51 protein-coding genes (1 of these 51 cut by a window edge) are annotated in these 57,671 nt (G+C 71.3%); 15 read left to right on the forward strand and 36 right to left on the reverse strand.

What is annotated here, in order from left to right:
- The 10 genes from dnaE to lspA all read right to left on the reverse strand — a co-directional run.
- On the reverse strand, positions 1-2,778 hold the 5' portion of the coding sequence (gene dnaE, locus FK530_RS07595) for a DNA polymerase III subunit alpha (RefSeq protein ID WP_146486430.1). It extends 777 nt beyond the left edge of the window; only the first 2,778 of its 3,555 coding nucleotides appear in the window; the start codon lies at positions 2,776-2,778; its stop codon lies beyond the left edge, outside the window.
- Positions 2,779-2,858: 80 nt separating this feature from the next.
- Positions 2,859-4,130, reverse strand: coding sequence for a serine/threonine-protein kinase (locus FK530_RS07600; RefSeq protein WP_146486431.1), 1,272 nt, complete (start codon positions 4,128-4,130; stop codon positions 2,859-2,861).
- A 99-nt stretch (positions 4,131-4,229) separates the two neighbouring features.
- The gene (locus FK530_RS07605; RefSeq protein WP_146486432.1) at positions 4,230-6,059 is read right to left on the reverse strand and encodes an ABC transporter ATP-binding protein; all 1,830 of its coding nucleotides are present in this window, start codon (positions 6,057-6,059) and stop codon (positions 4,230-4,232) included.
- A complete protein-coding gene (locus FK530_RS07610; RefSeq protein WP_231706536.1) occupies positions 6,056-7,789 on the reverse strand; it encodes an ABC transporter ATP-binding protein in 1,734 nt (577 codons plus the stop codon). Before FK530_RS07610 ends, FK530_RS07605 begins: the two co-directional genes overlap by 4 nt.
- The gene (locus FK530_RS07615) at positions 7,786-8,451 is read right to left on the reverse strand and encodes a TetR/AcrR family transcriptional regulator (protein WP_158645047.1); all 666 of its coding nucleotides are present in this window, start codon (positions 8,449-8,451) and stop codon (positions 7,786-7,788) included. Before FK530_RS07615 ends, FK530_RS07610 begins: the two co-directional genes overlap by 4 nt.
- Positions 8,452-8,539: 88 nt before the next feature.
- Complete coding sequence (locus tag FK530_RS07620) at positions 8,540-9,907, reverse strand: DUF1731 domain-containing protein (RefSeq protein WP_146486434.1); 1,368 nt, start codon at positions 9,905-9,907, stop codon at positions 8,540-8,542.
- A gap of 81 nt (positions 9,908-9,988) precedes the next feature.
- Complete coding sequence (locus tag FK530_RS07625) at positions 9,989-10,585, reverse strand: hypothetical protein (RefSeq protein ID WP_146486435.1); 597 nt, start codon at positions 10,583-10,585, stop codon at positions 9,989-9,991.
- A gap of 30 nt (positions 10,586-10,615) precedes the next feature.
- Positions 10,616-11,284 (reverse strand): hypothetical protein, encoded by a 669-nt coding sequence (locus FK530_RS07630; protein WP_146486436.1) that lies wholly within the window; start codon positions 11,282-11,284, stop codon positions 10,616-10,618.
- Complete coding sequence (locus FK530_RS07635; RefSeq protein WP_146486437.1) at positions 11,281-12,207, reverse strand: RluA family pseudouridine synthase; 927 nt, start codon at positions 12,205-12,207, stop codon at positions 11,281-11,283. Before FK530_RS07635 ends, FK530_RS07630 begins: the two co-directional genes overlap by 4 nt.
- A complete protein-coding gene (lspA, locus tag FK530_RS07640) occupies positions 12,200-12,787 on the reverse strand; it encodes a signal peptidase II (protein WP_146486438.1) in 588 nt (195 codons plus the stop codon). Before lspA ends, FK530_RS07635 begins: the two co-directional genes overlap by 8 nt.
- 27 nt (positions 12,788-12,814) lie before the next feature.
- Here lspA and FK530_RS07645 point away from each other — a divergent pair, with 27 nt between their 5' ends.
- Positions 12,815-13,795, forward strand: coding sequence for a hypothetical protein (locus FK530_RS07645; RefSeq protein ID WP_146486439.1), 981 nt, complete (start codon positions 12,815-12,817; stop codon positions 13,793-13,795).
- Positions 13,796-13,814: 19 nt separating this feature from the next.
- Here the strand turns inward: FK530_RS07645 and FK530_RS07650 are convergent, their stop codons facing one another.
- Entirely contained in the window at positions 13,815-14,312 is a 498-nt protein-coding gene (locus tag FK530_RS07650; protein ID WP_146486440.1) for a WKL family lipoprotein, read from the reverse strand.
- 103 nt (positions 14,313-14,415) lie between these two features.
- Here FK530_RS07650 and FK530_RS07655 point away from each other — a divergent pair, with 103 nt between their 5' ends.
- Positions 14,416-15,360 carry an asparaginase gene (locus FK530_RS07655; RefSeq protein WP_146486441.1) on the forward strand — a complete coding sequence of 315 codons (945 nt, stop codon included), beginning with the start codon at positions 14,416-14,418 and terminating at the stop codon, positions 15,358-15,360.
- On the opposite strand, the gene FK530_RS07660 is transcribed toward FK530_RS07655, so the two are convergent.
- Positions 15,259-16,488: a CaiB/BaiF CoA transferase family protein gene (locus FK530_RS07660; RefSeq protein ID WP_146486442.1), complete on the reverse strand. Its 1,230-nt coding sequence runs from the start codon at positions 16,486-16,488 to the stop codon at positions 15,259-15,261. The two genes, FK530_RS07655 and FK530_RS07660, sit on opposite strands and share 102 nt — an antisense overlap.
- Positions 16,489-16,527: 39 nt before the next feature.
- Entirely contained in the window at positions 16,528-17,127 is a 600-nt protein-coding gene (locus tag FK530_RS07665; RefSeq protein WP_146486443.1) for a DUF6891 domain-containing protein, read from the reverse strand.
- 31 nt (positions 17,128-17,158) lie between these two features.
- On the opposite strand from FK530_RS07665, the gene FK530_RS07670 reads away from it, so the two are divergent.
- Entirely contained in the window at positions 17,159-17,560 is a 402-nt protein-coding gene (locus tag FK530_RS07670; RefSeq protein WP_146486444.1) for an SRPBCC family protein, read from the forward strand.
- A 139-nt stretch (positions 17,561-17,699) separates the two neighbouring features.
- Here FK530_RS07670 and FK530_RS07675 read toward each other — a convergent pair whose 3' ends face one another.
- From FK530_RS07675 to FK530_RS07780, 22 genes are all read right to left on the reverse strand, one after another.
- A complete protein-coding gene (locus FK530_RS07675) occupies positions 17,700-19,046 on the reverse strand; it encodes a DNA polymerase IV (RefSeq protein ID WP_223120743.1) in 1,347 nt (448 codons plus the stop codon).
- A 73-nt stretch (positions 19,047-19,119) separates the two neighbouring features.
- Complete coding sequence (gene ileS / locus FK530_RS07680; protein ID WP_223120744.1) at positions 19,120-22,251, reverse strand: isoleucine--tRNA ligase; 3,132 nt, start codon at positions 22,249-22,251, stop codon at positions 19,120-19,122.
- Positions 22,252-22,524: 273 nt separating this feature from the next.
- Positions 22,525-23,127, reverse strand: a complete 603-nt coding sequence (locus tag FK530_RS07685; protein ID WP_146486447.1) for a hypothetical protein — start codon at positions 23,125-23,127, stop codon at positions 22,525-22,527.
- A 35-nt stretch (positions 23,128-23,162) separates the two neighbouring features.
- Positions 23,163-23,984 (reverse strand): DivIVA-like cell division protein Wag31, encoded by an 822-nt coding sequence (gene wag31 / locus FK530_RS07690; protein WP_146486448.1) that lies wholly within the window; start codon positions 23,982-23,984, stop codon positions 23,163-23,165.
- A 163-nt stretch (positions 23,985-24,147) separates the two neighbouring features.
- Positions 24,148-24,438: a YggT family protein gene (locus tag FK530_RS07695; RefSeq protein WP_146486449.1), complete on the reverse strand. Its 291-nt coding sequence runs from the start codon at positions 24,436-24,438 to the stop codon at positions 24,148-24,150.
- Positions 24,439-24,460: 22 nt separating this feature from the next.
- Positions 24,461-25,135 carry a cell division protein SepF gene (locus FK530_RS07700; RefSeq protein WP_146486450.1) on the reverse strand — a complete coding sequence of 225 codons (675 nt, stop codon included), beginning with the start codon at positions 25,133-25,135 and terminating at the stop codon, positions 24,461-24,463.
- Between the two features lie 122 nt (positions 25,136-25,257).
- Positions 25,258-26,001 carry a peptidoglycan editing factor PgeF gene (gene pgeF, locus FK530_RS07705; RefSeq protein WP_146486451.1) on the reverse strand — a complete coding sequence of 248 codons (744 nt, stop codon included), beginning with the start codon at positions 25,999-26,001 and terminating at the stop codon, positions 25,258-25,260.
- A gap of 60 nt (positions 26,002-26,061) precedes the next feature.
- A complete protein-coding gene (gene ftsZ / locus FK530_RS07710; RefSeq protein WP_146486452.1) occupies positions 26,062-27,225 on the reverse strand; it encodes a cell division protein FtsZ in 1,164 nt (387 codons plus the stop codon).
- 180 nt (positions 27,226-27,405) lie between these two features.
- The gene (locus FK530_RS07715; RefSeq protein ID WP_146486453.1) at positions 27,406-28,110 is read right to left on the reverse strand and encodes a cell division protein FtsQ/DivIB; all 705 of its coding nucleotides are present in this window, start codon (positions 28,108-28,110) and stop codon (positions 27,406-27,408) included.
- Complete coding sequence (gene murC / locus FK530_RS07720) at positions 28,107-29,546, reverse strand: UDP-N-acetylmuramate--L-alanine ligase (RefSeq protein WP_223120746.1); 1,440 nt, start codon at positions 29,544-29,546, stop codon at positions 28,107-28,109. The genes FK530_RS07715 and murC overlap by 4 nt, the downstream gene beginning before the upstream one ends.
- A 44-nt stretch (positions 29,547-29,590) precedes the next feature.
- On the reverse strand, positions 29,591-30,688 hold the full coding sequence (gene murG, locus FK530_RS07725; protein ID WP_146486455.1) for an undecaprenyldiphospho-muramoylpentapeptide beta-N-acetylglucosaminyltransferase: 1,098 nt from the start codon (positions 30,686-30,688) through the stop codon (positions 29,591-29,593).
- Positions 30,682-32,421 carry a putative lipid II flippase FtsW gene (ftsW, locus tag FK530_RS07730; protein ID WP_146486456.1) on the reverse strand — a complete coding sequence of 580 codons (1,740 nt, stop codon included), beginning with the start codon at positions 32,419-32,421 and terminating at the stop codon, positions 30,682-30,684. Before ftsW ends, murG begins: the two co-directional genes overlap by 7 nt.
- Positions 32,418-33,896, reverse strand: coding sequence for a UDP-N-acetylmuramoyl-L-alanine--D-glutamate ligase (gene murD, locus FK530_RS07735; protein ID WP_146486457.1), 1,479 nt, complete (start codon positions 33,894-33,896; stop codon positions 32,418-32,420). The genes ftsW and murD overlap by 4 nt, the downstream gene beginning before the upstream one ends.
- A complete protein-coding gene (gene mraY, locus FK530_RS07740) occupies positions 33,897-34,976 on the reverse strand; it encodes a phospho-N-acetylmuramoyl-pentapeptide-transferase (protein ID WP_146486458.1) in 1,080 nt (359 codons plus the stop codon).
- Positions 34,973-36,520 (reverse strand): UDP-N-acetylmuramoyl-tripeptide--D-alanyl-D-alanine ligase, encoded by a 1,548-nt coding sequence (locus FK530_RS07745; protein WP_146486459.1) that lies wholly within the window; start codon positions 36,518-36,520, stop codon positions 34,973-34,975. Before FK530_RS07745 ends, mraY begins: the two co-directional genes overlap by 4 nt.
- Entirely contained in the window at positions 36,517-38,055 is a 1,539-nt protein-coding gene (locus FK530_RS07750) for a UDP-N-acetylmuramoyl-L-alanyl-D-glutamate--2,6-diaminopimelate ligase (RefSeq protein ID WP_146486460.1), read from the reverse strand. Before FK530_RS07750 ends, FK530_RS07745 begins: the two co-directional genes overlap by 4 nt.
- A gap of 24 nt (positions 38,056-38,079) precedes the next feature.
- Positions 38,080-40,047, reverse strand: coding sequence for a peptidoglycan D,D-transpeptidase FtsI family protein (locus FK530_RS07755; RefSeq protein WP_231706537.1), 1,968 nt, complete (start codon positions 40,045-40,047; stop codon positions 38,080-38,082).
- Positions 40,044-40,886: a cell division protein FtsL gene (gene ftsL, locus FK530_RS07760; RefSeq protein WP_146486461.1), complete on the reverse strand. Its 843-nt coding sequence runs from the start codon at positions 40,884-40,886 to the stop codon at positions 40,044-40,046. The genes FK530_RS07755 and ftsL overlap by 4 nt, the downstream gene beginning before the upstream one ends.
- Positions 40,883-41,890, reverse strand: coding sequence for a 16S rRNA (cytosine(1402)-N(4))-methyltransferase RsmH (rsmH, locus tag FK530_RS07765; RefSeq protein WP_146486462.1), 1,008 nt, complete (start codon positions 41,888-41,890; stop codon positions 40,883-40,885). The genes ftsL and rsmH overlap by 4 nt, the downstream gene beginning before the upstream one ends.
- Before the next feature lie 153 nt (positions 41,891-42,043).
- Positions 42,044-42,475: a division/cell wall cluster transcriptional repressor MraZ gene (gene mraZ / locus FK530_RS07770; protein WP_126197196.1), complete on the reverse strand. Its 432-nt coding sequence runs from the start codon at positions 42,473-42,475 to the stop codon at positions 42,044-42,046.
- 680 nt (positions 42,476-43,155) lie between these two features.
- Positions 43,156-43,575, reverse strand: a complete 420-nt coding sequence (locus FK530_RS07775) for an SCO2097 family morphological protein (RefSeq protein ID WP_146486463.1) — start codon at positions 43,573-43,575, stop codon at positions 43,156-43,158.
- Positions 43,576-43,681: 106 nt separating this feature from the next.
- A complete protein-coding gene (locus FK530_RS07780; protein WP_146486464.1) occupies positions 43,682-44,095 on the reverse strand; it encodes an SAV_6107 family HEPN domain-containing protein in 414 nt (137 codons plus the stop codon).
- Between the two features lie 230 nt (positions 44,096-44,325).
- On the opposite strand from FK530_RS07780, the gene FK530_RS07785 reads away from it, so the two are divergent.
- Genes FK530_RS07785 through FK530_RS07800 form a run of 4 tightly spaced genes read left to right on the forward strand, consistent with a single transcriptional unit; the run spans position 44,326 to position 48,209 of the window.
- Positions 44,326-44,940, forward strand: coding sequence for a GNAT family N-acetyltransferase (locus tag FK530_RS07785; RefSeq protein ID WP_146486465.1), 615 nt, complete (start codon positions 44,326-44,328; stop codon positions 44,938-44,940).
- Positions 44,941-44,968: 28 nt separating this feature from the next.
- Positions 44,969-46,546: a phytoene desaturase family protein gene (locus tag FK530_RS07790; RefSeq protein WP_146486466.1), complete on the forward strand. Its 1,578-nt coding sequence runs from the start codon at positions 44,969-44,971 to the stop codon at positions 46,544-46,546.
- On the forward strand, positions 46,543-47,253 hold the full coding sequence (locus FK530_RS07795) for an LppM family (lipo)protein (RefSeq protein WP_146486467.1): 711 nt from the start codon (positions 46,543-46,545) through the stop codon (positions 47,251-47,253). Before FK530_RS07790 ends, FK530_RS07795 begins: the two co-directional genes overlap by 4 nt.
- Before the next feature lie 11 nt (positions 47,254-47,264).
- Complete coding sequence (locus FK530_RS07800) at positions 47,265-48,209, forward strand: alpha/beta hydrolase (protein ID WP_146486468.1); 945 nt, start codon at positions 47,265-47,267, stop codon at positions 48,207-48,209.
- A gap of 14 nt (positions 48,210-48,223) precedes the next feature.
- Here the strand turns inward: FK530_RS07800 and metF are convergent, their stop codons facing one another.
- Positions 48,224-49,096 (reverse strand): methylenetetrahydrofolate reductase [NAD(P)H], encoded by an 873-nt coding sequence (gene metF / locus FK530_RS07805; protein ID WP_223120643.1) that lies wholly within the window; start codon positions 49,094-49,096, stop codon positions 48,224-48,226.
- Between the two features lie 83 nt (positions 49,097-49,179).
- Here metF and FK530_RS07810 point away from each other — a divergent pair, with 83 nt between their 5' ends.
- From FK530_RS07810 to FK530_RS07845, 8 genes are all read left to right on the forward strand, one after another.
- Positions 49,180-50,268, forward strand: coding sequence for a polyprenyl synthetase family protein (locus FK530_RS07810; protein WP_146486470.1), 1,089 nt, complete (start codon positions 49,180-49,182; stop codon positions 50,266-50,268).
- A 107-nt stretch (positions 50,269-50,375) separates the two neighbouring features.
- The gene (locus FK530_RS07815) at positions 50,376-51,386 is read left to right on the forward strand and encodes an ABC transporter substrate-binding protein (protein ID WP_231706538.1); all 1,011 of its coding nucleotides are present in this window, start codon (positions 50,376-50,378) and stop codon (positions 51,384-51,386) included.
- A 116-nt stretch (positions 51,387-51,502) separates the two neighbouring features.
- Positions 51,503-52,405, forward strand: a complete 903-nt coding sequence (locus tag FK530_RS07820; RefSeq protein WP_205124188.1) for an ABC transporter permease — start codon at positions 51,503-51,505, stop codon at positions 52,403-52,405.
- Complete coding sequence (locus FK530_RS07825; RefSeq protein ID WP_191834205.1) at positions 52,392-53,420, forward strand: iron chelate uptake ABC transporter family permease subunit; 1,029 nt, start codon at positions 52,392-52,394, stop codon at positions 53,418-53,420. Before FK530_RS07820 ends, FK530_RS07825 begins: the two co-directional genes overlap by 14 nt.
- The gene (locus FK530_RS07830) at positions 53,417-54,226 is read left to right on the forward strand and encodes an iron ABC transporter ATP-binding protein (protein ID WP_269434151.1); all 810 of its coding nucleotides are present in this window, start codon (positions 53,417-53,419) and stop codon (positions 54,224-54,226) included. The genes FK530_RS07825 and FK530_RS07830 overlap by 4 nt, the downstream gene beginning before the upstream one ends.
- A gap of 63 nt (positions 54,227-54,289) precedes the next feature.
- Complete coding sequence (locus FK530_RS07835; protein ID WP_146486471.1) at positions 54,290-55,255, forward strand: TIGR03564 family F420-dependent LLM class oxidoreductase; 966 nt, start codon at positions 54,290-54,292, stop codon at positions 55,253-55,255.
- A gap of 10 nt (positions 55,256-55,265) precedes the next feature.
- Positions 55,266-56,777, forward strand: coding sequence for an alpha-(1->6)-mannopyranosyltransferase A (locus tag FK530_RS07840; RefSeq protein WP_146486472.1), 1,512 nt, complete (start codon positions 55,266-55,268; stop codon positions 56,775-56,777).
- A 294-nt stretch (positions 56,778-57,071) separates the two neighbouring features.
- Positions 57,072-57,629 carry a LysR family transcriptional regulator gene (locus FK530_RS07845; RefSeq protein ID WP_158645048.1) on the forward strand — a complete coding sequence of 186 codons (558 nt, stop codon included), beginning with the start codon at positions 57,072-57,074 and terminating at the stop codon, positions 57,627-57,629.
- Positions 57,630-57,671 lie beyond the last annotated feature (42 nt).

The following is a 57,671-nucleotide window of genomic DNA, read 5'->3' on the forward strand; positions in this document are numbered from 1 at the left end:
GTGCACCAGCAGCAGGCCCTTGCGGGGATGGTCGAGCGAGTCGAAACCGCCCGCCTTGATGAGGGATTCGGTGACCTTCTTGGAACAGGCCGCGACCTCGATCTTGGCGAGGTAATCCGAGAAGGAGGTGAAGTTCCCCTTCTCCGTGCGGGTGTTCACGATGGACGCGACCACGCCCTCACCGACGTTGCGCACCGACCCCATGCCGAATCGGATGTCCTCGCCCACCGAGGTGAAGGCGTGGAAGGACTCGTTGACGTCCGGCGGGAGGACGGTGATGCCGAGGCGGCGGCAGTCACCGAGGTAGATGGCGGCCTTGTCCTTGTCGTCGCCGACGGAGGTGAGCAGCGCGGCCATGTACTCGGCCGGGTAGTTCGCCTTGAGGTAGGCGGTCCAGTAGGAGACCAGGCCGTAGGCGGCGGCGTGCGACTTGTTGAACGCGTAACCCGCGAAGGGCAGCACCGTCTCCCACAGTGCGGTGATCGCGGCCTGGGAGAAGCCGTTGTCGAGCATGCCCTGCTGGAAGCCGCCGTACGCTTCGTCGAGGACCTCCTTCTTCTTCTTGCCCATCGCGCGCCGCAGGATGTCGGCCTGTCCGAGGCTGTACCCGGCGACCTTCTGCGCGATCTGCATGATCTGCTCCTGGAACACGATCAGGCCGAACGTGTCCGCGAGGATCTCCTTGAGCGGCTCCTCGAGCTCCGGATGGATCGGCTTGACCTGTTGCCGGCCGTTCTTGCGATCCGCGTAGTCGTTGTGCGCGTTCATGCCCATCGGGCCGGGTCGGTACAGGGCGCCGACGGCCACGATGTCCTCGAACTTGGTCGGCTGCATGCGGCGCAGGAGGTCGCGCATCGGCCCGCCGTCGAGCTGGAAGACGCCGAGGGTGTTGCCCCGCTGCAGCAGCTCGTACGTGGTCTCGTCGTCGAGTGGGAGCTGGTCCATGTCCAGCTCGACACCGCGGTTGTGCTTGATGTTGTCCAGCGCGTCACCGATGACGGTGAGGTTGCGCAGGCCCAGGAAGTCCATCTTCAGCAGGCCGATGGCCTCGCACGACGGGTAGTCCCAACCGGTGATGATCGCGCCGTCCTGCGCACGCTTCCACACCGGGATCGCGTCGGTGAGCGGATCACAGGACATGATCACCGCGCAGGCGTGCACGCCGGCGTTGCGGATCAGGCCCTCGAGCCCGAGCGCCATGTCGTAGATCTTCTTGACATCCGGATCGGTCTCGATCAGCTGCCGGACCTCGACGGCCTCCTTGTACCGCTCGTGCTCCGGGTCGGTGATGCCCTTGACCGAGATGTCCTTGGCCATGATGGGCGGCGGGAGCGCCTTGGTGATGCGGTCGGCGATCGAGTAACCGGGCTGGCCGTAGATGACGCGGGCCGAGTCCTTGATGGCGGCCTTCGTCTTGATGGTGCCGAACGTGATGACCTGGGCCACCTTGTCGGAGCCCCACTTCTCCGAGGCGTAGGTGATCATCTCCCCGCGGCGGCGATCGTCGAAGTCGATGTCGATATCGGGCATCGAGACGCGCTCGGGGTTGAGGAACCGCTCGAACAGCAGGCCGTGCGGGATCGGGTCGATGTTGGTGATGCCCAGCGCCCACGCCACGAGCGAGCCTGCGGCGGAACCACGGCCCGGACCCACGCGGATGCCGACCTCGTGCGCGTGCGCGATCAGGTCGCCGACGACGAGGAAGTACGCCGGGAAACCCATCTCGTTGATGACCGAGAGCTCGTACTTCGCCCGCTCGACGTAGTCCTCCGGCGGACCGTCGGGGAAGCGGCGGTTCAGCCCGTCCATCACCTCGGACTCGAGGAAGGACTCCTGCGTGTGGTTCTCCGGTACGGGGAACCGGGGCATCCGGTCCTTGTGCTCCCACACCTCGGCGTAGGACTGGACGCGCTCGCCGATCTCCACCGTCGAATCGCACGCGCCCGGCACCTGCGAATCCCAGAGTTCCCGCATCTCCTGCGCGGACTTGAGGTAGTAGCCGTCACCGTCGAACTGGAAACGCGTGGGATCGGACAGCGTCTTGCCGGTCTGGATGCACAGCAGCGCGCCGTGCGACTCGGCCTTGTCCTTGGTGACGTAATGGCAGTCGTTCGTGGCCAGCGGCTTGATGCCCAGCTGGCGGCCGATGTTGAGCAGCCCCTCGCGGACGCGGCGCTCGATGTCGATGCCGTGGTCCATGAGCTCGAGGTAGAAGTTCTCCTTGCCGAAGATCTCCTGCCACTTCGCGGCGGCCTCCAGCGCCTCCCGCTCGTGCCCGAGCCGCAGCCGGGTCTGCACCTCCCCCGACGGGCAGCCCGTGGTGGCGATGATGCCCTCGGCGTGCTCGGCGATGATCTCCGCGTCCATGCGGGACCACTTGCCCAGCTGCCCCTCGATCGACGCCAGCGAGCTGAGCTTGAACAGGTTCCTCAGACCGGTCGCGTTCTCCGCCACCATGGTCATGTGGGTGTACGCACCCGAACCCGAGACGTCGTCGCTCTTCTGCGACGGATCGCCCCACTTGACGCGCTTGGTGTTGAACCGGGACTCGGGGGCGATGTACGCCTCGATCCCGATGATCGGGGTGATGTCGTACTTCTTCGCCGTGTTGTAGAAGTCCGATGCACCGAACATGTTGCCGTGGTCGGACATGCCCACCGCCGTCATGCCCAGACGCTTGGCCTCCGCGAACAGCGGATCGACCTTGGCCGCACCGTCGAGCATCGAGTACTCGGTGTGGTTGTGCAGATGCACGAAGGAGCCGGCGGCGGACGTCATGGGCTACTCACCTCCGGTGGAGAATCTCATCGCTGTCATTACGCAGTGTAGGCGCTGCCACCGACACGTCCGACCGATCGTCAGCCGAAGGCGATGACCAGGATCAACACCAGCAACGCGACCACCGCCACTCCCACCAGCACCAGCACGCCGGGCGACATTCCGCCCGATGCCGGAGCCTTCGCGGGCTGCGCACGCGGCGCCGGCGGTCGCTGCAGCGCCCCGGACCGGGCGCCGGGGCTCGCGCCGTACAGCGGCTGCGGCCCCGCGGACGGCGGACCGGGTTGCGGGGCGGCGGGCTGCGGCGGTCGCGCCGTCGGGTAGCTGGGGCGATTCGCCTGCCCGCGGATGCCCGGCGCGACGCTCCGCTGTGCGGGCAGCGACGGCCTGCCCGCCGTCGCGGGCGGCTGCGGGCCGGACGGGTGCCCGGGCCCGGGCACGTAGCCCGGCGGTGCGGGGCGCGGCACGGGGCGCGGCGCGGCGCGGCCGACGGGCGCCGTCAGCGCCGACTTCAGCGCGGTCGCGAACTCCTTGCACGTGGCGAACCGCTCCGCCGGAGTCTTGGCGAGCCCGCGCGCGACCACGGCGTCGACGGCCGGCGGGACGCCCTCCCGGATCTGCGAGATGCGCGGCGGCGGCGCGTTGAAGTGCGCGTCGATCACCGCGTCGGTGCTCGCACCGGTGTACGGGACCTTGCCCGTGACCAGGTGGAAGAAGGTCGCGGCCAGCGAGTACTGGTCCGAGCGCGGGTCCAGCTCCTCGCCGCACAGCTGCTCCGGCGAGGCGTAGGCGAGCGTCGCGAGGACGGTGCCGACGGCCGTGAGCTGCGAGGTGTCCTCGCCGCCCTTGGCGACCCCGAAGTCGGTGAGCAGCGCCCGCCGCTCCTCGCCGTCGTCCTCGTCGTCGGGAGCCGCGACCAGGATGTTCGCGGGCTTGATGTCGCGGTGCAGCAGCCCGGCGCGGTGCGCCCGGTCCAGCCCGCGCCCGATCTGGCCGATGATCTCGACCGCGACGGCGGGCGGCAACCCGCCCGGGTTGCGCTTGAGCAGCACCGCGCAGTCGTCGCCCTCGACGTACTGCATCGCGATCCACAGCCGCGCGCCCTCCGTGCCGCGGTTGTAGATCGTGACCACGTTGGGGTGATCGAGCCGGGCTGCGAGCTCGGCCTCGCGCAGGAAACGCTTGCGGAAGGCCTCGTCGCCCGAGTAGCCGGCCCCCAGGACCTTGAGGGCGTCGTACCGGGGCAGCTCGGGGTGCTTGGCGAGGTAGACGGAGCCCATGCCGCCGGATCCGAGGCGTCGCTCGATCCGATAACCGCCGATCACCGTCCCGGGTGCGAGTTCGTCACTCATGTCCGTCGCTTCTGCCCCATGTCGTCCGTTCCGTCGAGCACCAGCGTAACCCGCTCGCGCAGCGGCGCCCCGTCGGCGAGTACTTCACCGACTCGCGCGTCAGATCTCCACGCCCTCGAACTGCGCCCGGTACAGCCCGGCGTAGTGTCCGCCCGCCGCGAGCAGCTCGTCGTGCGAACCCTGCTCGACGATCCGACCGTGGTCCATCACGACGATGACGTCCGCGTCGCGGATGGTCGAAAGGCGATGCGCGATGACGAAGCTCGTACGGTCGGCGCGGAGGGCGTGCATCGCGCGCTGCAACAGCACCTCCGTGCGGGTGTCCACCGAGCTGGTCGCCTCGTCGAGGATGAGGATGGCCGGCTCGGCGAGGAAGGCCCGCGCGATCGTGATGAGCTGCCGCTCACCCGCGGAGACGCTGCCCGACTCGTCGTCGAGCACGGTGTCGTAGCCGTCCGGTAAGGAGTGCGCGAAGCGGTCGACGAAGGTGGCGCGCGCTGCGGCGTAGACCTCCTCGTCGGTCGCGTCCAGGCGGCCGTAGCGGATGTTCTCCATGATGGTGCCCTCGAACAGCCAGGTGTCCTGCAGCACCATGCCCATCCGCCGGCGCAGGTCGGCGCGCTCGACCTCGGCGATGTCGGTCCCGTCGATCGTGATCCGGCCGCCGGTGAGCTCGTAGAACCGCATGATCAGGTTGACCAGGGTGGTCTTGCCCGCGCCCGTGTGTCCCACCACGGCGACGGTGCGCCCCGGCTCGGCCACGAGGTTCAGTCCTTCGATGAGCGGCTCGTCGCTCTTGTAGCCGAAGGAGACGTCCTCGAACGCGACCCGGCCACGGGTCGGCTCCGGCAGCGCGCCCGGCCGTTCCGCCGTCTGCTCGTCGGCGTCGAGGATCGCGAAGACGCGCTCGGCGGAGGCCACGCCCGACTGCAGCATGTTGACCATCGAGGCCATCTGCGTGACGGGCTGGGTGAACTGGCGCGAGTACTGGATGAAGGCGATGACGTCGCCCAGGCTCATGCCGCCCGCCGCGACGCGCAGGCCGCCGACCACGCACACCGCCACGTACTGCAGGTTGCCGACGAACATGCTGATCGGCATGACCAGCCCCGAGAGGAACTGCGCCTTGTAGCTCGCCGTCATGAGCGCGTCGTTCTCCTGAGCGAAACGCTCCTGCAGCGCGTCGCCCCGGCCGTAGACGGTGACCAGATCGTGACCGGTGAAGGCCTCCTCGACCTGGGCGTTGAGCGATCCCGTCGACTTCCACTGCGCCACGAAGTGCTTCTGGCTGCGCTTCATGATCTGCCCCGCGAAGATCACGATGAGCGGGATCACGACGACCGCGACCGCGGTGAGCAGCGGCGAGACCACGAGCATCATGATCAGGACCCCGATCACGGTGAACGCCGAGACGATGAGCTGGCTCAGCGCCTGGGTCAGCGACTGACCGAGGTTGTCGATGTCGTTGGTCACGCGGGAGAGCAACTCGCCGCGGGGCTGCTTGTCGAAGTAGCTCAGCGGCAGGCGGTTCAGCTTCTCCTCGACCTCGCGCCGCAGCGAGTACATGACCCGCTGCACCGCGCCGTTGAGCAGGTAGCCCTGCGCGTACTGCAGCACCGCACTCGCGACGAACAGCGCGATCACCCAGGCGAGAATAGTTCCCACCCGGTGGAAGTCGATGCCGGGACCGTGCTGCAGCTGTGAGCGGAAGCCGTCGTAGATCGCGTCGACCGCGGAGCCCACCACCTTCGGCGCGATCACCGCGGCCGTGACCGACCCGATGGAGAGCAGCACCGCCGCCGCCATCGCCGAGCGCTGCTCGCGCAGCCGGCCCAGGAGCCGTTTCAACGAGGGCCAGAAGGTCATCGGCTTCTGCGCGGGCGAACCCGCCGTCGCCGCGGCGGAGGCCCGTGCTCCCGGTCCGGTCATGCTGCACTCCCCGCCGTCGCCTGGCTGCCGGCGATCTCCTGATAGGTGGGACAGGTCTCGAGCAGCTCGGCGTGGGTGCCGTGGCCGACCACCTCGCCGTCCTCGAGGACGAGGATCTGGTCGGCGCCCGCGATCGTCGAGATGCGTTGGCCCACGATGAAGACGGTGGCCTCCCGCGTGTACGGCCGCAGCGCCGCGCGGAGCTTCGCATCGGTCGCGAGGTCGAGCGCGGAGAAGCTGTCGTCGAAGAGATAGATCGCGGGCTTCGCGACGAGAGCGCGGGCGATCGCGAGCCGCTGGCGCTGACCGCCCGAGACGTTGGTGCCGCCCTGCGCGATCGGGGCGTCGAGGCCGCCGAGCTCGGCGACGAAGTCCTCCGCCTGCGCGATGCGCAGGGCCTCGGCGAGTTCCTCGTCGGTGGCCTCCGGGTTGCCGAAGCGGAGGTTGCTCGCGACGGTGCCGCTGAACAGGTAGCCGCGCTGCGGAACCAGCCCGACATGTCCCCACAGGGCGTCGACGGCCAGGTCCTTCACATCCACCCCGTCGTAGCGCACGGCCCCGGAGGTGGCGTCGAAGAGCCGCGCCAACAGATTGATCAACGTCGACTTCCCGGAACCGGTCGAGCCGATGATGGCGACGGTCTCCCCCGGCCGGGCCGACAGGTTCACGTTCTGCAACACCGGTTTCGCGGCGCCGGGGTAGCACATGGTCACGTCGTCGAGGTCGACCGCGCCCGTGATCACGGGAAGCGGATCGGGACGGTCCGGCGGCGCGACGGTGGAGGTGGTGGCGAGCACGTCGGTGATGCGCTCGGCGGCGACGGAGGCGCGCGGCACCATCATCACCATGAACGTCGCCATCATCACCGACATCAGGATCTGCATCATGTACTGCATGTAGGCGGTGACGGAGCCGATCTGCGCGGTGCCGTCGGCGATCAGGTGCGCGCCGAACCACCACACCGCCACGGTGGAGAGGTTGAGCACCAGCATCACCCACGGGAACATGACCGCCATCAGGCGCATGACGCGGACGGAGGCGTCGGTGAGGGCCGTGTTGGCACCGTCGAACCGCTCCCGCTCGACCGGCTCGCGGACGAAGGCCCGGATCACACGGACGCCCGTGAGTTGTTCGCGCAGAACCTGGTTGACCGAGTCCAGGCGGGTCTGCACGACGCGGAAGCCGGGGATCATCTTCGCGATCACCACGCCGAGCACGGCGCCCAGGACCGGCACGGCGACCACCATGAGCCAGGCGAGGCCGGGCTCCTCGCGCAGCGCCATGAAGACGCCGCCGACGGCCATGAACGGGGCCTGGATCATCATCGACAGCGTCATCAGCACGAGGAGCTGGACCTGCTGCACATCGTTCGTGGTGCGGGTGATGAGCGAGGCGGCGCCGAAACCGGAGACCTCACGGCCGGAGAAGGTGCGGACCCGCCCGAACAGGGAACGCCGGGTGTCGCGGCCGAAGGCCATCGCGCTGCGCGCCGCGAAGTAGGTCGCGCCACCCGCGGCGATCACCTGGAACAGGGTGATCACCAACATGATTCCGCCCATGCGCCAGATGTAGCCGGTGTCGCCGGGCGTGACGCCGAGGTCGATGATCTTGGCGTTGATGCTGGGCAGCACGAGGTTCGCGACGACGCTGACGAGCTGGAAGGCCGCGACGGCCCACAGCCAGGTGCGGTAGGGCCGCAGGTGCGCGGCGACGAGTCTGAGCAGAGTCACTGGGGGCTGGTCCTTCGCTCGGAGGTGGCTGAGCCGGCGGGGCCGGCGGCGGGGCTGATGTTCGGGGCGGCGATGCCGTCGAGCAGGACGTCGACGATGCGGTCGGGCGCGAGGATCGCGCCCTCGCTGATGTGCGGGTGGCTGCCCGAGAAGGTGAGCAGGCGCAGGAGGTGGATCGCCTCCTCCGGCGGGACACGCAGCTGATCGGCGTCGTCGCCGATGACGCCGCGGAGCCGGGCCATGATCGCCGGGCCGCCGTCCTTCGCCCGACGGTGCGCGTCCCGGTCCCGCGTGTGGGGCGGGGCGACGAGGCCGAGTGCGTCCATGAGCCCGAAGATCCGCTGGAACCGTCCCTGGACGAGTTCGGTGAACCGGTAGAGCCGTGCCCGCAGCGGCAGCGTGGGATCGATGGCGTCGATCGCGGCGAGCAGGTCGTCCGGATCGAAGGATTCGAGCATCACCGCATCGAGCAGAGCCTCCTTGGAGTCGAAGACCCGGAAGATGGTGCCCTCGGCGACGCCCGCGTGCTGCGCGATCTGCTTGGTGGTGGGCACGGCGCCGTAATCCAGCAGCGCGTCCCGAGTAGCGGCGATGAGCGCCGCGCGCCGCTCGTCGGGCGGCAGGTGCGGCGCGCGGGATCGGGTTTCGTTAGCCGCGGGCACGATGTTGAGACTACAGAAGTGAGCGCGCACTCACAATTGATTTTCCGTTCGCCACGGGCGAATCGGTCGATTGCGGACGCGGGGCGGTTCAGCCGAGGAGGTCGGTGAGCGCGCCGTCGAGGGTCGGGTGCGCGAACCGGAAGCCCGCGGCGGGCAGCACCGTCGACGTTGCGTGCCGCCCCGTGAGGCCGAGCGCGGGATCGCTCCGCATGCCGATCGCGCCGAGCGCGAGCACCGGCGCCGGCGTCGGCGGGGCGAACGGGCGATGCAGGTGGCGGCGCAACGCCGTCATGAGGTCGGCGTTGCGGACGGGGTTCGGCGCGGCGGCCACGACCACCCCGTCGGGCAGGTCGACGCCGGGTTCGATGCCGAGGCCGGCCCGGACCACCGCGAGCCAGTCGTCGCGGTGGATCCAGCTGAACCACTGGCGGCCGTCGCCCAGGCTGCCCCCGAGGAACGCCCGGGTGACGCCGACCATCTTCGCCATCGCGGGCGAGTCGGTGTCGAGCACGATCGAGGTGCGCAGGATCGTGCGGTGCGCGGTGTCGGCGTCGGCCGACGCCTCCTCCCACGGGCGGGCGACGCCCGTCATCTGCGGGAGCCCCGGATCGGGCAGCGGGGTGTCCTCGGTGCACCAGCGCTCCCCCGCGTCGCTCCAGATCGCGGTGGTGCTCGCCTGCACCCAGCGGCGGACGCCGCGACCCCGGGCCGCCTCGACGAGGGCGCGCGTGGCATCGACGCGACTGGCCGTGAGCGCGGCGATGTTCGCGGCGGTCGGGCGGCAGTCGACCAGCTTGCCCGCGAGGTTGATCACCGCGGTGTTCGGCCCGTCGAGCACGGCCGACCACGCCCCGACGGTGCGCCCGTCCCACGTGACCTGCGGGTACGGCACGTCGGCGCGGATCGACCGGGTGAGGATCGTGACCTCGTGCCCGCGCCGGACCAGGTCCGCCGCGACGCGGCGGCCGAGCGCTCCAGTGCCGCCGGCGATGACCACGTGGAGCGGGTCGGCGGCGCGCGGCGGGCCGGCGAGCATCGCCAGCCGCGCAAGACTCGTATCGGCGTCGGCGGCGAACCGTCGGGCGACCATGCGGTCGAAGAACGGTGCCGACGGACCGTCGGCCGTCACCGTCTGCTCGACGACGGTGCCGCCGTCGACCGGACGAAGGGCCCAGCGCAACGTCGTGGTCCCCGCCGGCTCGTCCTGCGCGATCGCGAGCGCGCGCTCGGGCTCGAACTCGACGACGGTGGCGGGCGCCGCGAAGCGGCGGTGGATCCACGCCACACGCAGATCCGGCACCCAGTCCAGGCGCGCGCCGAGCGCGACCGGGTCCCGCAGCGGGGCCGAGACGACGAAGGGCTGCCACCGCGGCAGGCGCTCCACGTCGACGAGCACGTCCCACAGCGCACGCGCCGGGAGGGCGATGAATCCACTGCTGCGATGCACGGTTGCCATGCCTTCGACGCTAGTTCGCGATGGCGCGGATTGACTCCGCGATCCCGGAGAGGTTTCTCACATCGTGAGATGTGTCTCGGCTCAGGTGTAGGTCACCGCGAGCACGACGCGGCTCGTGCCGTCATCCTTCTTCTGGATCGCCATGTCGACGAAGGGACTCGTCGGCCTGGCGAAGACGGTGACGATGTTCCGGCACCGCTCGAGGACTCCGCTCTCGACCGGCCTGATGACGCTGTAGTCGCCCTCGTACTGTCCCTGCATATTGGCGAACCAGGGCTGCGGGCCCGCGTCGAAGGTTCGTTCCGAACCAGGGAGCTCCGTGAAGACGGGCGCCCCCACGGGGGTGGAGCAGTCGGGCGCGAACTCCCGAAGTCGGCGCGCGCCGAGCGTTCCGACGAAGTCGTCGACACCGGCCGTCGGGGCCTCGAAGACCGCGCTCATGTAGGGATCCATGAAGGCGTCGGTCCGCGACGCGCGGATCACGGTCAACGATTCGGGAAGGGAGGCGCCCGTCCACTCCCGCACCGTCTTCCGCAACCCCTTGGCGTCGAGCTCGCGCGGCTTCTCGTCGCCGAAGGTCGCGCACGAGGCGACCACGAAGGCGAGCACCGCCAACACGGCCGTGCCCGCGACGACGGAGACCAGGCATCCGACCGGGCGCGTTCGCGGCGAGTTCATGTCATCACGATACAGATGTAGAACAGTAATTTAACGGGCCGGCACCGGGCGATCGTCGGGGCCCGGAGTCACGGTGTCGGTGTAGGACGGGAGCAGGGCCGAGACGCCGAACCGGGCACCGTCGCGCGGGAGGACCTGCACCGACCGGACACCGGGTCGACCGGCGACCGCCCGCAGGGCGTCGCCCGTGCCCCACACCACGACGCCGACCACCGCGGGCACCCCGGCGCGCAGCCGGGACGCCGTGACCCGCGCGATCGCGTCGCCGCGCGCGCCGGGCGCGACCAGCCCCGGCATCGCCAGCGCGGCGAGCTCGTTCACGGCCGCTACGCCCTCCCTGCTCTGGCCGGGCGCCACCGCCGCGGTCGGGGTCTGCACGCCCGGGATGCGCACCCGCACCAGCACGCGCCCCACCCGGTCGAGTCCGGCGGCGCGGGTCCACACCTCGTCGGGCGTCCATTCCGCGGCCGGGGAGAGCAGAGCCCAGCGCCGCTCCCCCGCGGGCGCCGCGCCCAGGGATGCGCGGGCGGCCGCGAGGTACTCCGCGACCGCCTGACCGGACTGCGGGCCGAGCCGGTCACCGTCGGGCCGCACATTCCGCACCGGCGTCGCCGAACCCAGCCAGAAGGCCAGCCCCAGGGCGACGACGAGCAGCGCGCCCCAGCCCGCTGCCCCGCGGGCGGTCCCAGTGCGGCTCACGCGTCCCGCAGGACGTCCAGGGCGCTCTGCAGATCGTCGGGGTAGGGCGAGGTGAACTCCACGTACTCCCCCTTCGTGGGGTGCGTGAAGCCGAGCGTCCGGGCGTGCAGCCACTGGCGGTCGAGGCCGAGCCGCTTGGCGAGCACCGGGTCGCTGCCGTAGGTCTGGTCGCCGCAGCACGGGTGGTGCAGCGCGGCGAAGTGCACGCGGATCTGATGCGTCCGGCCGGTCTCGAGGTGCACGTCGAGCAGCGTCGCGGCCTGGAAGGCCTCGATCGTGTCGTAGTGCGTGATGGACGGCTTGCCGTCCTTGGTGACCGCGAACTTCCAGTCGGAGCTGCGGTGCCGCCCGATCGGCGCATCGATCGTCCCGGACATCGGGTCCGGGTGGCCCTGTACCAGCGCGTGGTAGCGCTTGTCGACGGTGCGCTGCTTGAACGCCCGCTTGAGCACGGTGTAGGCGCGCTCGGAGACGGCGACGGCCATGACGCCCGAGGTTCCCACGTCGAGGCGGTGGACGATGCCCTGCCGCTCCGGCGCGCCCGACGTGGAGATCCGGAACCCCGCGGCGGCCAGGCCGCCGATCACCGTGGGGCCGGTCCAGCCGACGGAGGCGTGCGCGGCGACGCCCACGGGCTTGTCGACGACAACGATGTCGGCGTCGGAGTAGAGGATGTTCATCCCCGGCACCGGCTCGGCGACGATCTCCAGCGGACGCGCGGGCTCCGGCAGCGTCACGTCGAGCAGGGCGCCGGCGCGCAGTTTGTCGGACTTGCCGACCGCGACCCCGTCGAGCGTGACGGACCCCTCGGCCGCCAGCTCGGTGACGACGGTGCGGGACAGACCCAGCAGGCGGGCGACGCCCGCGTCGACCCGCAGGCCGTCGAGCCCGTCGGGTACCGGCATGGTGCGGGACTCACGCATCGGTCGCCTCCGGTCCGGTGGTGCGGGCGCCCTCGGCGCCGTTCTGGTCAGGGGTGCGCGTGCGCTTCTCACCGAAGCCCTCGTACGGATCGCGACCGAACAGGGTGAGCGCGACGAGCAGCACCGCGGCGACGCTGATCGCGGAGTCGGCCGTGTTGAAGACGGGGAACCAATCGCCGACGGAGAAGAAGTCGATGACGTGTCCGCGGAAGACACCCGGGGCGCGGAAGATGCGGTCGGCGAGGTTGCCCAGTGCACCGCCCAGCACCAGGCCGAGACCGAGGGCCCACGGCAGCGAGGTGAGCTTGGAGCCCATCCGCACGATCCACACCACCACGCCGACCGCGATCAGCGTGAGCACCCACGTGTATCCGGTGGCCATCGAGAACGCCGCACCCGGGTTCTTCACGAAGTACAGGCTGAACGGGCCGAGCACGTGGATCTTCTCGCCCAGGGTCATGTGCCGGACCACCGTGGTCTTGGCTGCCAGGTCGATGAGGAAGACCGCGATCGCGACCACCGCCAGGAGGATGCGCGGGCTCCGATACCAGCTCGGCCGCGCGGTTGCGGGGGAATCCATGGCTCCATCATCCACTACGGTGGCGGTGTGCATGGCAAGCGGTTGCGGCTGGTCCCGGTGGTGGCGGTGTCGACGGTGGCGCTCGGCGCGGCCCTGGCGGGGTGCGGCGGGGGCGAGCCGGCGGACGCCGGCGCCTCCTCCGCGGCGCCGGCCCGGCAGTCGGTCGCGGCGCCCGCTGCGACGGCGGGGTGCGCCGCGCTCCCGCCCACGCTTCCGGGGCACGCGGTCACGGTGGACGTCCCGCAGGCGAAGGTCGTGCTCGATTCCCCCGGCGAGGGGGCGCCGCGCCCGCTGACGGTCCGCCCCACCGCGGTCGCCGAGTACGCGCTGTTCACCAACTCGCTGCAGGTCTCGCAGGTGGCGGGCGAGCAGCCCTCCGGCGGGAACCGCGATGTGACGCTGCCGCTGGCCGCGCAGCCCGCGTGCGCCGATCCGCTCGACGTCTACCTCTTCTTCTCCGCGCCGCGCTCCACGGACCCCGCGACGACGAAGGCTCTCGAGGTGGAGGACGGGTCGGTGGCACGGGTGAAGCTGGCCGCGAGCGGCGAGGTGCGCTCGTTCACGCTGGCGGCGCCGCCCGACGCCTCCTCCGAGGCCCAGGGAGCCTTCGAGCAGGCCCTGTTGCAGACCTTCCTGCGGCTCATCCCGCTCCCCGCCGAACCCGTCGCCCCCGGCGCGACCTGGACGGTGACCCGCTCCATCCGCGCCGACAGCACCCTCACGCAGACGATGCGGGTGACGCTCGGCGGCACCGTCGAACGGCCCGAGCTCAAGGCGAAGGTCGACGAATCGCCCGTCGACTCCGTCTTCCGCGTGCCGGGCAGCGACAGCACTCTGACGATCGAGAGCTTCACCTCGGAGGGCAACGGGACCGTCGACATCGATCCGGCGCGCGCCTTCGGACAGGGCGGCGTGCAGTTGGAGGGCGGCCGGACCCTCGTCGGCGACGACCCGGCGAAGAAGCTCACCCAGAAGACGGGCAGCGTCTACCGGTTCGGGCCGCAGTGAGCGTGGGCCGTCCGCGCGGTCAGTGGCAGGACGGCGAGTCGCGCCCCACCTGGGTGATCATCTGGCAGGCGTAGGACTTCTGCAGTTTCCAACGGCCCTCGTCGAAGGCGAGCGAGGCGTACGCGAGCTGGTTGGTGCCGCCCATGAGCACCGAGAACTGTGCCTTCGCCTGGCCCGGCTGCTCCAGCACGGGACGGCCGATGTGCCAGCTGACCTGAGGGTTGTCGCTGCGCAGTTTGACCAGCTCGTCGAACAGCGGGCCGTCGGCGGTGGTGGCGCCCTGCACCAGCTGGACCTTCTCCTCGAGCGGGACCTTCGGATCGACCGCCCGGCCCAGCATCTCCTCGAGCTGCTGCGTCGAGGGCGCGCGGTCCGGCGTACTCGACGGCGCCTCCGTCACCTGGACGGAGACGGCGGAAGGGGTGCTCGACCGCGACTCGGTGTTCTCCCCACTGCAGGCACCGCAGGCCAGGCCCACGAGCACCGCGGCGGGGGCCATGAGGACCCGTCCACGCATCGAGAGATTCACCTCCGTCCGACCGTCGTTCTGCGGCCTCCACTATGCCAAACGTGGGGCGGTGCGCCACCGTTCCCCGCACCGGGCGTGACATGCTGCACGCATGCCTGAAGTGATCGTGCTCGCCACGGGCGGCACCATCGCCAGCCGCCACGACGACTCCGGCGCCGCCGTGCCCGCCGACGCCGGTGCGGCGCTGGTGGCGACGGCCGGCGCGGTGACGGGGGTCGGGGTGACGGTCCGCGATGTGACGGCCGCGGACTCGTCCGCGCTGACGCTCGACCAGCTGGACGAGATCCGCGCCGCGGTCGCCGACGCCCTCGCGGACCCCGACGTCGCCGGGGTCGTCGTGACGCACGGCACGGACACCATGGAGGAGACGTCACTCCTGGTGGACCTCGCTCATGCCGACCCGCGGCCCGTGGTCTTCACCGGTGCCCAGCACTCGGCGGACTCCCCCGTCGCCGACGGTCCCGCGAACCTCGCGGAGGCGATCGCGGTCGCGGCCGATCCCGCGTACCGGGGGCTGGGGGTGCTGGTGTCCTTCGCCGGTGAGGTGCAGACGGTGCGCGGACTCGCGAAACTGTCGACCGTCGCGCCGCAACCCTTCTCCGGCGGCATCCCGGTCGCCGAGCTGCGCGGCACGGCGCCGCACCGCCTGCTGGCCAAGCACGCCCCGGTCGCCGACGTCCGGGTGGACGTCGTCGCCTCCTACCCGGGGGCCGACGGTGCCCTCGTCGACGCGGCCGTCGCCGCCGGCGCACGCGGGATCGTGGTCGCGGGCACCGGGAGCGGCAACACGACGGTGGCGCTCGCGGACGCCGTGCGGCGTGCCCTCGACGCGGGCGTGGTGGTGGTCGTCTCGACCCGCATCGCCACCGGCCCCGTCGACGCCGCCTACGGCGGGGGCGGGGGCGCGGCCGACCTCGTCGCCGCGGGCGCCCTGCTATCGCGCCGTCTGCGCCCCGGGCAGGCGCGCATCGTGCTGCTCGCCCTGCTGGCCGCCGGGGTGGGCCCGCGGTGGATCGGCGCGTACCTGGGGCGGTGACCCCAGGTCCGCGCGGATGGATTCCGTGTGCTCGCCCAGCGCCGGCGGCCGGCGGTAGTCGCCGACGGGAGTGCGGGACAAAGTGATCGGACTGCGCACCTGATCCATCGCACCGTCGCCGATGTGGACGCGCGGGCGCAGGCCCAGGCGGTCGGCGAGCGCGAACCCCGAGGCGACGTCGCCCACGGTACCGGCCGGCACCCCGGCCTCCGTGAGCCGGCGGGCCCACTCCTCCGCGTGGTCCGCCGCCAGGCGCTCCTCGAGCAGCGCGACCAGCTCGGCGCGGTGACGCACGCGGTCCGGATTCGTCGCGAACCGCGGATCCCGGGCGAGCTCGGCGGCGCCGGCGGTGGCCACGAGTCGCGCGAACTGTCCGTCGTTGCCGCACGCGACGGCCAGCAGGCCGTCGCGGCAGCGCAGCGCCTCGTAGGGCGCGATCGACGGGTGGGTGTTGCCCAGCCGCGAAGGTGCGCTGCCCGTCGCGAGGAAGTTCGCGCCCTGATTCGCGAGCGACCCGAGGAGCGACGAGAGCAGGTTCACCTCGACGTGCTGGCCCAGGCCCGACCGCTCCCGCTCGAAGAGCGCGGCGAGGATCCCGGCGACGGCGTCCTTCGCGGTGAGGACGTCCACGAGGGCGACTCCCACCTTCATCGGGTCGCCGTCCGGCTCACCGGTGATGCTCATCAGGCCGCCGAGCGCCTGGACCAGGAAGTCGTAGCCCGGCAGCGCCGCGCCCGCCTCCGAGCCGAAACCCGTGACGGAGCAGTAGATCAGGCGCGGGTTGATCGCGGCGGCCTCGTCGTAGCCGAGGCCCTTCGCGTCGAGCGCCCCGCTGCGGAAGTTCTCCACGAGGACGTCGGCCCGGCGCACCAGCTCCCGGGCGGCGTCGCGGTCCTCGGGGTCGTCGAGATCGAGCTCGATACTGCGCTTGGACCGGTTCGCTGCCTCGAAGTACGCGCTGGTGCGCTCCGTCCAGGGCGGACCCCAGGCGCGGGTGTCGTCCCCCGCGCCCGGTCGTTCGATCTTGATCACGTCGGCACCGAGGTCGGCGAGCGTCACCGTCGCCAACGGCCCGGCGAGCACCCTGCTGAAGTCGGCGACCACGATCCCGTCGAGCACCGGTGCCATCGTGTCTCCTGCCTGCGCTGTTCGATCCGGTCGGTGGCCTCAGGCCAGTGGGCGGCGCCAGTCCATGCCGACGACCTGTACGCGCGTGGTGCCCGCGCCGTCCCACTCGAAGGCCAGGCCCTGTTTCGCCAGCGCCCGGGTCACCTCGGCGGCGACGTCCACATCGGGGCGGGCCACATCGGTGAACGTACCGAATCCGAGGTAGACCTGCGCCTGACCATAGGCGAGCTCCAGCGCGTCCTGCTGGGTGAAGTAGACGTAGCCCCATTCGCCGGCGCGCTCGTCGTCGATCTCCTCGTTGGCGCAGGTCCGGCAGCAGGTGAAGTTGTGCCGCACCACGATTCCCTGCGCCGCGATCTCGTCGCACGCCGCATCGAAGCGCTCCCAGTCGCCCCGCCCTTCCGAATCGTCCAGGTGGGCCCGATACCTCGCCTGCGCGGTGCGGACCGTCTCCTCGCTGTCCGCCACGCTCATTCCCGCAGCCTGCAGGACCGCAGCGGCGTGCCCGGCGGTGAGGTACCCCGGATAGACCAGCATCGATGCGGCGCGCAGTCGATCCTCCGGCAGCACGCGCACCAGCGTTCCGTAGCGCAGCTCCTCCGGCACCACTTGGTTGCGCTGAGCGAATCGATTCCCCATTCCTGCACCCTAACCCGGGTACGGTTTCGGGATGGTCGACGAATCCCGCCACATCGCCGTCGTCATCGCCCGCCCCGCGTCGGTGGTCTACTCCTATGCCCGCGATCCGCAGAACCTGGTCCGCTGGGCCGCCGGACTAGCGACCGGAGTACGGGTCGACGGCGACGACCTCATCACCGACTCTCCGATGGGCGCGGTCCGGGTGCGGTTCGCGCCGGACAATCCGTTCGGCGTGCTCGATCACGACGTGACGCTGCCCGACGGCACCGTCATCAACAATCCGCTGCGCGTCCTCGCCCACCCCGACGGAGCCGAGGTGCTGTTCACCGTCCGGCGTCTCGGCGCGAGCGACGCCGACTTCGAGCGGGACTGCGCGACGGTGCGCGCCGATCTCGAGCGACTGCGTGGGCTACTGACCGCCGACGGACAGTGACCCGCGTCCCCTCCCGACCGTGGGCGGCACCCACTCCCGAACCACCCGGGTTACTCGAATCTTCTGTCGATAGCCGATCCGGCGTGATCGCGCAGGGCCCCTGGGCGGCAACGACTTCGCCGCGTACGGGGAGCAGAACTCAGTCGTCCTCGTCCTCCTCGGCGGCCCGTAGGTGTTCGGCCGGCCAGTCGAGGGAGTCGAGGGGGTCGGCCTCGCGGAGCTCGGGATCGTCGGCCTTGAAGCTGCGCATGCGGCCGGCGCCGGAGGTGCGGGTCTCGAAGCGGACGCTGAGCACGCCATGGCCCGCACCCTGCACCCAGCCGTGCCCGAACTCGGGGTGACGGACGTCCATGCCCGGCCGCCAGCCGACGGCGGGCACCTCGACCTCGGCCTCGGCCGACGCCGCAGCCGCGTCGCGTTCGGAGACGTCGGCATCGGGGGCCTCCGCGGGCTCCTCCCCGAACAGGGTGAACTGCTCCACGCTGCTCAGCCCGGAGAAGCCGACGCCGACCAGCCGGAGACCACCGATCTCCATCGGATCGAGCGCGAGGCGTTGCGCGGTCGCGGTGAGCACGGCACCGTCGGTGGTGGCGGACGGGAGCGTCGCCGAGCGGGTGAGCAGGGACATGTCGGACCGCTTGAGCTTGAGCACGACGGTGCGCGCTCCGCGCCCGTCGCGGCGCAGCCTCCGGAGGGCGTGCTCGGCGCTGCGGTCGATCTCCCGGCGCAGGGCGTTCATGGTGGTCACGTCGGTCTCGAGGGTGTGCTCGGCGCTGATCGACTTCGCCTCGCCGTTCACCGCCACCGGCCGATCGTCCTCGCCGCGAGCGAGCCTGTGCAGCGCCGGCCCCAGGGTGACGCCGAGGACCGAGACCACCTCGACCTCGCTCATCGCCGCGAACTGCCCGATGGTGTCGATGCCCAAGCGGGACAGCCGCTCCCCCGCCACCGGACCGATGCCCCACAGCTTCCGGACGGGCAGCGGGTACAGCATCGACTCCTGCGCCGCGGGCGGGATGACCGACACCCCGTCGGGCTTGGCGAGGCCGGAGGCGATCTTCGCCGCCTGCTTGCCCGCCCCCGCGCCGACGGAGGCGACGAGCCCTGTCTCCGCCATGATCCGGGCGCGCAGTTCCTCGGCGAAGGCCACCACCTCGGTCGTGGTCGCTCCAGCCAGCTCGACGGGCTCACCGAAGGCCTCGTCGAAGGACAGCGTCTCGACGACGGGGATGAGCTCGCGCACCGTTGCGAACACCCGCCGACTGACGGTGCCGTACAGCGCGCCGCGCGGCGGCAGCACCACCGCAGCGGCGCCGACGAGGCGCCGCGCCTGATGCATCGGCATCGCGGAGCGTGCGCCGAAGACGCGCGCCTCGTACGAACAGCCGGCGACCACGCCGCGGCCGCCGAGCCCTCCCACCAGCACGGGACGCCCGCGCAGGGTGGGCCGGGTCAGCTGCTCGCAGGACGCGAAGAACGCGTCCATGTCGAAGTGGAGCACCCAGCGGGCGCTCCGCTCCTCCGCGCTCGGCCCCGCTTCAGCCACGGCGCGACAACGCTCAGGCGCGCGTCAGGCGGGCCCGGACGCCGTCGCCCAAATCGACCGCGGCGGCATCCCCGTCGAGCGGAGCGAGCTCCAGCGAGGTGGCGAGCACCTCGCCCGCGATCAGGTCCTTGTGCGTCTGCGCGGCGCTCGCGTGCTCGGCCGGCACGTCGAGCACCAGGGCGATCCGGTCGCTGACATCGAGGCCGGCAGCACGCCGCGCCTCCTGCAGCTCGCGGATGCGGTCCTTGGCCCAGCCCTCGGCCTCGAGCGCGGCGTCCACCGAGAGGTCCAGGACGACGAGCCCGGCACCGTCGGGCAGCTCCGCCGTGGAGTCCGGCGCCGCGGCGACCAGCTTGCGGGTGTACTCGCCGTCCTGCAGGGCGATCCCGGCGGCCACGACGGCACCGTCGACGACCTCGTAGTCGCCGGACTTCACCGCCTTGATGACCGTCTGCACGTCCTTGCCGAGCCGCGGGCCCGCAGCGCGGGCGTTGACCGCGATCTCGACGCGGCCGTACTGATCCGCATCCGGCGAGACCTGCACGTCCTTCACGTTCACCTCGTCGGCGATGATCGACGCGAACGGCGCGAGCTTCTCCGCGCCGGGCCCGGCGACGGTGAGCGTGTGCAGCGGCAGCCGCACGCGCAGCTTGTTCGCCTTGCGGACCGAGGACGCCACCGAGCAGACGTCGCGGACCTCGTCCATCGCCGCGACGAGCTCGGGATCGGCGGGGAGCTCGGACGCCGAGGGCCAGTCGGTCAGGTGCACCGACTCGCCGCCCGTGAGGCCGCGCCACATGGCCTCGGTGGCCATCGGGAGCAGCGGCGCCGCGAGCCGGCAGGTGGTCTCCAGCACGGTGTAGAGCGTGTCGAAGGCGCCCGCATCGGCACCGTCCCAGAACCGCGCGCGCGAGCGGCGCACGTACCAGTTGGTCAGCGCGTCGACGAAGAGCCGCAGCTCCTCGCAGGCGTCGGCGATGTTGCAGGTGTCGAGCGCCTCGGTCATCGCGTCGCGGGTCTGCGCGAGCTTCGCGAGGATGTACCGGTCCAGCACGTCCTGCGAGTCGGTGCGCCAGGTCGCCGGCTTCTCCGCGTACAGCTGCAGGAAGGAGTAGGCGTTCCACAGGGGCAGCAGCGTCTGCCGCACGCCGTCGCGGATGCCCTGCTCGGTGACCACGAGGTTGCCACCGCGCAGGATGGGCGAGGCCATGAGGAACCAGCGCATGGCGTCGGAACCGTCGCGGTTGAATACCTCGTTGACGTCCGGGTAGTTCCGCTTGGACTTGGACATCTTGAGGCCGTCGTGGCCCAGCACGATGCCGTGCGCCGCGACCGTGCGGAAGGCGGCGCTGTCGAACAGCGCCGTCGCCAGCACGTGCAGGTTGTAGAACCAGCCCTTGGTCTGGCCGTTGTACTCGACGATGAAGTCGCCCGGGAAGTGGCTGTCGAACCACTCCTGGTTCTCGAACGGGTAATGGACCTGCGCGAAGGGCATGGAGCCCGACTCGAACCAGCAGTCCAGCACCTCGGGAACGCGGTGCATGGTCGACTTCCCGGTCGGGTCATCGGGATTCGGCCGGGTCAGCTCGTCGATGTACGGGCGGTGCAGGTTGGTCGGACGCACGCCGAAGTCCCGCTCGAGCTCGTCGAGCGAGCCGTAGACGTCCACGCGCGGGTACGCGGGATCGTCGGACACCCACACCGGGATGGGCGCGCCCCAGTACCGGTTGCGGCTGATGTTCCAGTCGCGCGCGCCCTCGACCCACTTGCCGAACTGGCCGTCGCGGATGTGCGCCGGGTTCCAGGTGATGTCCTGGTTCAGCTCCAGCATGCGCGGGATGATCTTGGTGACCTCGACGAACCACGACGGCACGGCCATGTAGATCAGCGGCTGCCCCGAGCGCCACGAGTGCGGGTAGCTGTGCTCGATGGTCTCGTGCCGCAACAGCCGGCCCTTGGCCTTGAGGTCCTTGGCGATCACCGGGTTCGCCTCGAACACTTGGAGGCCTTCGTAATCCGGCACCGCCGCGGTGAACTTGCCGCCCGGATCGAGCGGCTGGACGACCTCGATGCCGTACTTGCCCGTGGCGAGGTCCATGTCCTCCTCGCCGAAGGCGGGCGCGAGGTGCACGACGCCGGTACCGGAGTCGGTGGTCACGTACTCGGCCAGCAGCGTGACGTGGGCCTTGGGGTGGCCGGCGAAGAAGTCGAAGGGCGGCTCGTAGGCGGCGAACTCGAGGTCGCGGCCCTTGTACCGGCCCTTGACCTCCGGCGACTCGCCCAGCTCGCGGGCGTACTGGCCCAGCCGTGCCTCGGCGAGCAGGTAGTCGTGCCCCTCGAAAGCGGAGCCGTCCTGCGCCGTCACATGCACGTAGTCGAGGTCCGGGTGCACGGCGATCGCGAGGTTCGAGGGCAGTGTCCAGGGCGTGGTGGTCCAGATCAGGGCCTCGACACCGTCGAGCGCCTCCAGCGGGGTGCCCTTGGTGCGCAGGGGCATCCCGACGGTGACCGCCGGGTCCTGACGCATCTTGTAGGCGTCGTCGAGCTTGCTCTCCTGGTTCGACAGCGGCGTCTGCTCGTACCAGGAGTACGGCAGCACGCGGTAGCCCTGGTAGATCAGGCCCTTCTCGTGGAGGGTCTTGAACGCCCACATGACGGACTCCATGAAGTCCAGGTCGAGCGTCTTGTAGTCGTTGTCGAAGTCGACCCAGCGCGCCTGGCGGGTGACGTACTGGCGCCACTCCTCGGTGTACCGCAGCACCGAGGTGCGGCAGTAGTCGTTGAACTTCTCCACGCCCATGGTCTCGATCTCGGACTTGTCCTTGATCCCCAGCTGACGCTCGGCCTCGAGTTCGGCGGGCAGGCCGTGGGTGTCCCAGCCGAAGCGGCGGTCGACCTTCTTGCCGCGCATCGTCTGGTAGCGCGGGACGAGGTCCTTGACGTAGCCGGTCAGGAGGTGGCCGTAGTGCGGCAGACCGTTGGCGAAGGGCGGACCGTCGTAGAAGACGAACTCATCATTGTTCTCGCGGTTCGCGATGGACCTGCGGAAGGTGTCGTTCTCGGCCCAGTACGCGAGGACGCGCTCCTCGAGATCGGGGAACGACGGTGCGCCCGTCCGGGCGGGGCCGTCGTCGTCGCGGGTCATGTCGACCAGCGGATAGGGGCGCTTCTCGCTCACGGTGACTCCTCGTGCCGTCTACTACCAGCACGGGGACGATGCCCGGCCCTCTAGCCGGACTCCGCGGTACCACCCCGCTTGCGTCTCCCCGGTGTTCCGGGGCGGCGCCACTTGAACCGGGCTGTAACGGGCCCACCCGTCCGGTTCTACTGGGGCGCGTTCCGCCCGTTCTTCCGGATGCTCCCCGGTGATGGCCGGATCGACGCAGTGCTATCACCAAGGATAGCGGTCAGTGCAACGTCATTTCTTGCCGGGATCTTCCGACTCGGGTTCCTGCGGCGGAGTCCACTCCGTGCCCCAGGCCTGATCGATGCGGATCTGAGGGATCTGATCGGTCATGTCCGGGTCGTACTTCCCCGGCGCGAACAGACCGCGGGTGGCGTCGTCGTCCGTGTCGGCGGGCGACTCGTGCTCCCAGCCCGTCGGGCCGCCGAGGGGGCCCATCGCGAACTGGGTGGTCGGGTTCGCGTCGTCGTCGTGGTGACCGAACTCCTCGTGCCCGACGGTGCGGGCCTCCCGCGTGGCGTCGTCGTCCGTCGCGGGCTGCGCCCCGGCGTCGCCCTCGGCCTCGACCGGTGCGGCGGCGCGCGCCGACCGGCCCGGCGTCGCATCCTCGTCGTCGGCATCCTCGTCGTCCCGGTCGCCCGGGCTCCACGGCGCGGTGGCCCGATCCGCCTTGTCGCGATCGGCGCGGCGGTAAGTGAGGACGTCGCCGAGCAGCAGGCCGACGCCCACCACCGACACCACCACGCAGGCGATCGCGAGCCAGAGATTGGCCGTGACCAGGGCGACGATCAGCAGGATGAACCCGATGACCGTCGCCCCCAGTGCGGCTAGCAGCATGAGAACTCCGCCCTAGTACCGGCTGGTACCAGCGGTTACTTGTACTGCTGGTTGCCGCCGGCGGCGTTGCCGGGGTCGTTGAAGTCGCCGCCGCGACCCTGGCCGTGATCGACCGGGGCGGCGCTGCGCAGCGACTGCAGCTCCTCGAGCTGCCCCTCGAGGTAGGTCTTGAGGCGGGTGCGGTACTCGCGCTCGTAGGTCTTGAGCTGCTCGATCCGACCCTCCAGCACAGTGCGCTGCTGGTTGATGGTGGTCATGATCTCGGTGTGCTTCGACTCGGCCTCGGCCTGCAGCGCATCGGAGCGCTCCTGCGCCTGGCGCAGCTGGTTCTCCGACCGGGTCTGCGCGTCGGCGAGCAGCGCGTCGGAGCGCTGCCGCGCGTCGGCCACCATGGACTCGGCCTTCTGCCGGGCGTCGGTGACCATGGCCTCCGACTGGGCGCGCGCGTCGGAGACGAGCTTCTCGGCCTCGGCACGCGAGTTGTTGGTGAGCCGGTCGGCGGTCTCCTGCGCGAGTCCGAGCACCTTGGCCGCGCGGACATGCGCGTCCTCGTCGCTCGCGGCGGGCGCCGCGGCGGCGGCCGGCGCGGCCACGGCGGGCGCGTTCGGCGTGGGCGACGCGAAGGCGACGGTGCTGTCGGCCGACGGCTGCTCGCCGCCGCCGGCGCGGGCCTCGCTGAGCTCGCGCTCGAGCTCGGTGTTGCGCTGCTGCAGATCGTTGTTCTCGTCGATCAGCCGAGCGAGCTCGGTCTCGACCAGATCGAGGAACTGATCCACCTCGTCCTCGTTGTAGCCGCGCTTTCCGATCGGCGGCTTGCTGAACGCCACGTTCCGCACGTCGGCGGGTGTCAGCTTCATAGGTCGTTTCCCCTCAATTCGGCTGCTCGACAGATCTCAAGTCACTCGGACCAACACTGTAACTAGTGCACATCCTGTCACACCAGACCCGTTTGTTCCTCATCACCCAACAATCACGCGATGAAATGTCCGATTCCGCGTTCGGAGTCGAACCCGATCGAACCTACGCGGCGAGTCCGCCGACGATCCGCTGAGCGATCGCCACCAGCAGAAACAGCACGATGAAGGACAGATCCAGGCGGATCGGCCCCAGCTGCGGCGACGGCAGCACCTTCCGGAGCGCCTTCAGAGGAGGATCCGTGACGGTGAACACCCCTTCGAGGATCAGAGCCACGATTCCCTTCGGGAACCACTCCCGGGCGAAGGACTTCACCACCTCGACCACGAGCCGAACGATGAGGAGGAACCAGAAGATGGAGAGGAGCGTGTAGACGACGAGCCAGAATGCTTGCACCTGTACAGTCTGCCCGAATCCGTCAGCGGTTGTAGAAACCGGTCTCCGCGATCCGCGCCCGATCCTCGGCCGTGACGTCCACATCGGCCGTGGCCAGCATGAACACCTTGGTGGTGATCCGGTCGAAGGAACCGTGCAGCGCGAAGGTCAGGCCGGCCGCGAAGTCGACGAGACGCTTGGCGTCCGCGTTGTCCATCGCCGTGAGGTCCATGATCACCGGGATGCCCTCGCGGAAGCGCTCACCGATCGTGCGCGCCTCCTCGTAGGAGGTGGGACGCAGCGTGGTGATGCGGGACATCGGGTTCTCCTGGCTCAGCACGTCGGCACGGGTGTCCATCGCCAGCGCGCCACGGGTGGACGGGGCGACGGAGCGCGAGACGTCCCGCAGCGGCTCCAGGCGCGGCAGCGGCGCCCGAGCGGGCTCGCGGTAGCCCCGGTCGTAGGCGGCGCCGTAGCGGTCGTCGTAGGCCCCGCCGCGAGCGTCGTAGCCGTCCGCGTACGCCGGCTCGTACGCGTCGTAGTCGTCCGCGCGCCGGCCGTCGTAGGCGTAGCCGCGCTCGCCGCGGTAGTCGTCGAACTCGTCGTCGAGGCTGCGGCGACCGCGCGGCTGCGGGGTGCCCTCGTCGACGTATCCGTCGTCGTAGGCATCCAGCGGAACCATCCCGAAGTACGCCTTGACCTTGTGCAGAGTGCTCATCTTTGCCCTTCCTCGGCGCCTGCATGGGCTGGTGTGACGGTTGTGACTGTCGTTATGGAAGTGAGATTAGTAGGGAAGACGGGCGAATGGCGGTTCCGACACGCGCACGAATCCCATCGATGTCATTTCCCCGTGTCGATCCAGATCACCGAGGCCAAGCGCCCCGTCGGCGCGCCCCGGCGATGCGAGAACAGCGTGGGGTCGCTGATGGTGCAGCGCGGATCCTGCGCGACCGCCGCGACGCCGAGGTCCTGCAGCTGCCGACGGATTCCCGCGCGCAGGTCGAGCCCGTCGGTGTTCTTCTCGGTGCGGCACCGGCTCCCCGGCAGATGCTGCTCGACATCGGCGGCCATCGAGGCCGGCACCTCGTACTTCGCCCCGCTCGCCGCGGGGCCGAGGAAGGCGCCGATCCGCTCCGGACGCGCGCCCAGCTCCCGCATCGCGTCGATCACGGCCGGCACGATGCCGATCCGGGCGCCGACGCGCCCCGCGTGGACCGCGGCGAGGACCCCGGCCTCGTCGTCCGACAGGAGGATCGGAACGCAGTCCGCGGTGAGCACGGCGAGCGCGAGGCCCGGCACCGCCGTGACGAGGGCGTCGGTGGCCTCCACGGGCTCCGCCCGCGGCCCGTCGACGACGGTGACGTTCCGGCTGTGGATCTGTTCCATCCACACCACGTGTCCCGGCTCGACACCGATCTCCCGCTCGAGCCGGAGCCGGTTCGCGGCGACGGCGGCGGGATCGTCGCCGACGTGATCGCCCAGGTTGAAGGTGTCGTACGGGGCCTGCGAGGCGCCGCCCGCGCGAGTGGTGGTCACTCGCCGGACACGGTGCGCGGCGACAGGAGCGTTCGCGGGATCAGTCATGGCACAAGACTACGGACGGCACCCCCGGCGGAACCGGGAGCGCCGTCGGCGTAGGGAACCTCAGCGGCGGTTCTGCAGGAAGGACGGGACGTCGAGGTCGAAGTCGTCGTCCGACCGGGTCTCGCGCCCCGCGGGGCCCGCCGCGAACGGATCGTTGGCGCGCGCCGGACGGGCACCGAAGGGGTTGCCGCGGCGTGCCTCCTCCGGCTCGGGCGCCGGCGGCTGCTCGACGGCGGAGTGCTGGCCGCCGATGCGGGTCACCGGGCGCCGGGCGGGCGCGCCGCCGTCGAAGCCCGCCGCGATGACCGTGATCCGGACCTCGTCGCCGAGGTTGTCGTCGATCACCGTGCCGAAGATGATGTTGGCGTCCTCGTGCGAGGCGCCCTGCACCAGCGAGGCGGCCTCGTTGATCTCGAACAGGCCCAGGTCGCTGCCGCCGGCGATGGACATGAGCACGCCGTGCGCGCCCTCCATCGACGTCTCCAGCAGCGGCGAGTTCACGGCGGCCTCCGCAGCCTTGAGGGCACGCCCCTCGCCGCGGGCGGAACCGATGCCCATGAGGGCGCTGCCCGCGCCGGACATGACGCTCTTGACGTCCGCGAAGTCGACGTTGATCAGCCCCGGCGTGGTGATCAGGTCGGTGATGCCCTGCACGCCGTTGAGGAGGACCTCGTCGGCGCTCTTGAAGGCGTCGAGCGCGGAGACGCTCACATCGCCCAGCTGCAGCAGCCGGTCGTTCGGGATGACGATGAGCGTGTCGCAGGACTCGCGCAGCGACGTGATGCCCTGCTCGGCCTGCTTGCCACGGCGGGCGCCCTCGAAGGTGAAGGGGCGGGTCACGACGCCCACGGTGAGCGCGCCGAGCTTGCGGGCGATGCTCGCGACGACCGGCGCACCGCCGGTGCCCGTGCCGCCGCCCTCGCCCGCGGTGACGAAGACCATGTCGGCGCCCTTGAGGAGCTCCTCGATCTCGTCCTTGGCGTCCTCGGCGGCCTTGCGGCCCACCTCGGGGTCGGCTCCGGCGCCGAGCCCCCGGGTCGAGTCGCGGCCCACGTCGAGCTTGACGTCGGCGTCGCTCATGATGAGCGCCTGGGCGTCCGTGTTGATCGCGATGAACTCGACGCCTTTGAGCCCCTGTTCGATCATCCGGTTCACGGCGTTGACGCCGCCGCCGCCGATGCCGACGACCTTGATTACGGCGAGGTAGTTGTGCGCGGCGGTCATGTTTCGCCTTTCCCCTGATGTGAAGTCTGTTGCTTCTGAGACGAACCCTAAACCTCAACAGAAGGCTTAAAGTTATGTCAAGTAGCTGGTCTGAAACCAAGGTAGAGGGCACTACGCCGCTTGCCCCGCAGGCGCGCGGGCGTGTCGGGAAAAACGTTCTCGGTGAGGGGAAGAACACCCTCAGCGGGTGGTCGGCATGTCCGGGTTGATCACGGTGAACTCCTTGCCGGGACGCGTCAGCACCATCCGCAGCGCGGCGGTCTTGTCCGCCGCGCGCTGATCGTCACCCCAGTACACGACCCGCTTGTCGCGCAGCACGAAGCGCACGTTCGCCGGCGAATCGGCCCCGATCTCGACGACCTGCCCGTGCAGGTCCGGCGGGAGCGACGTGAGCACCGCGATCGACGCCGCCGTCGCCGGGTCCTCGGACTTCGGGTCGTCGACGACCAGCTTGGGCGTGAGGATGGGCGGCTCCCCCACCTTGATGAAGGGCACGCCCTTGGCGTCGACGAGCACCGTCCCGGCCGGCCGCTGCGCGTAGGCCACGACCTCGCGCTCGGTCACCTCGACGACCAGTGTCGACGGATACGACACCGTGACCGTCGCCCGGTCGATCCACGGGCTCACCGCGATCACCTGCGCCGCGTAGGCGTCGCGCTGGCCCGGGGTGATCTGCAGCAGCGGGCGCCCCTTGAGCGGCTCCACCACCTTCGCGACCTGATCCGCCGGGGCGTTCGTCGCGCCCGTCACGGAGACGTCGCGAGCAGAGAGCACCGGTGAGAAGTAGGCGGCGGCAACGAGACCCACTATCACGGCCACCGCGCACAGGACCAGCAGCAGGCGCCGCAGACCCGGTACGCGCCTGCGCGTCGCGGGAGCACTCACGCGCCCGCCTCGGCGCCGCGCTGCGCCAGCGTGTTGAGGATCGTCGGGCCCTGCATCGTCACGTCGCCGGCACCCATGGTGATCACCACGTCGCCCGGGGCGGCGAGGCCGGCGACCACGCCGGCGACCTCGGACTGGCTCGGCACGTAGTGCACGGAGGCGGTCACCCTCTCGGCGATCCGCTCGCCCGTGACGCCCGGCAGCGGCGCCTCCCGCGCGCCGTAGACGTCGAGCACCACGACCTCGTCGGCCAGGCTCAACGCCTCCGCGAACTCGGCCGCGAACTGCTCGGTCCGCGAGTACAGGTGCGGCTGGAAGGCGACGATCACCCGGCCCGGCTCGGCCTGCTTGGCGACCATCTCCGCCGCCGCGGTGAGCACGGCACGGACCTCGGTCGGGTGGTGCGCGTAGTCGTCGAAGACGCGCACGCCCTGCTCGGTGCCGCGCAACTGGAACCGGCGGTGCACGCCGCCGAAGGCCTCGATGCCCTCGATCACCCTCGCCGTCGGCTGCCCGGTGTTGACGACCGCGATCGTCGCGGCGATGGCGTTGAGCGCCATGTGCTTTCCGGGCACGGAGAGCAGGATCGCGCGCTCGGTGACCTTCCGGTTCTCGTCGGAGAAGCGGACCCTGAGCATGCCGCCCTCGGCGCGCGGCTTGTAGTCCAGCAGCTGGGCGATCAGCGTCACGTCGGGCGCGAGGTCCCGATGGGTGCCCTCGCCGTACCCGAGCACGCGGACCCCGCGGGCGCGCAGCGCGGCGTGGGTGCGCTGCGCCAGCGCCGCCGAACCCGGGTCGTCGAGGCAGACGACGAGAGCGCCGCCGGGACGGATCCGCTCGGTGAAGGCGTCGAAGACGGCGATGTACTTCTCCTCGGAGCCGAAGAAGTCCAGGTGATCGGCCTCGACGTTGGTGACCACGACCACGTCCGGCGCGTACTGCAGCAGCGAGCCGTCGGACTCGTCGGCCTCGGCGACGAAGACGTCGCCCGTGCCGTGGAAGGCGTTGGTGCCGGACTCGTTGAGCTCGCCACCGACCGCGAACGAGGGGTTGGCACCGCAGTGCTGCAGGCCCACCACCGCCATCGACGTGGTGGAGGTCTTGCCGTGGGTGCCGCTCACCAGCAGGGTGCGGTAGCCGTCCATGAGGTCGGCGAGCACCTCGGGCCGCAGGATCACCGGGATGCCGCGCCGCTGCGCCTCGACCAGCTCGGGGTTGTCCTTGGGGATGGCGGCGTGCGTCGTCACGACCACCGTCGGCCCGCCGGGCAGCAGATCGAGCGCCTCGGGGCTGTGGCCCACCTGGACCTGGGCACCGCGAGCCCGGAGCGCGATGACGCCGCGCGACTCCTTGGCGTCGGAGCCCGACACCCGCCCGCCGCGCGCCAGGAGGATCCGCGCGATGCCGGACATGCCGGCGCCGCCGATGCCCACCATGTGGACGCGCTGCAGCCGCTCCGGCAGCGCTCCTGTCGACTCGGTCACGACGTCCGCCTCTCCTGTGCCAGTGCGAGGGCCGCCGCGGCCACGGTGCCCGCCGCGTCACGATGCCCGGTTCCGCCGGCCGCCGCGCTCATCGCGGCGAGGCGGTCGGCGTCGCCCGCGAGCGGGACGACCGTCTCGCGCACCGCCTCCGGGGTGAAGGCGGCGTCGTCGACGAGCAGTCCCCCGCCCGCGGCGACGACCGGCTTCGCGTTGAGCGCCTGCTCGCCGTTGCCGTGGGCGAGGGGAACGTAGATCGCGGGCAGCCCGACGGCGGCGACCTCGGCCACCGTCATCGCCCCCGACCGGCACACGGCGAGGTCGGCGGCGGCGTAGGCCAGGTCCATCCGGGTCAGGTAGGGCACGGCGACGTAGCCCGGCACGTCGACGGCCACGGAGTTCTTGGGGCCGTAGGCGTGCAGCACGCCGATGCCCGCGTCGGCGAAGTCCCGGGCCGCGCCCACGACACCGTCGTTGAGGCGGACGGCGCCCTGGCTGCCGCCGAAGACGAGCACGACCGGCCCGTCGGCGGGGAGCCCGAAGTGGGCGCGGCCCTCGGCGCGCAGGGCCGCGCGGTCGAGACCGGTGATGGAGGCGCGGACGGGAATGCCCACGACCTCGGCGGGCACGCCGGAGCCGGGGACCGCGGCGAAGACCTTGGTGGCGAGCTTGGCGCCGACCTTGTTCGCGACGCCCGCGCTGGCGTTGGCCTCGTGGATCACGATGGGAACACCCATGCTGCGGGCGGCGAGATAGGCCGGCAGGGCGACGTAGCCGCCGAAGCCGACGACGACGTCGGCGCCGGTCTCGCGGAGCACCTTCCGGGTCCGCCGCACCGCGCCGGCGAGCGTGAAGGGCAGCTTCGCGAGGTCCTTGCCGGGCTTCCGCGGCAGCGGGACGGGCGGGATCATCGCCAGCGGGTAGCCGCGCTCCGGGACGAGCCGGCCCTCGAGCCCCTTGGGGGTGCCGAGAGCGGTGACCAGGGCGTCGGGCCGCTGGGCCCGCACGGCGTCGGCCACCGCCAGGGCGGGTTCGATGTGTCCTGCGGTGCCGCCACCGGCCACCACCACCGAAACCGCTCGAGAAGAACTCACCACGCCCGTCTGCCCTTTTCCTGTCCTCGGCGCCGCTGCTGCTGCCGCGGCGCGTTCCGCTGCTGTCCGGCGCGCTCGCCCCGCCAGGGCTCCCCGCCGCGGCCCTGCGGCCGCATGGGCGGGAGGTCCCGCCGGGGAGACTGCCGCCGGGTCAGGTTCTCGTCACCGTACGGGTGTCGATCGTACGGCGACGGCGCTGCGGGCGCGGTGCGCCCCATCGGCGGCGCTGCGGTCCGCCCCTTCGGCGCGGTCTGCGACGGGCCGCGCCGGGCGGGCGCGGGGCGACCCGGCCGCGGTGCGGGACCCCGGCCCGCGGGGCGCGGCGGGATGTAGGGCATCGGCTTGGGCAGGCGCAGCAGGCGACCGGTCCGGCCCTCGCGGCCTCCGGCCAGCGCCGCGATCGCCTCGGGCTCGTGCCGCGCCGCGTTCGCGAGCAGGCCCATCATGAACAGTACGAGGATCACCGAGTTGCCGCCCGCGGAGAGTAGCGGCAGCTGGATGCCGGTGACGGGCAGCAGGCCCACCACGTACCCCATGTTGATGATCGCCTGCAGCGCGATGAGCGTGGTGATGGAGGCTGCCATCAGCCGCAGGAAGGGATCGGCGACCCGGCGGGCGATGCGCATGCCCGCCCAGGTGAGGATGCCGAACATGAGGATGACCACACCCGCACCGAGGTAGCCGAGTTCCTCGCCGATGATGGCGAAGATGAAGTCGTTGTGCGCATTGGGCAGGTAGCTCCACTTGGCGGTCGAGTTGCCCAGCCCCACCCCGAACAGCCCGCCGTCGGCGAGCGAGTACCGCGCCTGGTTCGACTGGTAGTTGGCGCCGAGCGCGTCGTCGGTGCGGCCGAGCCAGGCCTGCACGCGCGCCGAGCGGTAGCCCTCCGCCAGCGCGAAGAAGATGCCGAGCAGGGCGAAGACCACCAGCAGCGACGCGATGAGCTTCGAGGACAGCCCGGCGTAGTAGAGGAGCATCGCGCCGACCGCGACGATGATCATGGCCGTCGACTGGTTGGGCTCGGCGACGACGAGCGCCGCCATGAGCACCACGACCGGGCCGAGCGGGAGCAGCAGCTCCTTGATGTTGCCCTTGCGGCCCCGATCCGCGAGGAGGTGCGCGCCCCACACGATGAGCGCGACCTTCGCGATCTCCGAGGGCTGCAGCGTGAAGCCGCCCACGTCGATCCAGCGGCGCGCGCCGCCGACCATCGAGCCGACGCCCGGTACGAGCACGGCCGCGAGCAGCGCGATGGACACGAGGACGCCGCCGAGCGCCACCCGGCGCAGCAGCGCGGGGCGCAGGTAGAGGGCGAGGACGAAGGCGACCACGCCGAGGCTGACGTAGATCAGCTGGCTGGTGAACTTGCCCCAGGGCGAGCCGGTGGCGCTGATGTCCTCGACGGACGAGGCCGAGAGCACCATGATCAGGCCCATCACGGTGAGCACCGCGGTGAGTCCGAGCACCAGGTGGAAGGACGCGAGGGGGCGGCGCAGGGCCGTCGCGAGCCCGACGGCGGCGCCGCGCAGGACGGAGGCACCCGTGCGCGCGACGTCCGCGCCGGTGCGGGCCGTCGACGCCGCCCGGGCGCCCGCCGTGCCGCGCGGACCCGTCGACTCCGCGGCCGTCTCCGGGGGCTGCGCGTCGAACTCGGTGCTCTCGGGGGCGTTGACGGCGCCGGGAACGAGGTCGGGATCGGTGTCGGAACCGGCGGCGGCCTTGCCGGCGCGGCTCACGAGGCGTCTCCGAGCGCCCGGGCGGAGGCGGCGAAGGCGTCGCCGCGGTGCCCGTACGAGGTGAACATGTCGAGCGAGGCCGCGGCGGGCGCCAGCAGCACGACCGGGGCGGCACCGTCGTGCGCTGCGGCTTCGGCGATCCGGGCGGCCTCGGCGACGACCGCAGCCATCACCGCATCAGCATCGCCGGACACTCGCACATCGCTAGCCCCAGTCGTCCCTACAGAACGACTTGCATCATTAGTCACAGGAGACACACGACTATGTTCGCCCGCGGACACCCGAACCACGGGGACATCGGGCGCGTGTCGCGCGAGTGAACCCGCGATTTCGTCGCGATCCAGTCCGAGGAGCACCGCGCCCATGAGCCGCGGCGCCACGCGCTGCACCAACGGCGCGATATCGGCGCCCTTGAGCTGGCCGCCCGCGACCCACACCACGCGCTCATGCGCCTCGATCGAGTTGAGCGCCGCGTGCGGGTTGGTCGCCTTGGAATCGTCGATGTAGGTGACCCCACGCACCCGGGCGACGGTCTCGGCGCGGTGCGCACCCACCCGGAACGCGGCGAGGGCCTCCCCCGCCCGCGCGGCGGTGACGCCGACGGCCTGCGCGAGCGCCGTCGCCGCCAACGCGTCCGCGATCCCGGCCGGCCCGGGGGGCGACACCCGGTCCGCGAGCAGGACCGGGGCACCCGCACCGTCGACCAGGACGCCCCCGCGCACCCCGTAGTCGCCCGGTCCGGGCTCCCCCACGGTGAAGCCGACGGTGACCGTCCCCCGCAGACCGGAGGCCACCGGGTCGTCGAGGCCGATGACGGCGAGCTCCCCGGCGAGGGCGCGGGCCTTGTCGGCGGTGTACGCAGCCATGGAACCGTGCCAGTCCAGGTGGTCCTCGGCGACGTTGAGCACGACACCGGCGCGCGGACGCACCGACGGCGCCCAGTGCAACTGGAAGGACGACAGCTCGACGGCGAGCACGCGGGGATCGGCGTCGTCCCCGATCGCGTCGATGACGGGGCGGCCGATGTTGCCGCAGGCCACGGCGCGTACGCCGGCGTGCAGCAGGATCGACTCCAGCATCTGGGTGGTCGTGGTCTTGCCGTTGGTGCCGGTCACCACGAGCCAATCGCGGGGCGCGCCGAAGGCGCCCGCGCGGTCGATCCGCCAGGCCAGCTCCACGTCACCGATCACCTCGACCCCCGCAGCCTCGGCGGCCACCACGACGTCCGCAGTGGGCCGGAACCCCGGCGCGACCACGACCAGGTCGTATGCGGCCAGGTCAGCGGCACCGAGGCCCGACAGATCGAGGACGGTGATGCCCGGAACCTCGGCCGCGACCTTCTCCCGCGCCGCGGGCTTCCCGTCGGCGACGGTGACCGTGGCCCCGAGCCGGAGCAGGGCCCGGGCGACGGCCGGGCCGGTGACACCCCCGCCCGCGACGAGGACGTGCGCGCCGGGGCCGGGGATCGTCGCCATCTAGCCGACCGCGCCGGAGCCGAGGAACTCGGCGTAGAAGAGCACGAGGCCCAGGCCGCAGGAGATGGCGGTGAGCAGCCAGAACCGGATGATCACCGTGGTCTCCGCCCACCCGGAGAGTTCGAAGTGGTGGTGGAAGGGCGCCATCCGGAAGACGCGGCGGCCCGTCGAGCGGAAGACCGCGATCTGGATGACCACCGAGACCATCTCGGCGACGAACAGGGCGCCCAGCACGACCGCGAGCAGCTCGGTGCGGGTCGTGATCGACAGGCCGGCCAGCAGGCCGCCCAGCATCAGCGAGCCGGTGTCACCCATGAAGATCTTCGCGGGCGCGGCGTTCCACCACAGGAAGCCGAGGCAGGCGCCGCCCGCCGCGACGGCGATGAGCGCCAGGTCGAGCGGGTCACGCACGTCGTAGCACCCGGCGACCTGCTTGGTCTCGCAGGCGTAGCGGAACTGCCAGAAGCTGATGAGTACGTAGCTGCCGAGGACCATCGCCATCGATCCCGCGGCGAGGCCGTCGAGGCCGTCGGTGAAGTTCACCGCGTTCGACCAGGCGGAGACGACGAACCAGCAGAAGATCACGAAGACGATCGCGCCCATCGAGATGGTGTTGATGTCCCGCGTGTAGCTGAGGAACTCGCTGGCCGGGCGGACCCCGTTGGCATTGGGGAACTGCAGCGCGAGCACGCCGAAGATCAGCGCGGCGACGGTCTGGCCGACGGTCTTGGCGGTCTTGTTCAGGCCCAGGTTGCGCTGCTTGCGCACCTTGATGAAGTCGTCGAGGAAGCCGACGATCGCGAGGGAGGTCGCGAGGCCGAGCACCAGGAGGCCCGAGGCGCTGGGTCCGGGCCCGGAGTTCCAGCCGAGCAGGTGCGCGCCCAGGTAGCCGGCCCACAGCGCCACGACGATCGCGACGCCGCCCATCGACGGGGTGCCGCGCTTCTTCTGGTGGCTCTGCGGCCCCTCGACGCGGATCTCCTGGCCGAAGCCCTGCCGGGAGAAGACCCGGATCAGGACGGGTGTGAGCAGGATCGCCACGGCCAGCGAGATGCCGCCCGCGAACAGGATCTGGATCACTTCGGTGACTCCCCGTTCTCGTTGTTGACCGCGCTCGCCGTGCCCAGGTGCTCGGCGACCTCCCACATCTTCTCGGACTTCGACGCCTTGACCAAAACGAGGTCGCCCGGCCGGAGCTCGGCGCGCAGGCGGTCCACGGCCTCCGCGCGCGTGTCCACCCGCACGGCCTCGCTGCCCCACGAGCCCTCCATCACGGCGCCCTGCCACAGCGCGTGCACCGCGCGGGAGCTGCCGACGCAGATGGTCGAGGTGATGTCGAGCCGCACGAGGAACCTGCCGAGGCGGTCGTGTTCGAGGATCGAGTCGTCGCCGAGCTCGCCCATCTCGCCGAGCACCGCGAAGGTGCGGCGCCGCTCGCGGCCGGGAAGCCGCTCCCCCGCCTCGTCGTGCTCGGACATGAGCACGAGGCTGCGGAGCGCGGCGCGCATCGCGTCGGGGTTGGCGTTGTAGGTGTCGTTGACGACGGTGACGCCGTCCTCGGTCGTGAAGACGTCCATGCGGCGCGGCGACGCCGCCCCCGCGCCCGACAGCGCCTCGGCGACCTGCGCGACGCTCGCGCCGCACTCCAGGCCGACCGCCGCAGCGGCCAACGCGTTGTGCACCTGGTGTTCGCCGTGCACCTTGAGCGCCACGGGCGCCGTGCCCGCCGCGGTCCGCAGAGTGAACGACGCCCGGGCCTGCGCGTCGATGCGCACGTCCACCGCGGCCACATCCGCCTCGCCGGCACCGGATGCGCGGCCCGCCGCGGTGCCGTAGAACACCACGCGCGCCCCGGTCCGCGACGCCATCGCGGCCACCGCCGCGTCGTCCGCGTTGAGGATCGCGAGCCCGTCCGCCGGCAGCGCCTCGACCAGCTCGCCCTTCGCTCGGGCGATCGCCTCGCGCGAGCCGAACTCGCCGAGGTGCGCGGTGCCCACGTTCAGCTCGACGCCGATCCGGGGCGGCGCGACCTTCGCGAGCGCCGCGATGTGCCCCTCGCCGCGGGCCGACATCTCCAGCACCAGGAACTTCGTCGACGCGGTCGCACGCAGCGCGGTCCAGGGATGACCGATCTCGTTGTTGAAGGAGCCGGGCGGCGCGACGGTCTCGCCGAGCGGCCGCAGCACCGCGGCGATGAGGTCCTTCGTCGAGGTCTTGCCGGCCGAGCCGGTCACTCCGACGACGGTCAGTCCGTCCGCGGCGAGCGCCTTCGTGCAGTGCGCGGCGAGGTCGCCCAGGGCCTTCAGCACCGCCGCGCCCGCGCCGTCGACGTCGTTCTCCAGCGCCATGACGCGGTTGTCGGTCTCGCCCGAGACGGGCACGACGATCGCCGGCACACCCACCGGACGCGCGCCGAGCACGGCGACCGCGCCCTTCTCGATCGCCGTCGCGGCGAAGTCGTGGCCGTCGACGCGAGCGCCGGGCAGCGCGAGGAACAGGCCGCCGGGGCCGATCTCGCGGGAATCGAACTCGACCGTTCCGGTGACCTTCGCCTCGGGGTCGGGCACGTCGTGCAGCGCGCCGCCGACGATCGCGGCGACCTCACGCAGGGTGAGCTCGATCATGCGCGCGCCTCCAGCGCCGCGGCCAATTCGTCGCGGTCGTCGAAGGGGTGCTTGACGCCGTTGATCTCCTGGCCGGTCTCGTGACCCTTGCCCGCCACGAGCACGACGTCGCCCGTGCGCGCCCAGTTCACGGCCTCGACGATGGCGGCGCGGCGGTCGCCGATCTCACGGACCTCGCCGCCACCGGCCACGGCACGGGCGCCCGCGACGACCGCGGCGCGGATCGCGGCGGGGTCCTCGGTGCGCGGGTTGTCGTCGGTGACGATCACCAGCTCGGCGGCGCTCGCAGCGGCCTCCCCCATGAGCGGGCGCTTGCCGCGGTCGCGGTCGCCACCCGCGCCCACGACCACGGCGATCCGGCCGGCGGTCTGGCCGCGCAGCGTCGCGATCACCGCGTCGAGCGCGGCGGGCTTGTGGGCGTAGTCCACGACGGCGAGGAAGTCCTGGCCGCGATCGATGCGCTGCACCCGCCCGGGCACCGCGACCGCGCCGATGCCGCGGGCCGCGTCGGCCAGCGGGACCCCCGCCTCGTGGGCGATGACGAGCGCCAGCGCGGCGTTGGCGACGTTGTACGCGCCGGGCAGACCCACGACCGCCGAGAAGGTCTGGCCGTCCGGGCCGCTCAGGGTGAAGCGCTGGGTGCCGTCGGAGTACGCGGCGACCTCGCCCGCGGTCCAGTCGGCGGGCCCGGTGGTGGCGACGGTCAACAGCGGCAGCCCGGCGGCGCGGCGCAGCTCGGCCATCCGGTGGCCCCACTCGTCGTCGACGCAGATCACCGCGCTCTCGCACGCCTCCGGCCCGACGAAGAGCAGCGACTTCGCGGCGAAGTAGTCCTCCATCGTCGGGTGGTAGTCGAGATGGTCCTGGCTGAGATTGGTGAAGGCGCCGACGGCGAACCGCGTACCTCCCGCCCGGTTCTGGGCGAGCGCGTGCGAGCTGACCTCCATCACGGCGGCGGTCACGCCGCGCTCGACCATGGACGCGAACAGTCCCTGCAGGGCCGAGCCCTCGGGCGTGGTGAGCGTGGTCGGCACGTCCACCCCGGCGATCCGGGTGCCGACGGTGCCGATCAGGCCCGTCGGGTTGCCGCCCGCGGCGAGCGCCGCCTCGACCAGGTAGCTGGTGGTGGTCTTGCCCGAGGTGCCGGTGATGCCGACGAGCGTCATGCTGCTCGACGGTGCGCCGTACACGACGGCCGCGACGGGGCCCAGCATCGACCGCGGATCATCGTGCAGCAGCACGGGGACGTCGTGACCGTCCTCCGCGAGGAGGGCGGCACCGTCGGGATCGGTGAGGACCGCGACGGCCCCCGCCTCGATCGCGCCGGCGGCGAACCGCGCGCCGTGCGTCGCGGTGCCGGGGACCGCGCAGAACAGGTCCCCCGGGCGCGCGTCCTGCGCGCGGACGGTGGCCCCGGTCAGGCGCACGTCACCGGCGTCCGCACCGGCGAGGGTGACGCCCGGGACCTGCGCCGCGACCTCGGCCGGCGTGGCTCCGCGGGGGTGGGCGGGGCGTGTGAGAGTCGATTCGGGCACCGGTAGATCCTACCCGCCGGTTAACTACTTTCCGGCCACCAGCGTCAGCGGCTTCGACGGCGGCGAGAGCGGGACGCCGTACTTCTGCAGCAGGAACGCGGCGATGTCGTGGAACAGCGGCGCCGCGGACTGGCCGCCCGTGCCGTCGGAGCTCCGGGTGGGCGCGTCCATCATCAGGCCGATGACGAAGCGCGGGTCGTTCGTGGGCGCGACGCCCGCGAAGGTGATGTTGTACAGCGAGTTGGAGTACGCCTTGGTCACGGGATCGACCTGCTGCGCGGTGCCCGTCTTGCCGCTGATCTGGTACCCCTCCACCGAGCCCGGCGCGCCGGTGCCCTGCTGGTAGCCCATCGGGTCGCGCTGCAGCGCGGCGCGGAACATGTCGAGCACGGTGCGGGCGGTCTCGGAGCTCATCACCCGGACCGGCTCGGCGCCGGCCGAGGGGTTCGCGGCCCCGTCGACCTCCTTGATGATCCGCGGCGGGATCCGGACCCCGTCGTTGGCGACGGCCTGGTACATGCCCGCCATCTGGAGCACCGTCATCGACAGGCCCTGGCCGATCGGCAGGTTGGCGAACGTGCCGCCGGACCACTGGTTGCGCGCGGGGACGGCACCGCCGGACTCGCCGGGCAGGCCCACGCCGGTCGCGCGGCCGAGGCCGAAGCGATCGACGTAGTCGGCGAAGGCGTCCTCGCCGACGCGCTGCGCGAGCATCAGGGTGCCCACGTTGGAGGACTTACCGAAGACACCGGTCGTGGTGTACGGCTCGGTGCCGTGCGCCCACGCGTCCTTGACCGTGACGCCGGACATCCGGATCTGGCCCGGGACCTGCAGCACCTCGTCGGGCTTGGTCTTGCCGCCGTCGATCGCGGCCACGGCGGTGATCAGCTTGTTCACCGAGCCCGGCTCGAAGGGCGTGGTCACCGCCAGATTGCCGGTGCGCGCCGCCTCCGGGTTGTTGTTGATGCCGAGCGACGGGTTGAAGGTGTTGTCGACGCCCATCGCCATCACCTGGCCGGTCTTGGCGTCCAGGACCACGGCCTGCACGCTCTTCGCGCCCGACTTGGCCTTGGCCTGCGCGACGGCCTGCTGGACGAAGAACTGCACGTCGTTGTCGAGCGTGAGCACGACACGGGCCCCGTTCGCCGCCGGATGGATGTCGCGGGTGCTGCCCGGGATGACGGCGCCGTCCGAGCCGCGGTCGTAGGTGCGCGAGCCGTCCGTGCCGGCGAGGATCGAATCCAGCGAGGACTCGAGGCCGATCAGGCCCTGCCCCTCGAAGCCGGTGGTGCCCACGATGTTCGCGGCCAGCGAGCCGCCCGGGTAGTTGCGGATCGACTGCCGCTCGGCGCCGACCTCGGAGTACTCGTCGGTGATCGCGGAGGCCTTGGCCGGGTCGACGCCGCGGGCCAGGTAGACGAAGGTGTCGTTGCCGCGCATCTGCTCGAGCAGCTTCTGCTCGTTCACGGAGTCGCCGAGCACCGAGACGATCTTCTTGGCGATCTGCTGCAGCCGGTCGTCGACGGAGACGGGCTCGACGCCCTTCGCCGCATCGCCGCCCTCCTTCACCAGTTCGACGTCCTTGTCGTACTTCTCCTGGATCTGCTTGCGTACCGCGACGGGCTGCAGGGTCAGCGACTTGGCCTCCATGGTGAAGGCGATCGGCTGGCCCGCGCGGTCGGTGATCGAACCGCGTACTGCCGGCAGCACCTCCTTGACCTGGCGCTGACTCTCAGCCTTAGCGGACAGCGTCGGCGCCTGCACGAACTGGACCACGCCGAGCCACACCGCGATGACGGTGAAGACCGCGACGATCACCCAGCCCCCGACGCGCAGGCGGCCGGAGAAGGGGGTCGCGGCCTCGGGGGCGCGTCCGCCCTTGACGCGGGCCCGCGCGGACTGGTGCGCCGCCTTGGGCGTCGCGGCACCGCGCGGCGCCCCGGAGCGGGCGGTGGGCCGCGTCTTCGTCGGCGGTCGCTGGGAGCGGGTCACCGGGCCGTCCCCTGGGCCGGCGCCTGCGGCGCCGGGCTCGGGGTGGGGCTCTGCGCGGGCGTCTGGGCGGCCGCCGACGGTGCGGGCGTCGGCGCGTTCACGACGGTCGGGCTGCCGGGGTTCATGGTCACCAATTGTTCCCCGCCCGCCGGTGCGGGCCCGGAATTCCCGGCGACCGGCGTGCCGGATCCGTTGGACGTGGCACCGCTCGGGTCGCTCGTCCGCTGCGCGGGCGGGTTGAGCGCGGGCTTGGCGGCGCCCGTGGCCGGCGCGGGCTTACCGACCACGACCACCTTGCCGCCCTCCTTGCCCACGAGGACCGGGACGGTCCCGGCGGGGATCATGCCGAGGGCGCTGGCGCGCTCGGCGAGACCGGGCGCGCTCTCCCCGGACTTCACGTCGCGCTCGAGTGCCGCCTTCTTCTCGGCGAGTGAATTGTTCACGGCCTCGCGGCGGGTCAACTCGTACGAGTTCTCGGCGCTGCCGGTCGAGAGCCACAGGGTCATGCCGAGCCCGGCGCAGACCAGCGCGATGAGCGCCAGCACGAAGGGGACTCGGCGCATCATCCCGGTGGGGCGCGGCAGGCGTGCCAGGAGGCCCGTGGAGGCGGCGCCGTCGCGGTGCCGGCGCAGCGCGCGCTCGGCCGGCGTCTCGCGCAGGGTGCCGCCCGCGTCGAGGACGGCGCGCTGCTGTTCGAGGCGCTTCTGGCGACGGTCCAGCGCCCGCTGCGCGGAACTCGACCGGGGCCGCGAGGTGTCGCGGTCGTCACGGCGCGCAGGGGCCCGCCGGGTCCGGGTGTCCGGCGTCGACGGTGCCTGGGTCGCGTTCGGTGCGGTCATCGCGCGCTCCTCGTGCTGCGGGTCCGGTCGGTGGGGGTTTCGAGGCGGCGGGCCGCGCGCATGCGCACGGGCGCCGCCCGCTGGTTCTCGGCGATCTCGTCGTCGGTGGCGCGTTCGGCGCCGCGGGTGAGCAGTTCGAAGGTCGCGCCGGTACCGGGCAGTTCGACGGGCAGCCCGGCGGGCGTCGTGGACCGCGTCCGCTCGGCGAGCGCGGCCTTGACGATCCGGTCCTCGAGCGACTGGTAGCTGAGGAAGACGATGCGACCGTCGGGGGCCAGCGCGTCGAGGCCCTGCGGGACCGCGGCCTCCAGCGAGGCGAGTTCGGCGTTCACCTCGATGCGCAGGGCCTGGAAGGTGCGCTTGGCCGGGTGTCCACCGGTGCGGCGTGCGGGTGCGGGGATCGTGGCGTAGAGCAGTTCCACGAGGCGGCCGCTGGTGGTGAACGGCTCCTTCTCGCGCTCCTTGAGCACGGCGGAGGCGATCTTGCCGGCGAACCGCTCGTCGCCGTAGCGCTGGAGGATCCGCGCGAGGTCGCCGTGCGAGTAGGTGTTGAGGACGTCGGCCGCGGTGAGCGGGTCCTCCGCGTTCATCCGCATGTCCAGGGGCGCGTCCACCGAGTACGCGAATCCGCGCTCGACGCGGTCGAGTTGCATGGAGGAGACCCCGAGGTCGAACAGGATCGCGTCGACGCCCGGCCCTCCGGCGTCGCGCGAGAGCCCCAGTTCGTCGAGGGCGTCCGCCATCCCGTCGTAGCGGGTGTGGACGGGGATGAAGCGGTCGCCGAACCGGGCCAGCCGCTCGCCGGCGATCGCGTGGGCATCGGAGTCACGATCGAGGCCGACCACCCGCGCGTGCGGGAAGGATTCGAGGATGAGTTCGGAGTGTCCGCCGGCGCCGAGGGTCGCGTCGACGTAGACGGCCCCGTCGCGCTGCAGGGCCGGGGCGAGGAGCTCACGCACGCGGGTCGCGAGGACCGGCACGTGACCGAAGAACTCGTCGGACATGACTCCTCCAGGGCACACGATGGCGTTCGATGGGTTCGTCGTGGTGGAGCGGGGTCCCCGCCCGACCCGTACCTGGCGTTGGGGAAGTACGTCAGGGCCGGTTCGGGCGCAGGCCTCGGTCCACCTCGACCGGGCCGCGCATGAGCGCGGTTGTCAGAAGATCGCCTTGAGCGATTCGGACTGCGGCTGTGCGTAGTCGTCTTCGTGCTGTGCCTGGTAGGCGTCCCACGCCTCCGCGTCCCAGATCTCCAGGAACCTCCGCGATCCGACGACGACGCATTCCTTGGTCAGGCCTGCGTAGCGGCGGTGATCGGCCGAGAGCGAGATCCGACCCTGGGAGTCGGGCCGCTGATCGTCCGAGCTGGCGAAGAAGTTGCGGTAGAAGGCGCGTCCCGCGGGGTCGGTCCATTCGATGGCATCGGCCTTCTCGGCGATGCGCTCGAACTCCGCCTTCGGGTACACCGTGAGGCTTCGATCCTGTCCTTTCGTGATCGTCAGCCCACCCGCCAATTCCTCGCGGTACTTCGCGGGGAGGGTGAGCCGTCCCTTGTCGTCGAGCTTCGGCGTGTAGGTACCCGTGAACATCACGGCCACCTCCCGCCTACCCCGAGGGGTTGTCACTGGATCGAGACTTCAGACTAGCGCGTCTTTCTCCAGTGCGCCCCACATTACCCCACCATTCTCCACTTTCAACCACATCGTCGCGCGTTTCGCGGCGTTTTCTCAGAGTTGTGGCAGGTCATCGCCGTGGCGGGAAGTGGGGGACGCCCGGCGCACCGGCGTGGCGAACTTCGTCACACCGACGAGGCCACTCACGATCTGCGCGACGGTTGGGGCTCATGAGACGTAACAGACGTCGCGATGGTCGGGTGTGGGGAGAAGTGGGGAACGTCGGTGGGGAGAAGTGGGGAACGACCCAGCGGGGTGGTCGGACGCCGTGGATCCGCGACACGGCGCGCGCCCGCGACCGAATCCGGCCCCGTCCGGCTGAGCCGTCGATCCACAGCGGCGGCGCAGCGCGCAACGCACACGACGGACGGTGGGCGGAGTGCTGCCACGATCGGGATCACGCCCGCGGGGGCGTCACATGGGCGACGGGCTTCGTCGTCGCGGCCGGCGGCCATCGCCGTACCGAGTGAGCGACGGCAGGACGAGCGGACGCGCCGCATACGGCGCGATGGGCCGCGCCGCCGCGTCGATTTCGCTCACAGCGCAACGAAAAGAGCCGCCGACCACGGGGTCGGCGGCTCTTTCACGAACTCAGATCACGGGAAGCGGCGGCGGAAGCGCTCCTCCATGCGGGAGACGAAGGACTGTCCGGACGCGCGGGCGGCGCCGACACTGCGGCCGCGCCCCGCCCGGGAGCGCACCGATCCGTCCTCCTCGACGGTGCCGCGCGGGCCCTTGGCAGCGGGACCGGACCACAGCGCGTAGATCACGGAACCGAACATCAGCAGGAAGCCGACGAGACCGACGATCACGGTGTATTCGACCTTGCCCAGCAGCATACCGGCGATGAGCAGCATCAATCCGACCGCGAAGCCGATCGCGGCGATGACGCGACGCTTACCGGAAGCGCCGCCGAACCGTCCGCCCCGCACGTTCGACGCGAACTTCGGATCCTCGGCGTAGAGCGCGCTCTCGATCTGGTCGAGCATGCGCTGCTCGTGCTCGGAGAGTGGCACGTTCCCCTCCTTCAGCACTCATGGGGTCCAACTCCTCTCTTCATGATACGAGGCTTGCGACCCGACGACCACTATCCGTCGAAGAATGAGCGTCAGCTGTGAGAAATCATGCAGCCCGGCACAGGTCCGCTTCGACAGAATTCAGGAAGGTCTGCACGCGGGCGTGCAGCACGGCGACCTCGTCCTCGTCGACGGTGCGCGCGGTGGTCTCGAGCGCCGCCACCACACCGGAGACCGACGTGAAGTAGGCGACCCACTCCGCGTACCCCGGGGCCGCCTTGGCGAGCCGCAGCCAGGCGTTGCGCGTGGGGCGCCGGATGCCCGTCTCCCGCTCGGCCAGCAGAGCGGCCGCACCCCGCAGCGCGGCGTGGTAGATCTCGCGGTACTGATCGGCCGGCGCCGGCGAGCCGCCGGCGCGAGCGAGGAACTGATCCGCACGATCGAGGATGCGGGCCGCGCCCGACTCGCCCGTACGACGACGGGAACCGACGTGATCGATCCGTGCCTTCGATTCGACCATGACCTTCCTCCTACTCCGTGGGCCTTCTCACCCTGTTACCGCGAGTTGTACCGGACGGGACTGACACGTAACGCTTCCCTCGTTCCGCGCCGGCCCCGCCCGGAGGACCGGGATCGGCACCCGCCCCGGCGCCAGAACATGCGCGCCAATCCGATGGCCCGTGATCGAACAATCATTCGATCACTTCTAATATAGCGTGAGTACGGGAGACGTCAAGGGAGAGGAAGTCCGTGAGCGCAGTGCCGACGCAGCAACCACGGATCCACGCCCTGTCACCGCAGGACGCCACCCTGTGGCTCCCCGCCGCGCTGCAGATCTACGTCGCCGCGATGGACTATCCCGCCGGAACCGAATCGCACCGTCTGCCTATGTGGCGCGAGCACCTGAACCGGCCCGGCTACGCAGCCTTCGGCGCAGTGCAGCCGCTGCCCACCGAGGACGGCCGCATGGTCGACCACCTCGTGGGCATCGCCTACGGCTACAGCGGCGACGGCGACCAGTGGTGGAACCGCCAACTCCGCGTGGGACTGGGCCGGCGCGGACTGTCGCAGGACCGGATCGAGGCCATGGCCGCCGACTACTTCGAGCTCACCGAGCTGCACGTGCACCCGGCGGCGCAGGGGCACGGGGTGGGCGCGGCCCTGCTCGGCGCCCTGCTCACCGGCCGCCCCGAGCCGCGCGTACTGCTCTCCACTCCGGAGGTGGCGGCGGAGCAGAACCGCGCGTGGCGGCTCTACCGCCGCACCGGCTTCTACGACGTGCTCCGTGACTTCCGCTTCTCCGGCGACCCGCGACCGTTCGCCGTCCTGGGCCGCGACCTGCCCTTCGTCCCGCCCGCGCCGTGAGCGCCCGCAGCGCGAACGGCGCTCCTCGATGAGCATCGAGGTCGATGTCGCCGTCGTCGGGTCCGGACACAACGCGCTGGTCGGCGCCGCGTACCTCGCCGCGCAGGGACGATCCGTCGCGGTGTTCGAGGCAGACACGGTGCCCGGCGGCGCGGTCAGCACCGTCGAACGGTTCCCGGGCTACCGCGTGGACCGCGGGTCGTCGGCGCACCTGATGTTCCGGCACACCGGGATCGCGGAGGACCTCGACCTCACCGCGCACGGGCTGCGCTACCTCGACTGTGATCCGTGGGCCTTCGCCCCCACGCCGCCCGGCGGTACCGCGCCGCCGATCCTCTTCCGGAAGGACCTCGACGCCACCGTCGACTCGATCGCCGCGGCCTGCGGGGCCCGGGAGGCGGCGGCGTACCGCCGGTTCGTCGCGGACTGGACGCCCCGTGCGCGGGCGACCATGACCGCCTTCGGAGCCTCCCCCAGCGCCCCGCGGCTCGGCCGAGCCTTCTGGCCCACGAAGGGGCGCGCGAGCCTGACCCAGATGTCCCGCACCTACCTCGCCTCGGGCGATCAGCTCCTCGACGAGTACTTCGACGACGAGCGTCTCAAGGCCGCCCTCGCCTGGTTCGGGGCGCAGTCGGGCCCCGCGATGAGCGAGCCCGGCACCGCGCCGATGATCGGTTTCGCCGCCCTCCTGCACACGCTGCCCCCGGGCCGGGCGGTCGGCGGCAGCGGCGCCCTGACGGCCGCCCTCCTCTCCAGGCTCGCGTCCGACGGCGGCACCGTCGCGCTCGGGACGCCCGTCACGGCGCTGCGCCGGTCCGGGCCGGGGTGGGCGGTCATCGTCGGCGGGCCCGACGGTGCGCGGACCGTCCGGGCGCGCACCGTGCTCGCGGGCTGCCACGTGCTCACCACTCTGGGCCTGTTGGAGCGCGGCGGCTACGACGCGGCCCGGGTCGCCGGCTGGCGGCGCAGCATCCAGGTGGGGCCCGGCGTGGGGATGGTGCTCCGGCTCGGCACCACGGCCCCGCCGGCCTTCACCGGGGTGCCCCTGGCCGAGCAGGCAGGGCTCGGGCTGCTCACCGCGGACCGCGGCCACCTGGCCCGGGCACGAGGCGACATGCTGGCCGGGGACCCGCCCCGTCGGCCCGCGGTGCTGGCGATGACCTTCTCGGGCATCGACCCGTCGATCGCGCCGGCGGGCCGGCACAACACCACGCTGTGGGCGCAGTGGTACCCGTACGCGCTGCGCGGGACCGACTGGGCCGCGCTCGCGGAGGCGGAGGCCGACCGGATCGTCACGGAGACGCAGCGCTGGGCGCCGGGCTTCGCCGAATCGATCGAGCACCGCTTCGTGCAGACCCCGGCGACCCTCGAATCGGAGCTGGGTCTGCTCGGCGGGAACGTCATGCACGTGGAGATGGCACTGCACAACATGCTGCTCTTCCGCCCGGTCCCGGAACTCGCGGGCGCCCGGATCCCGGACGCGCCGGGTCTGGCGCTGGCGGGCGCGTCGATGCACCCGGGAGGCGGCGTGAACGGATCGAGCGGGCGGATCGCGGCGCGGCTGCTCGCCCGCGACCTGGGACACCTGGCACGATGGCGACCGTGATTCTCCGAAGGATGCTCGCGGCGTTGGCGGTCCTGCTGCTGGTCGCCGCCCCCGCGGCGTGCTCGAGTCCCGGCCCCGGCGACCGGATGTCCGGAAAGATCGTCGCCGCGCAGACCCCGGCGGCGAACCCGCAGGGCCCGCAGATCTCGGCGCCGGGCGAGTTGAAGGGCCTCGCGGAGGTCAAGGCGTACGACTCGAACGGCAAAGTCGGCACGCAGATGATCTTCCAGAACATCACGTTCGGCCAGTTCAACCAGGTCGGCGACGTGGTCTCCCAGGCCTTCGACACGTCGGCGGCGTCGATCAAGATGCGCGTGCAGCGCACCGGCGGCACCGTGATCCTCTCCGGCACGGCCGACCTGTCGTCGCTGGCGCCGAACTCCGCGGTCATCGTGGTCTCGCTGCAGTTCCCCGGCCCGGTGACCGCGACCAACGGTCAGCAGGAGGCCGACGACCTCGTGACGTGGACCCTCAACGCCGGCACCTCCGCGGCGCTGACCGCCGAGGCCGAGTACGCCGACCCGTCGATCGCCTCGTTCACCACGTGGGCGTGGATCACCGCGCTCACGTCCTTCCTCGCGGCCGCGATCGTCGCCGGTGCCGCCTACGTGCGCCGCGACCGCAGCCCGAAGCCCGGCCAGGAGAGCACCGAGCCCGAGTCGCTCGTCGAACTGCCGCAGTGGCTGCGGGAGAAGCTCAAGCGTTAGACGGGACGCCCATGAACTACACCGAGCAGTCCGCGTGGCGGACCATCCAGGAATCCCTCCCGCGGTCGTACCGACTGACGCCGGACACCGAACCCGACGAGGAGTGGTGGGCGCATCGCGGCCACCGCATCCATCTCGACACCTACCGCGACCCCGAGGCGCGCGTGAAGGTGATCCTCCTGCACGGTGTCGGCACCAACGGGCGCCAGATGTCGATGATCCTCGGTCACCCGCTCGCCGAGCGCGGCTTCGAGACCATCGCGATCGACATGCCCACCTACGGCGTCACCGAGGTGGCCCCCGGCGCGCTGGTCACGTACGACGACTGGGTGCGCATCGGCTCCGAGCTCGTCGACGCGGAACTGGCGAAGGACGATCGCCCGGTGGTCCTGTACGGGCTGTCCGCGGGCGGGATGGAGACCTACCACATCGCGTCGATCAACCCGCGGGTCAGCGGCATCGTCGGGATGACCTTCCTCGATCAGCAGTCCGCGAAGGTCCGGCGCGCCACGGCCTTCGACCCGGTCACCGGCGCCGTGGGCGCGAGCGTCATGAAGGCCCTCGCCCGCACGCCGCTGCGCGGGACGCGGGTCCCGATGAAGCTGGTCAGCAAGATGCGCACGCTGGTCAACGACCGCACGGCGAAGCGCGCCTGCTACGCGGACCGGACGTCCGCCGGCAACCTGGTCTCGCTGGCCTTCCTCGACTCGTACCTGAACTACCGGCCGGCGGTCCGGCCCGAGGAGTTCGACACGTGCCCGGTGCTCCTCACCCAGCCCGCCGCGGACCGGTGGACGCCACTGGCACTGTCGACGCCCTTCCTCGACCGGATCACCCGCGTCCCGGTCGAGACCGTGATGCTCGAGAACGCCGGACACTATCCGCTCGAACAGCCGGGCCTGGACATGATGGTCGAGACGATCGCCGCGTTCGCGGCCGCGCGCGCCGGTTCCTAGCGGCGCGTCCGGGACTAGACCCCGACCGGCAGCATCCCGAGGTTCTCGAGCACCTCGGACGTGGCCTTGGCGAAGTTGAGCGTGCAGAAGTGCAGCGCCGGGGCGCCCTCGGCGATGAGCCGCTCCCCCATCCGGGTGGCGATCTCGATACCCACGGCCCGCACGGCCGCGCGGTCCTCCTCCGGCCCGTCGCCCGCGGCGGCGCGCAGCTCGTCGCGCATGGCGTCGGGGATCTTCGCGTTCGACAGCTCCGCCATGCGGGAGACCGACTTCAGCGAGGTGATCGGCATGATGCCCGGGATCAGCGGCTTGGCACCCTGCTCGGGGTCGAAGGCGGTGACCTCGTCCCGCAGGCGCAGGTAGTCGTCGACGTCGAAGAACATCTGCGTGATCGAGTAGTCCGCACCCGCCCGCAGCTTGTTCGCGAAGTAGCGCACATCGGACTCGCGGTTCGGCGACCGGTGGTGCCCCTCCGGGAACGAGGCGACGCCCACGTGGAAATCGCCGAGTTCGCGCACCAGCTCGACCACCTCGCAGGCGTACTTGAGGCCCTGTGGATGCCGCACCCAGGGGCCGAGCGGGTCGCCCGGCGGGTCGCCGCGCAGTACGAGCACGTTGCGCACGTCCTGATCGGCGTACGAGCCCATGAGCGCGCGCAGTTCGGAGATGCTGTGGTTCACCGCGGTCAGGTGGGCCACCGGAAGCAGCGTGGTCGACGCGGCGATCTCCCCCGTGACGCGGACCGTGCGATCGCGCGTGGAGCCACCCGCGCCGTAGGTCATCGAGACGAAAGCGGGATCCATCCGTTCGAAGGTGCGGACGGCGCGCCACAGCCGGGCCTCGCCCTCCTCGTCCCGCGGCGGCATGAACTCCACCGAGAACGGCATTCGGCCGCTCGCGCGCACGGCGTCGAGACGGTCGAGTACGGTCCGGCTTTGTTCGGTCACGCTTTCAGAATAGGTTTGCCGGTATGACGCTGCCCGTCGCCCCGCCCCAGACCTCCCTCCAGGACATCGCGGCGGCGGTGCAGCCGGCCCTCGAATCCTTCCTCGACGAGCGCCGTGACCTGGTCGAACCCGTCGGCCCGGTGTTCACCGAGGCGACCACGGGACTCGAGCGCTTCGTTTTGCGCGGCGGTAAGCGTATTAGGCCGGCCTTCGCATGGACGGGGTGGCTCGCGGGCGGCGGGGACGCCGACGGCGACGTCGCGCGGGCCGCCCTGCGGGCCTGTTCCTCGCTGGAGTTCGTGCAGGCGTGCGCGCTGATCCACGACGACATCATCGACGCCTCGCTGACCCGCCGGGGCTTCCCGACCACGCACCGCGAGTTCGCGCAGCTGCACGCCGAGCGCGGCTGGTCGGGCTCGGCGGAGAGATTCGGCGAGGCGACGGCGATCCTCCTCGGCGACCTCGCCCTGGCGTGGGCCGACGACATGTTCCTCGGGGCGGGCCTGGCGCCCGAACGCTACCTGCGCGCGGCCCGCGCGTGGGCGGCGATGCGCACCGAGGTGCTCGGCGGCCAGCTGCTCGACATCGTGAGCGAGGCATCGCGCGACGAGTCGGAGGAGGCCGCGGAGCGCGTGGTGCGGTTCAAGACCGCGGGCTACACCGTGGAGCGCCCGCTGCACGTGGGCGCGGCGCTGGCCGGTGCGTCCGATGCCGCGATCACCGCGCTCCGCGGGATCGGCGTCGACCTGGGCGTCGCCTTCCAGTTGCGGGACGACCTGCTCGGGGCCTTCGGCGACCCCGCCGTCACCGGCAAGCCCTCGGGCGACGACCTCCGCTCGGGCAAGCACACGCCGATGCTCGCGCACGCCCTCGCGACGGGCGGGGACGCCGCGGACGAGCTGCGCGCGCTGGTCGGAACCGAGCTGGACGACGCGGGCGTCGAGCGCGCGCGGGCCGCTCTCCGGGAGACGGGGGCGCCGTCGGCCATGCAGGCGCGGGTGGAGGAGCTGACGGCCCGGGCCACGTCCGCGATCGACGAGGCGCCGATCGCCGACGGTGCCCGGCCCGTCCTGGCCCGGCTCGCAGCGGTGCTGGTCGACCGCGCGGCGTGATCGCGATCTCGGGGGTTAGGCAAACCTAGCCACCTCTGGGTATGGTTCCGTTTACCTAAGCCTCTTTACTGTTGGCTTACGGTGCCCGTCTTGAAGCAAGAACGAGAATGGAGTCACCCCGCATGTTCACCCGCTTCCGCAAGGCCGCTCCCGTGGCCGCCGCGCTGATGGCGACCGGCCTCGTCTTCGCCGGCTGCTCGACCACCAGCGCCGATGAGGACAAGCCCGCCGCGTCCGGTGAGAAGATCACCGTCAGCACCAACAAGGGCGAGGTCCAGGTCCCCAAGAACCCGAAGCGGGTCGTCGTGCTCGACAACACCAGTGCCGAGACCGTCAAGGCCATGGGCGTCACCCCCGTCGCGATTCCCAAGGGCCTGTTCGCGAAGAGCGTCCTGGGCGACTGGATCGGCAACGCGGACATCAAGGACACGGGCACCCATGCGGAGCCGAAGTTCGACGTGATCGAGGACGTCAAGCCGGACCTGATCATCGGCGGCTACCGCTTCGCCAAGGCCGAGGGCGACATCAAGAAGATCGCCGAGAAGACCGGCGCCGCCTTCATCGACATCGCCGCCGAGGACGGCGCGCCCAAGGGCCGCGTCGAGACCATGCGCGACTCGACCATCACCCTGGGCAAGATCTTCGGCAAGGACGATCAGGCCAAGCAGATCGTCGCCGACTTCGACAAGAGCCTCGACGCGGCGAAGGCGCAGGCCACCGGCCAGTCCGTCTTCCTGTCCATCGTCAACGGCGGCAAGATCGACAACGGCGCCAAGCGCATGCAGCCCTTCATCGCCCCGCTGAACCTCAAGGACGTCTTCGCGGGCAACGCCGGCGATCACCACCAGAACTCGGGCCTCACGCCCGAGGCGATCGCGCAGGCCAACCCGCAGTGGGTCATCGTGATGGATCGCGACGCCGCCGTGCCGCCGACAGACGGCAGCAAGCCGCGGACCGCCGCCGAGACCTTCAAGGCGCAGCAGGCGTTCGCCGGAGTCGAGTTCCAGCAGAAGGACCGGATCTTCTACCTGGACAACGATTTCTACATCCGCGAAGGCATCCAGGACTACGGCGAGAACTACGCCGGGCTCGCTGAGGCCATCGCCGCCAAGAAGTGACGGACACCGCCACTGACGCTCCGGCCCAGACGGGTCCCCGGAAGGGGACCCGCCTGGGCCGCGTCGCGCTCCCCCTCCTCGCCGTCGCGTGCGTGGCGCTGCTGTTCGCCTCGCTGATGACCGGCGAGTACCGCATCACCCTCGCCGGCCTCCTGTCCGGCGATGCCGAGATGTGGCGCATGTTCTTCATCTCCCGCGTGCCGCGCACGCTGGCGCTGGTCTTCGCGGGCCTCGCGATGAGCTTCTCCGGCGTGATCATGCAGCGGCTCACCCAGAACCGGTTCGTCGAGCCGACCACCGCCGGCACCGCCGAGTGGGCGGGCCTGGGCGTGCTGCTGTGCATGCTCTACATCCCGGGTGCGTCGCCCATGGTCCGGATGGTCGCCGCCACCGCGACCGCCTTCGTGGGCACGCTCGTCTTCCTGGGCTTCATCTCCCGGATCCGCGCCCGGCGCTCCGCGATCGTCCCGCTGGTGGGCCTCATGCTCGGCGCGGTCGTCAGCGCCATCACCACGTACCTCGCGATCGGCGCCAACCTGCTGCAGGCCGTGGTCAGTTGGCGCTCGGGCGGTTTCGCACACATCGTCCGCGGCTTCTACGAGCCGTTGTGGGCGGTCGCGTTCATCGCCGTCGCGACCTTCCTGCTGGCGAACTACTTCACCATCGCCGGCCTCGGCAAGGACGTCGCCACGTCGCTCGGCCTGCGCTACGGCCTCACGATGGGCATCGGCGTCACCATGGTGGCGCTCGCCTCCGGCGTCACCAGCGTGGTCGTGGGCTTCATCCCGTTCCTCGGGCTCGTCGTCCCCAACATCATCAGCGCGCTGCGCGGCGACGACGTGCGCAGCGGACTGCCCTGGGTGGCGGTGCTGGCCACCGCGCTCATCGTGGGCTGCGATCTGATCGGCCGGGTCGTGGTGCGGCCCATGGAGATCCCCGTGTCGGTGATCATGGGCGTGGTCGGCGCCGTCACCTTCCTCGCGATCCTGCTGACGAGGAGGAACCGTGTCGCTCTCTGAGGCAACCTCGGCACCCGCCCTGGCCGGGCGGACGAGCCGTGTCGGCTGGCGCGCCCGGATGGCGATCGCCGCGACGCTCGCGGCGGCCTGCCTGGCCGTGTACCTGCTCATGCGTACCGGTGCGGACGACGTGCTGCGCTGGGACTTTCAGTTCGGCCTGTCCTTCGAGCGGCGCCTGCGCACCGCCACCGCCATCCTCATCGCCGCGTTCTGCGGCGCCCTGTCGACGGTGCTCTTCCACACCGTCACGCACAACCGGATCCTGACGCCGCAGATCATCGGGCTGGACTCGCTGTACGTGCTGATCCAGACCGTGGGCGTGTACATCGTGGGCGGCCGGTTCGTCGACAACGGGGACTCCGTGCCGCAGTTCGTCGCCCAGACCGCGGCGATGGTGATGTTCGCCGCGGTGCTGTACGGCTGGCTGTTCTCGGGACGGTTCGCGAGCCTGTTTCTGCTGCTCCTCGCGGGCGTCGTGCTGGGTCTCGCCTTCCGCGCCTTCGCCGAGTTCCTGCAGCGCCTGCTCTCCCCCACCGAGTTCGACGCGCTGTCGATCAAGCTCTACGGCCGGCTCACCGCCGTGAACGCCGACCTGCTGCCGATCGCCGGGATCGCCTGTCTCGTGGTCGGCGTCATCGTCTGGCGGCGGCGCCGCGTGCTCGACGTGCTGCTGCTCGGCCGCGATCCCGCGATGGGTCTCGGCGTGAACCACCAGCGCGAGCTCACGCTGGCCCTGGTCCTCATCGCCGTCCTGGTCTCGATCAGCACCGCCCTGGTGGGTCCGATGATGTTCTTCGGCTTCATCATCGCCACGCTCGCCTACCAGCTGGCCGGCGACTGGCGGCACCGCGCGACGCTGCCGATGGCCTTCCTGATCGGCGTGATCATGCTCGCCGGTGGCCAGTTCATCCTGCACAACATCTTCTACGCCAACGGGATGCTCACGGTGATCATCGAGTTCGTCGGCGGAATCCTGTTCCTCGCCATGCTGTTCCGCCGAAGGGGGACCATGTGAACAACAGCGTGAAAGCCACCACCGAGTCGACCGGTACCGTGCCGGCGATCGCGTTCACGGACCTGACCAAGAAGTACGCCGAGACCGTCGTGCTGGGCCCGGTCTCCGGGGAGTTCACCCGGGGCGGCGTCACGGCGCTGGTCGGGCCGAACGGCGCAGGCAAGTCGACGCTGCTCACCATCCTCGGCCGGCTGCTCACGCCGGACTCCGGGACGGCGCTGCTCGAGGGCGTGGAGATCCTGTCCATGAAGCCGACGGAGGTGGCCCGCAGACTCGCGATCCTCCGGCAGGAGAACGGCGTCAACGCCCGCCTGACGGTGCGCGATCTCGTCGCCTTCGGCCGCTTCCCCCACAGCCGCGGCCGGATGACCGCCGACGACGAGCGGCACGTCGACGAGGCCCTGGGCTTCCTGGGATTGACGGAGCTCTCCGACCGGTTCCTCGACGAGCTCTCGGGCGGGCAGCGGCAGCGCGCCTACGTCGCCATGACGCTGGCCCAGGACACCGACGTGATCCTGTTGGACGAGCCGCTCAACAACCTCGACATGCGGCACCAGGTGGGCATGATGCGCCGCCTGCGCCGTGCCGCCGACGAGCTGGGCAAGACGATCATCCTGGTGGTGCACGACCTGAACTTCGCCGCCGCCTACTCGGATCGCATCGTGGCGCTGAAGAACGGCACGATCGCGGCGTCGGGCGCACCGTCGGAGATCATGACCGGCGAGTTGCTCACCGAGATCTTCGAGACCCCCGTCGCCGTGCACGTCCTCGAAGGCGGCCCGGTGGCCGTGTACGCGGGGCTGTAGCGGCCCACGATCACCGAGGGCGCAATCCTGGTGAACATCGTCCGCGGGGAGCACGCTGCGGACATGGTCTCCAGGCTCCCCGTCGACGTCGGCGTCGCGCTGTGGCAGCGCGCGCGGGCCGAGAATCACGTCGCCGACATCGTCGATCAGGCACGCGTCGTCCACGGGCTCGGCGTCCCCGCGGTGTGGTTCGGGCAGCGCCAGGACCACGACGCGACGACGCTCGCGGCCGTCGTCGGCGCGCAGGTCCCCGGGCTGAGTGTCGGCACCTCGGTGGTGCCGCTCGGGCCTCGGCACCCGCTCGTTCTCGCCGGCCAGGCGCAGACCGCGAACGCCGCGAGCGGCGGCCGATTCACGCTCGGCGTCGGGGTCGCGGGACCGGATCGGGACCGTGCGACCTTCGGCGTCGGTGTCGACCGGCCGATCGCCCACCTCCGCGAGGCCCTCACGGTGCTCGACGACTTCCGCGCGGCGGGCGTCGTCGACCACGCCGGCGACCAGGTGACCGCACGGACGGCGGCACCGTCGGCGATCGCGGGAGGGGGCGGCTTCGGCCTGTTGGTGGCCGCACTCGGCGAGCAGTCGCTCCGTGCGGCGGGCGAGCTCGCGGACGGGTCGATCCCCTTCCTCACAGGCCCGCGGACGATCGCGGAGCGCGTCGTCCCCGGCCTCCTGCAGAGCTCGGGCGGTGCGCCCCGCCGGGTGGTGGCGGGCGTCGTGGTCGTGGTCACCGACGACGCCGACCGGGTGCGCGAAGCCGTACGCCCGGCGCTCGACTTCTACGCGACGGTGCCGTCCTACCGGTCGGTGTTCGCGGCGGAGGGCATCGCGCATCCGATCGAGCTCGCCCTCATCGGCGACGAGGAGACCGTCGCGCGGGGGCTGCGCCGGTACGTCGACGCCGGAGCGACCGAGCTGTACGCCACCCAGACCGATCTCGGCGGCCCGGAGGCGCAGCGACGCACCTGGAATCTGCTGGGTGCGCTGACCCGCGACCGAAGCGCGGGACGACGACAGGGGCTTCACTAGACTGGCGGGGATGTCCGGATCAGTTCAGTCCGCGCTGCGCGGCTACAGCACGTTCCTGCGCTCACCCGACGGGCGCCCCGCCCTGCTCGGGCTGCTCGGCGCCGTCCTGACGACGCTGGGCAGTTTCGGCGCGGGCGCGATCCGTGTGCACGACACCACGCTCGAGGCGGTGCACCTGTCGTGGCTGCGCTTCGGACACGGACTGGTGCTCAGCTCGATCCTGTTCTGGACGGGGATCGCGCTACTCGTGATCGCCTGGATCAGGCTCGGCCGCGCCGCGCTCGGAGGGCGCCTGGAGGTCGCGCAGGTCGCGGGCACCGTCGCGCTGTGGATCGCGCCCCTGCTGGTGGCGGTGCCCCTGTACTCGCGCGACGCGTACTCCTACCTCGCGCAGGGCGCGCTGCTGCGCGACGGCTTCGATCCCTACGTCGACGGCCCCGTCGTCAATCCGAACGGGCTGCTCGACGACGTGAGCGGCATCTGGACCACCACGACCGCGCCCTACGGCCCGCTGTTCATCCTCATCGCGAAGTGGATCACCCAGCTGTGCGGCGACAACGTCCTCGCCGGCGTGATCGCGCTGCGCCTGGCCATGCTGCCGGGCATCGCGCTCTCGGTGTGGGGCGTGGCGAAGCTGGCCCGGCACTTCGGCGCGAAGCCGGCGGTGTCGCTGTGGTTCGCGGTGCTCAACCCGCTGGTGATCGTGCACCTGGTGGGCGGCGTGCACAACGAGGCGCTCATGGTGGGGCTCATGGTGGCGGGCATCGCGCTGGTGCTCGACCGGCGGCACCTGTTCGGCGTCGCGGTCATCGTGACCGCCGTCGCCGTGAAGGGCACCGCGGCGATCGCCCTGCCCTTCGTGGTGTGGATCTGGTTCCACCACCGGCGTGCGGCGGACCCGCAGGAATCCGCGGTCAAGGCCTTCGGCACGGTGCTCGCGGCATCGCTGGGAATCTTCGTCGCGCTGTTCGCCGCGTTCACCGTCGTCGCGGGCGTCGGCCTGGGCTGGATGACCGCCCTCGCCGGCTCGATCAAGATCATCAACTACATCACGCTGCCGACCGCGATCGCGCAGATCACGGCGTTCGTCGCCGCACCGTTCACGGACCTGCACCTGGCCCCGATCCTGGTGGTGACGCGCGCCCTCGGCATCGCCCTGCTCGCGATCACCCTGGTGGTGCTGTGGTGGCGGTTCCGGCAGAACGAGCGGCGCAACGTCATGGGCATCCTGCTGGGCCTGCTGGCGGTGTGCGTGCTCTCCCCCGCGTCGCTGCCCTGGTACTACACGTGGCCGCTGGCCGTCGCGGGCGCGTTCACCTGGTCGCGTCGCACCCTGGCGATCATCGCGGGCCTGTCCGTGTGGCTCATGGTGGTCTTCATGCCCACGGGGTCCATCGGCCTGTACTCGCTGTGGAACGTCGCGCTGGCCGTGGCGCTGGGCGCGCTGGCCGGATGGTCACTGCTCGGTCCGGACCCGCTCAAGGTGCGGCCGAAGCTCGGCTTGGCTCCGGCCTCGGTCTGAGCGCGAGCTCCCCCGAGAGCGGGCGGCAGGCGTAGGAACGGACCTGCCCAGCCGGAAGTGGTGCCGTGTCGCTCGGACGAGCAATGCAGTCTCGACATACCGCGAATGCGCAGGTCAGAGCGTCGCGATGGCATGGAGCTATGCGGATTCGGCATGTCGAGCATCGCTCGGCGCTCCGAGCGCGGCACCGTCGGCCCTTCGCGCAGCCCCGCGAGCGCCGGGGCGCCGAACATCCCCGTACCCTTCCGACACGTCGTTTCCCGACATGTCGGTGCCCGGGGCTACCGTCCGGACATGTCGGATATCGAGCGGTTCCGGGTGGTCGCGACGCTGGCCCGCACGCACAGCATGAACCTGGCCGCACGCGCACACGGGATCGCGCAGTCCACGGTGACGCGGTACGTCGCCGTGACCGAGCGTTCGCTGGGATTCGCTGTGTTCGAGCGCGGGCCACGTGGCACCTCGCCGACCCCCGCCGGCCTCCCGGCGCTCGCCATCATCGAGCGGATCGTCGCGGACATTGACGAATTGAACGCGCTGAGCGGGACCGCGCAGCGGTCCGTCACGATCAGCCGTACCGCCGAGATCGGCCTGCCGGACCACCTGGAGGGCAAGGTCACGCGATGGAACCGGGAGCACGAGTTGCAGATCCAGCAGGTTCTGGTCGACGACCCGGTCGCGGCGCTGCGCTCCGGCGAGTCCGATCTCGCCGTCGCCCTGGTGACGGGGCCGCGACTCGAGGGGTTCGAGGCCGTTCCCGTGCGGGTGTGGTCGCGGGGCCGACGGGTCGAACTCCTGAACCGGCCGGACGTGAGGTCGCAGGCCCGCGCAGTTGTCGACCACTTGTCATGAGCCCCGGAGCTATGCGGGTTCGACATATCCTACGCAGCAGAA

Source organism: Tsukamurella conjunctivitidis, from assembly GCF_007858475.1.
Lineage (GTDB): Bacteria > Actinomycetota > Actinomycetes > Mycobacteriales > Mycobacteriaceae > Tsukamurella > Tsukamurella conjunctivitidis.

Bases quoted from the DNA above. Each gene is read 5' to 3' on its own strand.
- FK530_RS07600 (WP_146486431.1), bottom strand. From the start codon at position 4,130: ATGAGTGACGAACTCGCACCCGGGACGGTGATCGGCGGTTATCGGATC.
- FK530_RS07605 (WP_146486432.1), bottom strand. From the start codon at position 6,059: ATGACCGGACCGGGAGCACGGGCCTCCGCCGCGGCGACGGCGGGTTCG.
- FK530_RS07620 (WP_146486434.1), bottom strand. From the start codon at position 9,907: ATGGCAACCGTGCATCGCAGCAGTGGATTCATCGCCCTCCCGGCGCGT.
- FK530_RS07625 (WP_146486435.1), bottom strand. From the start codon at position 10,585: ATGAACTCGCCGCGAACGCGCCCGGTCGGATGCCTGGTCTCCGTCGTC.
- FK530_RS07635 (WP_146486437.1), bottom strand. From the start codon at position 12,207: ATGCGTGAGTCCCGCACCATGCCGGTACCCGACGGGCTCGACGGCCTG.
- lspA (WP_146486438.1), bottom strand. From the start codon at position 12,787: ATGGATTCCCCCGCAACCGCGCGGCCGAGCTGGTATCGGAGCCCGCGC.
- FK530_RS07650 (WP_146486440.1), bottom strand. From the start codon at position 14,312: ATGCGTGGACGGGTCCTCATGGCCCCCGCCGCGGTGCTCGTGGGCCTG.
- FK530_RS07655 (WP_146486441.1), top strand. From the start codon at position 14,416: ATGCCTGAAGTGATCGTGCTCGCCACGGGCGGCACCATCGCCAGCCGC.
- FK530_RS07660 (WP_146486442.1), bottom strand. From the start codon at position 16,488: ATGGCACCGGTGCTCGACGGGATCGTGGTCGCCGACTTCAGCAGGGTG.
- FK530_RS07665 (WP_146486443.1), bottom strand. From the start codon at position 17,127: ATGGGGAATCGATTCGCTCAGCGCAACCAAGTGGTGCCGGAGGAGCTG.
- FK530_RS07670 (WP_146486444.1), top strand. From the start codon at position 17,159: ATGGTCGACGAATCCCGCCACATCGCCGTCGTCATCGCCCGCCCCGCG.
- FK530_RS07675 (WP_223120743.1), bottom strand. From the start codon at position 19,046: ATGGACGCGTTCTTCGCGTCCTGCGAGCAGCTGACCCGGCCCACCCTG.
- ileS (WP_223120744.1), bottom strand. From the start codon at position 22,251: ATGACCCGCGACGACGACGGCCCCGCCCGGACGGGCGCACCGTCGTTC.
- FK530_RS07685 (WP_146486447.1), bottom strand. From the start codon at position 23,127: ATGCTGCTAGCCGCACTGGGGGCGACGGTCATCGGGTTCATCCTGCTG.
- wag31 (WP_146486448.1), bottom strand. From the start codon at position 23,984: ATGAAGCTGACACCCGCCGACGTGCGGAACGTGGCGTTCAGCAAGCCG.
- FK530_RS07700 (WP_146486450.1), bottom strand. From the start codon at position 25,135: ATGAGCACTCTGCACAAGGTCAAGGCGTACTTCGGGATGGTTCCGCTG.
- pgeF (WP_146486451.1), bottom strand. From the start codon at position 26,001: ATGACTGATCCCGCGAACGCTCCTGTCGCCGCGCACCGTGTCCGGCGA.
- ftsZ (WP_146486452.1), bottom strand. From the start codon at position 27,225: ATGACCGCCGCGCACAACTACCTCGCCGTAATCAAGGTCGTCGGCATC.
- murC (WP_223120746.1), bottom strand. From the start codon at position 29,546: ATGGTGGGCATCGGCGGCGCCGGCATGTCCGGCATCGCGCGGATCCTC.
- murD (WP_146486457.1), bottom strand. From the start codon at position 33,896: ATGGCGACGATCCCCGGCCCCGGCGCGCACGTCCTCGTCGCGGGCGGG.
- FK530_RS07745 (WP_146486459.1), bottom strand. From the start codon at position 36,520: ATGATCGAGCTCACCCTGCGTGAGGTCGCCGCGATCGTCGGCGGCGCG.
- ftsL (WP_146486461.1), bottom strand. From the start codon at position 40,886: ATGACCGCACCGAACGCGACCCAGGCACCGTCGACGCCGGACACCCGG.
- rsmH (WP_146486462.1), bottom strand. From the start codon at position 41,890: ATGTCCGACGAGTTCTTCGGTCACGTGCCGGTCCTCGCGACCCGCGTG.
- mraZ (WP_126197196.1), bottom strand. From the start codon at position 42,475: ATGTTCACGGGTACCTACACGCCGAAGCTCGACGACAAGGGACGGCTC.
- FK530_RS07780 (WP_146486464.1), bottom strand. From the start codon at position 44,095: ATGGTCGAATCGAAGGCACGGATCGATCACGTCGGTTCCCGTCGTCGT.
- FK530_RS07790 (WP_146486466.1), top strand. From the start codon at position 44,969: ATGAGCATCGAGGTCGATGTCGCCGTCGTCGGGTCCGGACACAACGCG.
- FK530_RS07800 (WP_146486468.1), top strand. From the start codon at position 47,265: ATGAACTACACCGAGCAGTCCGCGTGGCGGACCATCCAGGAATCCCTC.
- metF (WP_223120643.1), bottom strand. From the start codon at position 49,096: ATGCCGTTCTCGGTGGAGTTCATGCCGCCGCGGGACGAGGAGGGCGAG.
- FK530_RS07810 (WP_146486470.1), top strand. From the start codon at position 49,180: ATGACGCTGCCCGTCGCCCCGCCCCAGACCTCCCTCCAGGACATCGCG.
- FK530_RS07815 (WP_231706538.1), top strand. From the start codon at position 50,376: ATGGAGTCACCCCGCATGTTCACCCGCTTCCGCAAGGCCGCTCCCGTG.
- FK530_RS07820 (WP_205124188.1), top strand. From the start codon at position 51,503: ATGACCGGCGAGTACCGCATCACCCTCGCCGGCCTCCTGTCCGGCGAT.
- FK530_RS07835 (WP_146486471.1), top strand. From the start codon at position 54,290: ATGGTCTCCAGGCTCCCCGTCGACGTCGGCGTCGCGCTGTGGCAGCGC.
- FK530_RS07840 (WP_146486472.1), top strand. From the start codon at position 55,266: ATGTCCGGATCAGTTCAGTCCGCGCTGCGCGGCTACAGCACGTTCCTG.
- FK530_RS07845 (WP_158645048.1), top strand. From the start codon at position 57,072: ATGTCGGATATCGAGCGGTTCCGGGTGGTCGCGACGCTGGCCCGCACG.